This is a genomic window from Sphingomonas caeni, assembly GCF_026013415.1.
Taxonomy (GTDB): Bacteria; Pseudomonadota; Alphaproteobacteria; order Sphingomonadales; family Sphingomonadaceae; genus Sphingomonas; species Sphingomonas caeni.
Window position 1 is genome coordinate 1 of record NZ_JAPDOK010000010.1, and the last position, 55,391, is coordinate 55,391.

Genomic DNA, 55,391 nt, shown 5'->3' on the forward strand with positions numbered 1-55,391 from the left:
CGCGCCGCATACTTCCTCGCCTTCATCCACCTCGCCGCAGCCATGATCTGGATGCGTTGAATGTCGATTCGTCCTAGAGCCCGCTGAAGAAGCGGACCCAAGTCTGCGCAACCCTCTCCCGATGGGAGAGGGGCAAGAAGATCGGGCTCAAGCGAAACGCGAATGCGATAAATTGGTGCGCCGCATCATAGGTCGTTAACCATCTCTGCGCTACGCATTCCGGATCGACCGGGGTGGGTGAGATGACCGAATTCTTCGTCTTCATGTACGCGATGCTGGCCATGTTCGTGCTGACCACGATCCAGCAGAACCATCGACTCCAGCGGCCGACACCGCAGATGGTGACCGCGGTGGGCTGGGGGCTGTTCTCGCTCTCCTCGACGCTCGCGGTGCTGCTCGGCGCAGTCGCGATCGCGCTGATGCTCGGCATGAAGATCCCGCTCGGCAGCTTCGAGGTTGTCGGCTAACACTCGGCCTATGCCGCTCTACGAAATCGCGGGCCAACGCCCTGTCCTCGCCGAAGACGCCTGGATTGCCCCCAGCGCGGACCTGATCGGCGACGTCCATCTGGCCAGTCTCGCCAGCGTCTGGTTCGGCGCGGTGATCCGCGCGGACAATACTCCGATCAAGGTCGGCCCACGCAGCAACATCCAGGAAGGCGCGATGCTCCATTCGGACCCGGGTATCCCCTGCACCGTGGGCGAGGACGTCACCATCGGCCACCACGCGATCCTGCACGGCTGTACCGTGGGCGACCGCAGCCTGATCGGCATGGGCGCGACGATCCTCAACCGCGCGGTGATCGGCGAGGATTGCATCGTTGGCGCCGGCGCGCTGGTGACCGAAGGGAAGGTGTTTCCGCCCGGCTATCTGATCGTCGGCTCGCCCGCCAAGGCGATCCGGCCGCTCGACGATGCTGCCAAGGCGATGCTGCGGATGTCCGCGGCGCTCTATGCCAGCAAGCAGCGCGAATATGCCGAAGGGCTCAAGCGGGTGGATTGACCCGTCAGAACCTAAGCATCATCCAGTCGAACAGATAGAAGAGCGTCCCCAGTGTCGCGACCACCGTCACCGCAGCCCGGCTCCGCAACGCGAGCAGCACCAGCACCAGGCCGAACGGGATCGCAGGCAGCATGAACTGGCCGAGATACTCGCCAAAGGGCGCACCGCCCGTGTCCACGTCCAGCCGCAAATAATTCGAAATCGCCGTCGCGATCAGCATCACGAACGCCGCCGTGCACGCGATCGCCGCCTCGTTCGAATAGGCCCGAGAATAAGCCCGAATCGCCCCCATCGTCACAACCCCTCCCCCAAGCCCTTTTCGGGCCCTGGCGGAAACAGATCAGACATATTCACGGCGCGCAAGCTCGGGAAGAATCCCGAGGGCCTCAGTGCGGGACGACGAACACCAGCGTCAACGGTATCGCAAGACCGGCGCAGAGCGCGAGAAACCACAACCCGTTATAGACACGGAGCCGGCGGGCAAGCGGCGTGCCGGGTTCCGCGTCCACATCGCGCAGGCGCCGACCATCGACGAACCATCCACCAAGCCGATCCATCTCATCGGGGTCGCTCTTGTCGATCATTCCAATGATCCGCCCCTTTTCGACGCCGAGCGCGACGACACAGGCGAAGAAGACGCCGAAGGGAATGAGCAGATAGGCCAGCATCGCCCGCCACATAGCATGACCGAAGGGCCGCGATCACCTTCCCCTACGTCAACTGGACAGCCATTCCGGTTGCGCTATGAAACTGGGCCCATGGCCCTTCCTCCGCTCTTCGATCGCCTCCGGCTCCCCGTCATCGGCGCGCCGCTCTTCATCATCTCGGTGCCCGATCTGGTCATCGCGCAGTGCAAGGCGGGGATCGTCGGCTCCTTCCCGGCGCTCAACGCCCGGCCCGAGACCCTGCTCGACGAATGGCTCCACCAGATCACCGAGGAACTGGCGGCGTGGGACCGCGACCATCCCGACACCCCTGCCGCCCCCTTCGCGGTCAACCAGATCGTCCACAAGTCCAATGTCCGGCTCGAGCATGACGTGGCGGCGTGCGCCAAGTGGAAGGTGCCGATCGTCATCACCTCATTGGGCGCGCGGCCCGAACTCAACGACGCGGTCCATAGCTGGGGCGGGACCACCCTCCACGACGTGATCGACGACCGCTTCGCGCACAAGGCAATCGAGAAGGGCGCCGACGGGCTGATCCTCGTCGCGACGGGCGCGGGCGGGCATGCCGGGCGGCTCAACCCCTTCCCCTTCGTCCAGGAAGTCCGCGAATGGTTTGACGGGCCGGTGATCCTGTCGGGCGCGATCGCGACCGGGCGCTCGATCCTCGCGGCGCAGGCGCTGGGCGCCGATCTCGCCTATATCGGCTCGGCCTTCATCGCGACCGAGGAGGCCAATGCGGTTCCGCCCTATAAGCAGGGCATCGTCGAGGGGCGCGCGGCCGACATCGTCTATTCGAACCTCTTCACGGGCGTGCACGGCAATTATCTGCGCAGCTCGATCGTCGCAGCGGGGATGGACCCGGACAATCTGCCCGAGGGCGACCTCAGCACGATGAACTTCGGCGGCGCCAAGGCGTGGAAGGAGATCTGGGGCTCGGGCCAGGGAATCGGCGCGGTCACCTGCGTCGAGCCCGCGGCGGTGAAGATCGATCGGCTGAAGGCGGAATATGCCGCGGCGAAGGGGGCGATCTGTGGGTGAACCCATAATCCGTCATCCCGGCGAAAGCCGGGACCCAACTTCTTCTTTGCGTCTTCGCGCCTTCGCGGAAATTCTAGGAAGCTAGAGATTCCGCCAAGACGCAAAGACGCGAAGAGAAAGAGGAATGGTTGGGGCCCGCTTTCGCGGGGATGACGGTCGGATCAGAACGCCAGCGCCAGCCGGTCCATCATGCTCCGCGCCGGGCTCGACGGCACCGGCTCCTCGAGCGCGTCGTCCAGCCGCGCGACGCGGCGATAGAGATCGATGCTGGTCAGCATGATCGTCGCCGCCTGCGCCGGCATCGCCGCGAGCACCGCGCCGTCGGTCTCGGGCGCATTGCCGAGCCGCCTGGACGGCGAGAGGGCGTCGCGCGCGGCCAATTCCCCCGAATCGACCGCGCGCTGGGTGAGCAGCCAGGCGATGACGTGCATCAGCCGGGTCGTCACCTTGAGCGATTCGCACGAGAAAGCGACGCGGTTGATCGCCTCGAGCATGTCGCGCTCGTCGCGGCCGATCTCGTCGAAATAGGCGCGCGCCTCATCGGCGAGCAGCATCGCCTCGACATATAGCGAGTCTACCAGCTTGCGATGGATCCGCGATGCGCCCTGTTCCCCGTGCATCCGGAATGGGTGCCACAGGGTTCATGGTAACTGAATGCTTAATCTGTGTCCCGTTCCGGATCAGGGGTTTTTGCGTCGGCAAGGTTGCGGCGCCTATCGCCGCGAGGCGATCAAGCAATGATATCGGGGATCAGCTGGTCTTCGAGGAGCGCGATCTCGTCCTTGAGCCGCAGCTTGCGCTTCTTCAAACGCGCCACCTGGAGCTGATCAGCCGGACCCGTCGAGAGCAGCGCGCCGATCGCCGCATCGAGATCACGGTGCTCGGATCGCAGAATCTCGAGGCGGTGCCGGATCTCGGTATCGTCCATCGCCTTCCCCTGCCCGGAACATCGGCATCCCGCAACGCACTATCGCGGGCACAAACGGCCTGGCGTGCGATTTTTACGGGCCGCCGAAAATGGCGCGAACTGCATAGCGACAACGGATTGGAAAGATGTTCTAATCATCATTCCGGCCTGAATCCTGAAGGAGGAACGCATCCATGCACACCGCGCATTTCTCGGCACTCACCGCCAAGCATGCCGTGCTCGATCAGCGAATCGCCAGCGAATCGCAGCGTCCCAACCCCGACTCGATGCTGATCGCCCAGCTGAAGAAGCAGAAGTTGCGCGTGAAGGAAGAAATGGCCGCGGGCTAAGCGCGGCCGTCCTGGCGGCGGAGGCGCAGGGTGGCGCCTCACGCCTTGCCCTAGCCCCGGACGCGGTTCGGAGCCCAGTGATCCTCACAAGCTGAAACCCCCCGGCGTTGCGGCCGAGGGGGTCAGGTCGCATGGTCTTGTGAAACGCGCTTAGCGGCGTGCCGGCAGGATCGGCTTGACGAAGCTCGGGGTCGAAGGGCCCTTGCCCACCGGCTTGCGCGCCAGCATCGGATCGATGTCGTGATCGAAGGCGACGCCGACCCGGCCCTCGGCCGACCAGGCGATTCGCCCGCTCACCCAGCCCACACCGCGGACATCGACATCCACCGGGGTGCCGGTCGTGATCGGCTGCGCATATTCCGCCATCAGTCCACCCGAAGAAAGATTGCGCACGCGCACCTGCGTGACCTCACGATCGGCAATGCGGAACTGCGCGGTCAGCATCAGGCTGTCGCGCGCGCCCGCCCGCTGACCCGTAAAGTCATCGGCCGACAGGGCAGTCAGGGGATCTTGCGAAAACTGGTCCATTCAAACCGCTCGAAAACACATGGTGTCGTGCGGAAGGAATACGGCGAGAATCTTATCGAAAGCGTTAACCGGACAGGGTTTTCGGGGGTCCGGGCGGACAGATTTCGCGACGCTGTCCCATCGCGGCGCATTGCATTCCCCGGCGGACGCCGGGGACGGCACGAAACTTTCGGAAAACAGCGCCCGAGGGGGCAGCCTATTCCTCGCGCGAGACCTTTTCCTGCCGCTCGTGGCGCTCCTGCGCCTCGACCGTCATCGTCGCGATCGGCCGGGCTTCCAGCCGCGCGAGGCTGATCGGCTCGCCGGTCACTTCGCAATAGCCATATTCGCCATCCTCGATTCGGCGCATCGCGGCGTCGATCTTCGAGATCAGCTTGCGCTGCCGGTCGCGGGTGCGCAGCTCGATCGACCAGTCGGTCTCGCTCGATGCACGGTCGGTGAGATCGGCCTCGCGGAGCGACTCGGTCTGCAACTGGGAGAGCGTCCCCGCCGCTTCGCGATAGATCGCATCCTTCCAGGCCAGCAGCTTGTCGCGGAAATATTCCAGTTGCCGCGGATTCATGAACGGCTCGTCGGCGCTGGGCCGGTATCCGTCTTCGCCATCGTTCGCCGCATGCGGCGGGCGTTTTCCAGGTTCGTCAGCTCGATCCAAAACCGAAGCCATCCCCACTCTCCACACCGGTCTCGAGTGACATGCTGCCGCTCGTAAACCGCCTCTTGCCCGAGGGCCCTATACTTGCGCGCAAACCCGATAACAAGCCGATGAATCCACGGGGTTACACGTCAAATGTCCCATAAATCGGGGGAAATTGCTCGTTGCTGAACCAGATCACGATTCGCAAACTGGCGCGATTAACCAGTCATCTTAACAAACAGATAATGAATAGAGCGGGACTCTGTACCGAAGTCGAACATTAACCACCACCCGTGCGCCGCGCCCTGCAAATTTCGTCCAAGAAGAAGGTAAACAGCGCTTAACAGAGTTGCACTTAATAGTTTGTTTTGCACTTTTATCGCATGAGCTTGCGTGAGAGCTGCTGACGTTCCGTCGGGGAAAGCACGCCAGCATCGGGAAGAGTGGGACATCATGTCGGTTCGCATGGCCTTGGCAAAACTTTGTGCCTGCACCTGCGGGGGCGCGCTGGTGGGCGGTGGCGGCGTTTATGTCGCCGAGCAACAGCAGCAGCCACGCCGCGTCTATGCCGCGCCGCATCGCGGGCCGGTCGCCACCTATCGCCGCACCGCGGTCCGCCGCGTCGCGGTGCGCAGCTATACGCCGCGCACCGTCCGCCGCGTGGTGACGACGACGCAGCAGCAATGCCCGCCCGCGGTGGTGACCGTCACCACCCAGGGCGCGCCGATCCCGCTGCCTCCCCAGAATTACGGCTCGGGCGTCGCCTCCTCGGCGGGCGCGAGCAGCGCGGCGGTCACCGGCGGTTCGTCGGGCGGCGGCTTCATCGGCGGCTTCTTCGCCGGCGGCTTTTTCGGCAGCTCGGGCGGCAGCGGCAGCTCGGGCAGCAGCGGCATCACCATCTCGTCGACCAGCACGTCGAGCGGCGCGGTCTCGACCTCGTCGGGCGTCTCCTCGACCGGCTCGACGGGCTCGTCGACCAGTTCCTCGACCGGCGGCTCCTCGACCGGCGGCTCGTCCACGAGCAGCTCGACCGGCGGTTCCTCGACCTCGACCGGCGGCAGCTCGACCAGCTCCTCCACGGGCGGCTCCAGCTCGTCGAACAGCTCCTCCACGGGTGGATCAAGTTCGTCCACGTCGAGCGGCGTCAGCACGTCTTCGTCGAGCGGCGTCTCGACCAGCTCGTCCAACTCTTCCTCGACTTCGAGCGGCGTTTCGACTTCGTCGTCGAACTCTTCCTCGACTTCGGGGTCAACCTCGTCGTCCAACTCGTCGAGCACCTCGAGCGGATCGAGCAGCTTCGGCTCCTCCAGCCACGGTTCGAGCAGCTACGGGTCGAGCTCCAAGGGTTCGAGCAGCTATGGCTCATCGAGCCATGGTTCGAGCGGGTGGAGCAATTCGAGCGGCTGGAGCACCAGCAGCGGCCACGGCTCGTCGGGCGGTCACGGATCGAGCGGTTCGAGCGGCGGTTCGTCGGGCGGCCCCTCGCCGGTTCCCGCCCCGCCGATGATCCTCCTCTTCGGCGGCGCCGCCGCAGCCCTGGTCGCGCGCAAGCGGCTGGCGAAGAAGAAGGCCGAAATTACGGCCTAACCCACTATCGTCATCCCGGCGAAAGCCGGGACCCAGAGTTGCAAAGCGCAACGCTCGGGGCTCTGGGTCCCGGCTTTCGCCGGGATGACGGCTGGTAGTTTCACTCCGCCTTCAACAGGACTTCCTCGATCTGCGGCACCGTGTGCCCGGTCAGGTCCTTGCCGATCTCGCCCGCCAGCCGGTCGGTCACTTCCTTGTGATAATGCTTCCTCAGCTCGCCCAGCGTCCGCGGCGGCGCCACCACGATCAGCGATTCGAACTCATCCCGCAGCGCCCATTCCTTGAGCAGTCCCGCGGTCTCGGCCGCGAAGCGGTCTTCCTCGAGCTGGTGGAAATCCGCTTCGTCCATATTGCCGCCGCCCCATTGGGCACCCGCAGTCCGCGTGCCCGGCGCGCCGCCGGCCAGATCGGTCGCCTGCTCGTTATGATCGGGATTGTGCCGGTCGACCCGCTTCTTCGCGACCTGGAGATTGGGGATATCGGCGTCGCCCTCGTTCCGGAGGAACAGCATCTTGCGCCCATCGGCGACGAGGACGAAGGCGTTGTGCGGCACGCGCATGGCAAGGCTCCTTGGTTGCTTGCCGATGTAACGCGGAGGGAGCGACGGCGGTTGCGGTTTCCCACCAAACCGCTGCAGCAGAACGCCGGTCCCTCCCCCAGGCCGGGTTGCGCCCGCCGTCGCTCCCGGTCATAGGCCTCGCCCATGCACGACATTCGCGCCATTAGGGAAAATCCCGGACTTTTCGACGAGGGCCTGGCCAAGCGCGGGCTCGCGCCCATGGCCTCGCAACTCGTTGAACTTGATCAGCGGCGGCGGGACAACATCGCTCACACTCAGTCGCTTCAGGCCGAGAGGAAGGAGCTTTCGCAGCGCTACGGACAGCTAAAGGCGCGTGGCGAAACTGTCCCCTCCGAGCTCGAACTTCGAGTGCAGTTCCTTAAGCAGCATGTGCCGCAGGCTGAGGAAGAAGAAGGCAAGCTTCAAAGCGAGTTAGATAGTCTGCTCGCCGCGATCCCCAACCTGCCGCTCGCCGATGTGCCCGAGGGCGCGGACGAGGAGAAGAATGCAGAGATGCATCTGATCGGCAGCCAGCCCGACTTCGATTTCGACCCCAAGGAGCATGACGCGATCGGCCCTGCCCTCGGCCTCGATTTCGAGACCGGCGCGGCGCTTGCCGGTTCGCGCTTCACCTTCGTCCGCGGGTCCGCCGCCCGCCTCCACCGCGCACTCGGCCAGTTCATGCTCGATACGCTGACCCGCGATCACGGTTATGAGGAAGCCGTGGTGCCGCTGCTCGTCCGCGACGAGATCATGTTCGGCACCGGCCAGCTCCCCAAATTCGCCGAAGACAGCTTCCGCACCGAGGATGGCCGCTGGCTGATCCCCACCAGCGAAGTCAGCCTGACCAACAGCGTGCGCGAGCAGATCCTGTCCGAAGCCGAGCTGCCGCTGCGCTTCACCGCGCTCACCCCCTGTTTCCGCTCCGAAGCCGGCGCAGCGGGGCGGGACACGCGCGGCTATATCCGCCAGCACCAGTTCGAAAAGGCCGAGATGGTCTCGATCACCACGCCCGAGACCAGCGACGCCGAGCATGAGCGGATGACCGCCTGTGCCGAGGATATCCTCACCAAGCTCGGCCTGCATTTCCGCCGGATGAAGCTGTGCACCGGCGACATGGGCTTCTCCGCCGCGCGCACCTACGACCTCGAAGTCTGGCTCCCCGGCCAGGCGCGCTACCGCGAGATTTCGAGCTGCTCGACCTGCACCGATTTCCAGGCGCGCCGCATGAACGCGCGATACCGGCCCGAGGGCGAGAAGGGCACGCGCTTCGTCCACACGCTCAACGGTTCGGGCCTCGCGGTCGGCCGCACGCTGGTCGCGGTGATCGAGAATTACCAGCAGGCGGATGGCTCGGTCGCGGTTCCGCAAGCGCTCCAGCCCTATCTGCGCGGGCTCAACCGGCTCGAACCCTCCGCATGACATCTGAGTGACGCGCGCCACCGCGTGCGATATGAAGCGGGCGGGAGTTGGGGAAAGGGCGATGGGGAGAAGGGCATATCTGCTGCCGGTCGCGCTGATGCTGCTGTCCGGCTGCATTCCGCGCATGGCCAGCGAGCGCTACGAGCCCGCGCCGCCGGAGCGCACGGTGCCGCGCCCGACGGCCACGCCGACTCCGCGCCCCGGCCTTCAGCTTGAGCCCGGCACGATCCCCAATGGGCAGCAAAGCTGGGAAATGCGCCCCGTCACCCCCGATGCGCGCGAGGTGCCGGCGAGCACCTATGTGGTCCGCAACGGGGATTCGCTCCGCCTGATCGCGGTCAAGACCGGCGCCGGATCCGAAGCGATCGCGCGCGCCAACGGGCTCGCCCCGCCCTATACGATCCAGCCGGGCCAGCGGCTCCAGATCCCCGCGGGCCGCTATCATATCGTCCGCGACGGCGAGACCGGGATCGCGATCGCGCGCGCCTATGGCGTCGACTGGGGCCGCGTCGTCACGGTCAACTATCTGGAAGAGCCCTATATCCTGCGCACCGGGCAGCGCATCCTGATCCCCGATGCCGGGCCGGAGACGCTCGAGCAGCGCGCCGCGCGCTTCCATCTCGACATCGACGATATCGTGACGGGCGGCCAGCCCGCGCTCGCCGCCAACCAGCGCCCGCGCACGCCCACCACCTCGCCCAGCCGCCCCCTGCCCCCGACCGCCACCGTCGCCACCCCGGCGCGGCTCAGCACCCCGTTCCAATGGCCGGTGCAGGGAACCGTGGTTAAACGCTTCGGCCCCGGCGCCAGCGGCGAGGTCAATGACGGGATCAAGATCGCGGTCCCGCTCGACACCCCGATCCTCGCCGCGGCGGACGGTGTGGTCGCCTATGCCGGGGGTGATATCCCCGCGCTCGGCGGGCTCGTCATCCTGCGCCATGGCGATGCCTGGACGACGGTCTATGGCCATGCCGGCCAGATCCTCGTGCGCCGCGGCCAATCGGTGAAGCGCGGCCAGATGATCGCGCTTTCGGGCAATTCGGGCTTCGCCGCGGACCGGCCCGAGGTGCATTTCGAGATCCGCCAGGGCCGCACGCCCGTCGATCCGCTCCCGAGGCTCCCGGCGCGCTGATGCCGGAGCGCATCCTCCCGATCGCGATGCTGATCGCGTCGAACATCTTCATGACCTTCGCCTGGTACGGCCATCTGCGCTTCAAGGCCGCGCCGTTGCTGCTGGTCATCCTCGTCAGCTGGGCGATCGCGCTGCCCGAATATATCCTCGCGGTGCCCGCCAACCGCTGGGGCAGCAGCGTCTATTCGCCCGCGCAATTGAAGGCGATCCAGGAGGTGGTGACGCTCACCGTCTTCGCGGGCTTCTCGATCCTCTATCTGGGCCAGAAGATCACGCTCAACCATGCGATCGGCTTCGCGCTGATCGCGGCGGGCGCGTGGTTCGTGTTCCGCGCGCCTGCCTGAATGGACTGGACACGGGCGCGCTAGGCCATAGGCTGACGTCGAGATAGCCGGGGCAAAAAGATGATTTTTCTGACGATCCTCGCCAGCGCAACGATGGTTCAGCCACAGGCTGCGCCTTGCGGCCCGCCGCCGAACGGCAGCCGCCCATGGGTCAGCAGCGCCGACTATCCGCGCGAGGCCCGGCGCAAGAACATGCGCGGTGTGGTGACGTTCAGGCTGGAGGTTTCAGCTGCGGGCTGCCCTACCGCGTGCACGATCGTGAAATCCTCCGGCTACCCGCTTCTCGACGACACCACCTGCGAGCTGATGCTCGCACGCGCCCGGTTCAAACCGAAGTTGGATGCGGACGGGCAACCGGTCGCGGCAAGCGTGACCAAGCAATTTAGCTGGGATTTCTAGCCGGCTTGGCGCCGGATCCAAGCCGATTGGACCTCGCTTGCCGGAGCGGAATGGGCCCGATCAGCTCAGCAGGCTCAGCACCGCCCCCATCGCGAGAAAGGCGAAGAACCAGTGGCCTGCGTCGATCAGGATCAGGTTCCGGCTGGCTTGCTGGTAGAGATAATTGACCAGCATTGACGGGATCACGAAGCCCAGCGCGATCCCGCCCGCGATCAGCAGCGTCCCGGTCAACGGCGGATAGTGATACGTTCCGAGCACATGATCGAGGATGAACGCCATGAACAGATCGAGCAGGAAGGTAATGCCGAACAGCAGCTTCACATTGCCCTTCTGCATCGAATCGGGGGTCACCCCGCGCGCGGCCATCCAGAGTTTGCCGAACAATGCGCTGTACCAAACGCCGCCCACCATGAACGCGGCCACGCCCGCGGCGATCACTGCCAACCAGTGAATCTCGGTCCCCATTTGCCCCTCCGTCATTCTTGTTTCGGATGGGGCACGATAAACCTGCGGAAACCCCTCAGCTAGCTTTTTCCCGCGAAACGCCTATGTGCGCGGCCAATCATGGCAACCAGACTTCCCGAAGCCCCTCGCGTGGGCATGGTCTCCTTGGGCTGTCCCAAGAACCTCGTCGACAGCGAGCGCATCCTCACCAAGCTCCGCTCGGACGGCTATTCGATGTCGCCCGATTATGCCGGCGCCGACGTGGTGCTGGTCAATACTTGCGGCTTTCTCGACAGCGCCAAGGAGGAGTCGCTCGAGGCGATCGGCGAGGCGATCGCCGAGAATGGCCGCGTCATCGTCACCGGCTGCTTCGGCAAGGAGGCCGAGGTGATCCGCGCGCGCTTCCCCCAGGTACTCGCGATCAGCGGCGCGCAGCAATATGAGGAGGTCGTCGGCGCCGTCCACGAAGCCGCGCCGATGCCGGCCAACGCCTTCCTCAACCTGGTGCCTGAGGCGGGACTCAAGCTCACCCCGCGCCACTACAGCTATCTGAAGATCTCGGAGGGGTGCAACCATCGCTGCGCCTTCTGCATCATCCCCTCGATCCGCGGCGACCTGGTCAGCCGCCGCCCCGACGCGATCCTGCGCGAGGCCGAGAAGCTGGTCGAGGCGGGGACCAAGGAGCTGCTGGTCATCAGCCAGGACACGTCCGCGTACGGCGTCGATATCCGCAAGGAGCCGCGCATGTGGAAGGGCCACGAGGTGGTGCCCCACATGACCGATCTCGCCCGCGAACTGGGCAAGATCGCGCCGTGGGTGCGACTCCATTATGTCTACCCCTACCCGCATGTCGACCAGGTCATCCCGCTGATGGCCGAGGGGCTGGTGCTCCCCTATCTCGACATCCCCTTCCAGCACGCCAGCCCGCGCGTCCTGCGCACGATGCGCCGCCCCGCCAACGAGGCGAAGGTGCTCGAACGGCTCAAGAGCTGGCGCGAGATCTGCCCCGACATCACGATCCGCTCTACCTTCGTCGTCGGCTTCCCCGGCGAGACCGAGGCGGATTTCCAGTATCTGCTCGACTGGATCGACGAAGCCCAGCTCGATCGCGTCGGCGCCTTCCGCTTCGAGCCGGTCGAGGGCGCCGCCGCCAACGCGCTCCCCGACCCGGTGCCCGAGGAGGTCAAGGAAGAGCGCTACGCCCGGGTGATGGAAAAGACCGCGGCGATCTCGGCCGCCAAGCTCCAGGCCAAGATCGGCCGCACGCTCGAGGTGATCATCGATGCGGTCGAGGGTGAAGGCGCCACCGGCCGCTCACAGGCCGACGCGCCCGAGATCGACGGCGAAGTCCATCTCCGTGACGCCGGGCATCTGAAGCAGGGCGACATCCTGCGGGTCGAGATCGAGGATGCCGACGAGCACGACCTGTTCGGCGTGCCCGTCGGTTAGGGTCCGAACTCAATGCCCGCGATGGCCATGATCGCCCTGTGAGAGGCGCTGGCAAGGAACGGTGCGCAGCCGCGTAGCTGAAGCTACGCGCAAGCAGCGGTGACGCAGCCAGCGCCTCTCACAGGACGACCCCTTCGGGGCGGGCATTGAGTTCGGACCCTAACCTCAGGGCATAGCGGTCCGCGCGGCGATGGTTTTCGCATAGCCCGCGGGCACGTTCGGATCGCCCATCACCATCGTGTCGAACACGCACTCGTTAAACGCGGCCTTGTTGCCCTTGAACTTGCTGCACAGTTGCTCCGCCCGTTCGCGCGGGATCGGCCGGATCGTCGGCTTGCCCGGACCCGGGATCGACGGCACCGTCGTCGCAGAGCAAAGCGTGCCCACGTGCGGCCAGGCCGGATCGGTGAAGGTCGCGGTCGAGGTGCCGGGCGCATAGTCGAACATGCTGGTCGCCGGAGTCACCCGCCACGCATTGGCGAAGGTCTGGTTGAGCAGCAGGTCGCGCGCGGGGATCGTTCCCGGCGCCGCGCCGAACCGCGTGCCGGTGGGCCCCAGCGGCAACCATTGCCCCGCCAGGATATGCCCCATCAGCCCCTCGCGCGCGGGCGAATTGGTCACCTCGACATCGAGATACCAATAGCCCTGCGACGACCAGAAGATCGGCGTGATCACCACGCGCGTCCCGTCCGCCGCATAGGCCGAGACCCCGCTTCCCGAGGCCGGGGTGACGATGCGGTTGCCGCCGCCCAGATCGATGCCTTTGCTCGGGATCGTCGTCACCTTGCCGTCGACGCGCAGCAAGGTCCGCTCGCCGGTCGACTGATAGCTGACCCGGTGCCTGCCCAGCCGGACCGCGGCAGCGGTGTTGAGGCTCACGCAGCTCTGCAGTCCGGTATAGGGATTGGGGTTGGGGATGAAGGTGGTGGTCACCGGCGTCTGACGCGTCTGCAGCTCGAACCCCGTGGCCGAATTGCGCAGCGCGGTGAACTCGCCCGCCGGCTGGAAATCATAGTTGACTGCATTGACGGTGCTCAGATGCGGGTCGCCGCGGTCCGATCCGCCATTGGGGTTGCCGGTGCCGGGCTCGAGACACCAGTTTCGGAAATCGATCACCTCGGGATCGCTCAGCGAGCTTCCCGGCGGCGCGCCCTGCGGCATGGTCCGCTCGACCGCCTGTTTGAGGATGGTGTTGCAATAGCCTGACGGGTCCTGGAGCGTGCCGTTGAGCGCGGTCGAGAGGTGCGGGAAGCGGCCGGCGCGGGTCGGGCCCTGGCGGTGGCAGCCGACACAGGCGCCGGGGACCAAAGGCTCGGCGTGCGACAGGTCGTTCTGCGGCCAGGACGCGGCCACGATCGGATCATAGCGCTGCGGCGGCATCATCGGCAGCGTGGTTCGCAGGTCCGCCATGGTCTTGCCGGGGGCGATCGTGACGAGGGGATGGATGATATAGGGGTTCTCGCCGGCATGGCAGTCGGTGCAGACGCCGCCGGTGCCATTCTCCAGCCCCGCGCCGCCGGCCTGGAACTTGCCGCTGGGATTGATCCCGAGATTGGCGACCCCGATCGGAATCTGCTCGGTCGCACCGAAATTGAAGCCCTTGGGCTTCATCGTCACCGGATCGAATTTCTGATTGTCCCAGATGCACACCTTGGAGGTGGTCCGGCTGAGGCAGATCACCCCATCGAGCTTGACCACCGTCTTGCTGTTGTCGGTATAGCGCGGCAGCGCGATGCACACCCCCTTGGACGAGGTGAAGCTGCGGATCTCGGCGGGCGTGCCGGTGATGAACTGGTCGGCCGGGGGGATCGAGCCCTCGATCTTCCAGCCGGCGGTGCCGTTGGTGTCCATCACGTTGATCGTCGGCGGTTTCGGCACGTCGTTCGCCGCGTCCGTGCATTGGTCGATATAGGGCTGGCCCTCGTTGGTGGTCGGCAACAGCAGCGCGTTGACCGCGTCGGCGAGCATCGCCGATCCGGCGCCCCCGCCCCGCTTCGCGCCGACCCTGAATTCGGGGGAGTCGAGCATCCGCGCCACTTCGGGATCGAGCTGGTAGAGCCCGCCATCCTGCTTGGGCTGCACGCCCGGAACGGGCAGGCGGAAGTTGAGCTCATATCCGATCGCGTTGATCTTGCCGATCGTGCGGTTGTCGGCGGCGGCGCGGGGCGCGTTGACGATCAGCCATTCGAGCGAGCGCTGCCGGACGATCAGGCGCGCCTGTCCTTCGGCCTTGATGGTGGAAAGCCGCCGGTCGAACGTCGCGAATGCCGCCTTGCCCTTCGAATCGAGGCTGCGCGACAGCTTGGCCCGGTACCAGTCCTGCGCCTTGGCCACCCATTCGGCGGTGGGCACGATCTGCTTGCCATCGCGTTCGAAAAACGCGCCATGGCCGATATAGGCGATCGGCTCCTCGCCCTGCGCTTGCGCCGACAGGCTGCTCGACATGCCGAACATCCCCGCCATGGCGCCCAGCGCCAGCACGCCGCCCAGCGGAACGAAGCGGATAAGCTTGGATGAAATAATAGCCATTGGACCACTCCTGCCAGAGCGCGACCCCGGACTCGAAATTCCAAATTTCTATTTCCGCTACATTATCCTGTGGCAAGTATTGCCGTCAACGATGGAATCGAAAGACTCCATGACAATTTCGTTACACAGAATAATCGACGCAAATAACATCATGATTATTGCGCGTATAAGTATAAGCTTGGGCCGATAAGCCCCTGTATCGCCTCGCTGCGCCCAGCATTCGCGCTAGTCGAAAATCTCCGCCTCAGCTTCGGGATCAGGATCGAAGGCGCCGCTCGCCTTGCGGATCAGGAAGAGGATCGCGACGACGGGAATCGCGAATTGCAGCAGGGGGCCGCCTTGCAGGTCCAGCTGAAAATAGGCCGCGCCCAGCACCAGGAACGAGATCGGGGCCACGCCCATCATGCCCGTCTCCCAGGCCAGCGTGAAGGTGACGAACGAGAAGAGGCAGCCGATGGCCCAGAGCCATTTGAGCTTGAGCCCTCGCGTACGGAGCACCTGGACGAAGCCCATCAGCGACAGCCCCACCGCCAGCGCCATCGCGAACAGCCAGAAATAATGCGCCGGCCCCGCTCGCGCGAAGCTGAAGCCGCTCGGCGCGTGATCGACCGGCCAGACCCGGTACCCCGCGAACACGGTCTCGCGCGGAGGCGCGACGCGCAACGTGATCTGTACGATCGCCCAGCGGTCGCCGCTGCCGACCTCATAGTTGAAGCTCTTGAGCGTGGTGGTGACCCCGTCCACGGTCGTGCTCCGCATCGCCATGGTCTTGAGCGCCATCTCACCCCGCGGCACCATCGGCTTGATCTTCGCCAGGGATTCCGGAGTGAGTTCGTCCCGCAGCGGCGGATCGATCATCCGGTCGAGCGTCTGATAGTCGCCCGCGGCGAGCGCCTTGGCCGCCTCGAGCGCCATCGTGCGCTCTTCTGGCGTGCTCATGCGCTCGATCATCTGCTCGGCCGAGCAGCCCGCCAGAAACAGCAACAGGATCACGATCGTGCGGCGCATGGTATCCCCCCGCGCCCGCCTGTGAGCGCACGACGACCCTAACCCAGCCGCCGGGCGACCGCCACTAGCCGCGGCGCGCGGCGACTCTTACACCGGCGCAATGATCCGCCGCGCGCTCCTCCTGCTCGCCGCCCCGCTGCTGGTCGGCATCGGCGCGCCGGGCGGCGATACGGTTCAAGTCGATCCCCTCACCCTCGCCGACGACGATTTCGCCCGCCATCGCGATGCCGCCGAATGGCGCGGCCTGAGCGTCGAGCAGGTCGAGTTCCGCGAGGATCAGGTCCGCTGGCGGATCTGGCGGATCGTCAACACCGCCCGGCCCAGGGGTCCGCTCTGGCTCGTGCTCCACGATAACGAGAGCGGCGCGTTCGATGCGGCACTGGTCGCCGTACGCGCCTATGGCGGGACGATGGTCGCGGTCGATACCGGCGTGGATCCCGAGCATGACGGCCAGCGCTTCAACTATGCGGTCGATCGCGGCTGGCCGGTCGATCCCAACCGCAATTTCGATCCCTCGATCCCGCTCTACGCCGCGAACATGCTCGCCGGCTGGACCCCCGCCGACGGCCCGGTCATCGCGCTCCACACCAACACCAGGGGCTTCGACACCCGCCTCTCGACCTGCAACCGCAGCGACCGCCCGGGCAATGGCGTGATCTCGATCCGCTACTGCGACGGGCGCTACATGCCCTATCCGTCGCTCGCCAAGGCCTGGCCGTTCGACGATGACGACACGCTCGTCTTCATCCCCCAGCTCGCCGGGCGCGACATCCGCAGCGCCTTTTGCTGGAAGCTCAACGAGGGCGATTTCAATATCGTCGCGGAGACGGTGACGGTCAGCGACCGTTCGATCTCGAACTATGCCGCGCTCCACGCCCTGCCCTATCTCACGCTCGAGACGCTTGATTCGGGTCTTGCGCCCGCCGCGCTGGCCGGCCAGCGCGACCGGCTCGTCGCGATGGTCGATCGCGCCTTCGAAATGTGCGTTCCCCAGATCCGCAAGGGCGGTTAGCGGCGCTCCCCGCCGGGAAGCGCCGCGTTCGATGTCAGCCCGCGACTTCCTTGCCGCCCAGCCCCAGCCCGGCGAGCACCAGCGCCGAGGTCGCGCCGCCGAAGAAGGGGATCGCCGCGGTCGCGAGGAAGCTGCCGTCCGACACTTCCTTGAGCACGATCGACGCGCCGATGCCCGCCGCGGCGCCGATGACGATCTCGATCCACCACCAGGGATCGGGCTGCGGTTTTTTCGGACCGCGCCACCAGCCGGGCCATTTGGTACCGCACATCCCCATCATCGCTGCAAAGGCGTACATCATCCTGCTTCTCCCAAGTTGTTCGTACACAACTCACGGAGCACCCCGGTATCCGTGCTGGGCCATTATCATCGTCAATCTATCGGGTAAAGCAGACTCTACTAACCTCGACTCAGGCACTTCTATCCGGCGACTCAGATTAATTTAGACTCATTGAGTGGATATTTGCCAGACGCCCCGCAAACCCGCTCATCCCACAAAAACCGCCGGGGCTGGCGAAACGCGTCTTACGCGACTAGATCAGCCTCATGCCTGATCTCAGCACCCTCGTTCAGCCCGATCGCGGCCAGGCCGCGCGCACCATCCACCTGATCGACGCCAAGGGCTATGACGCCTGGCTCGCCGCCCAGCCGCCGCGCCACCGCGCCGCGCTGACCGCGCAGAAATTCGCGCCCACCAGCTCCGCCACCGCGATCCTGCCCGGCGATGCGCCCGAGGACTGGTCCGCGCTCGGCGTGGTCGCCAATGTCGATCGGCTCTCGCCCTGGTGTGTCGCCAAGCTCGCAGAAGTCCTTCCCGAAGGCACCTATCGCGTCGAGGGCCGCGAGCCCGGCACCGCCATCTATGGCTGGCTGACCGCGCAATACAGGTTCGACCGCTACAAGAAGAAGGACGAGAAGGCCCCGGGCCCGCGCGTGCTGCTCACCGGCGATCCCGCCAGGATGGACGAGGCGCTGCGGCTCGCCAGCGTCACGTACAAGATCCGCGACTGGGTCAATACCGGCGCCAATGATTTCGGCCCCGCCGATGTCGAGGCCGCCGCCGCCGAGATCGCCAAGCTTTATGGCGCCACGCTCAGCGTGGTGAAGGGCGCCGAGATCGAGAAGGGCTATGGCATGCTCCACGCGGTGGGCAAGGCCGCGGGCAAGGGCCGCGAGCCGCGGCTGATCGAGATCGAATGGGGCAACCCCGATCACCCGCGCATCGCGATCGTCGGCAAGGGCGTGTGCTTCGATTCGGGCGGGCTCGACATCAAGCCGGCCGCGGGCATGCGCCTCATGAAGAAGGACATGGGCGGCGCCGCGCACGCGCTGGCGCTCGCCGAGATGATCATGGGCGCGCGGCTGCCCGTGCGGCTCCACATGCTCGTACCCGCGGTCGAGAATTCGATCAACGGCGAGGCGGCGCGCCCCGGCGACGTGATGATTTCGCGCAAGGGCATCACCGTGGAGAACAGCAATACCGACGCCGAGGGCCGCCTCATCCTGGGCGATGCCTTCACCAAGGCGGAAGAGAAGAAGCCCGAGCTGATCTTCAACTTCGCGACCCTGACCGGCGCCGCGCGGGTCGCGCTGGGGCCGGACCTGACCGCGATGTTCGCCAATGACGACACGCTCGCCGCCGAGCTGCTCGCCGCCGCCGAGACCGAGGCCGATCCGATGTGGCGCCTGCCGCTCTACGATCCCTACAAGGAAATGCTGAAGAGCGACGTCGCCGACATGGTCAACGCCGCCGAAGGCCCCTGGGGCGGCGCGCTGACCGCAGCCCTGTTCCTCAAGGAATTCGTCCCCGCGGGCGCGCAATGGGCGCATTTCGACATTTTCTGCTGGCAGGGCTCGCCCAAGCCTGGCCGTCCCAAGGGCGGCGACGCGGTGAGCCTGCGCGCGACCTGGAAGGTGCTGAAGGACCGCTACGCGGGATGAGCCGCAAGGCATCCGCCCTCCCCGGCCTCGCCGAATCGATCGCAGGCTATGAGGCGTGGATGCGCAAGCAGCTGGGCGACGAGCTCGTCGCCAAGGATCTGAAGCGCAAACATGAGCGGATGCGCGAGCATCCCTTCCTGTTCCTGCGCGCAACCTGCTGGCGCTGGGCCGAGGCCGCGCCCTCGCTCTGCTCCGAGCTGATGGATGCGCCAGCCGTAGCCTCGGTCGGCGACGCGCATGCCGGCAATTTCGGGCTGTGGCGCGATGCCGGGGCGCGGCTGGTATGGGGCGTCAACGATTATGACGAGGCGGCGGTGCTGCCCTGGTGCCTCGATCTTGTCCGCCTCGCCGCGAGCATCGCACTGGCGATCCCCGATCCCGGCCCGGCCGAGACCGCCGCGGCGATGCTCGATGCCTATGCCCGCGCGCTCGCGGCGCCCAGGCCGTTCGTGCTCGAACGCGATCATCTCTGGTTGCGAGACGCCTTCGCCGCCAACGACGCACAGCGCGAGGATTTCTGGACCGAGCTCCAGGGTGCCAAGGCGGCGCGTACGGTGCCCGATCGGCTGCGCAAGGCGCTGACAGCCACGCTTCCCAAGGGCGTGGAGGCGCGGATCGCCGCGCGGGTCGCAGGTGCGGGCAGCCTCGGGCGCCCGCGCTTCACCGCCTGGACCGAGCATCAAGGGGGCCCGCTCGCCGCCGAGGTCAAGGCGCTTCTTCCCTCATGCTGGAAGGGGGGGCGGGAGGCCGGGCTCGCGGCGAAAATGGCGGCAGGGCGCTTCCGCTCGCCCGACGCGAGCCTCGACTATCGCGCGCGCCGTGTCACCCGACGCCTCTCCCCAAACGGCCGCAAACTGACCTTTGAGGAGATCGGGCCCGAACTCCGCCTCCAGCTGATCGGAGCAATGGCCGCCGATCTCGCCGCGATCCATGCCGATGGCGCGGGCGCGTCAAGGGCGATCGCGACGGACCTCAAGCGCCGCGGCCCCGCCTGGCTCGCGGCGGCCGCGACCCGCGTCGCGGAATGGACCGCCGGGGAGCACGCCAGCTACCGCGGCTAGCTCAGCCGTAATGCTCGATCCCCTCGCCGGCGATCTCCACCCAGCCATGCTTGCGCCCCTCATAGACCGAATATTCGGGCCAGGGCGTGAACCCCGGATCGGCAAAGGCGCCCACCGGCACCGCGATCAGCCCCGGCTGGCTGTCGAGCACATAGGCGATGTCCGATCCGCACGCGGCGCAGAAACGGAAGGTCGCGCTGCTGCCCGAATCGTTGACGCGGGTCCATTCGCGCGTCTCGCCTGCGATCGTCACCTGCGCTTCCGGCCAGCGCGCCTGCACCGCGAACGCGCTCCCGCTGCGCCGCTGGCAGTGGAGGCAATGGCACACCGACACCCGCACCGGTTCGCCCTCGCACACCGCCGTGGCTGCACCGCACCGGCATTCGGCCTTTCGTGTCGTCACCCGCGATCTCCCTGATCCACCGGGGAGGGTAATTCCCCGCAACCCGCATTAATAGCGCTGCGATGAGCAACCGAAAGCGCGGCCGCCCGCCCCATGCGGACATCCTCACCCCCGCCGAATGGCGCGTGGTCGAGGCGGTGCGCCACGGCATGACCAACCCCGAGATCGCCCGCCGCCTCGGGCACAGCAACGACGCGGTCAAATATCATCTCGCCAATGCGATGGCGAAACTCGGCTTCACCCGCCGCGCCGAGATCCGCGACTGGACCGGGATCAGCGCCGCCAGCCCCTTGCACGGAAAGGAACCCGATATGAGCGAAGCCCTTGCCCTCGGCCCGATCGGCCAGATCGCGCGCAGCGTCGCGGAGATCGGCGCCGCGACCGCATTCTACCGCGACATTCTCGGCCTCCCCTTCCTCTACGCCTTCGGCAACCTCGCCTTTTTCGATTGCGGCGGCACGAGGCTGTTCCTCTCCGAAGGCGATGGCGGCCCCGCCGAATCGATCCTCTATTTCCGCGTGCCGAACATCCACGCCGCCCACGCCCAGCTGATCGAACGCGGCGCCACCTTCGTCGATGCCCCGCACATGATCCACCGCCACACCGACGGCACCGAGGAGTGGATGGCGTTCTTCAACGACAATGAAGGCCGCCCGCTGGCGATCATGGCGCAGGTGCGCACCCCATGACCGTCATCCCGGCGAAAGCCGGGACCCAGAGCCAAGCAGGGCATCGTTCGCGACTCTGGGTCACGGCTTTCGCCGGGATGACGGTTGCAGGTTTTTCCCTTAAGCCACTCGCGTGGCCGCCAAATCCCATCCCCGCCTGACCCTGGTCGCCTGCATCCTCGCGTCGAGCCTCGCTTTCATCGACGGTTCGGTCACCAATGTCGCCCTGCCCGCGATCGGCAAGGACCTCCACGCTACCCCCGCCGAGCTGCAATGGACGATCAACGCCTATCTGCTTCCGCTCTCGGCATTGCTGCTGATCGGCGGCGCGGCGGGAGATCATTTCGGGCGGCGCAAGCTGCTTGTCGCGGGCATCGGGCTCTTCACTTTGGCCTCGGTCGCCTGCGCCCTGGCGGGCGACCTCGCCCTGCTCCTCGCCGCCCGCGCGGTGCAGGGCGTGGGCGCGGCGATCCTGCTGCCCAACAGCCTCGCCGCGCTCGGCCACGCCTTTACTGGCGAAGAGCGCGGCAAGGCGATCGGCACCTGGGCCGGGGTCGGCGCGATTGCCGGCGCAGTGGGGCCACCCCTGGGGGGCTGGCTGGTCGATGCGGTCGGCTGGCGCGCGATCTTCTATGTCAACGTCCCCATCGCTCTCGCCGCGATGGGGATCGCGCTCCTCTATGTCGAGGAAAGCGCGGAGGGCGAGCTCCCGCTCGATCTTCCCGGCGCCGCCACTGCGACGCTCGCGCTGGGCGCGATCACCTGGGCGCTGACGCTGTGGTCGAGCCACCACGATATCGACGCCACCGCCGGGGTCGGCCTCGCGGCGGGGATCGCCTGCACCGCGCTGTTCCTGTGGATCGAACGCCGGCGCGGCAGCCGCGCGATGATGCCCATCGCGATGTTCGGCTCGCGCGCCTTTACCGGGCTCACCCTGCTCACCTTCCTCCTCTACGGCGCGCTGGGCGGGGTGCTGCTCCTGCTCCCCTATGTGCTGATCCAGGCGGGGGGTTACACCGCACTCCAGGCGGGGCTCGCCCTGCTGCCGATGCCGCTCGGCATGGGGCTGGCCTCGCGCGTGATGGGACACCTGACGGCGAAGGTCGGCCCGCGCTGGCCACTGACCGGCGGCGCGTTCGTGGTCGGCATCGGCTTCGCGCTGTTCCTGCTCGTCACCGATGGCGCACCCTATTGGAGCTCGGTCTTCCCCGGGGCACTGGTGATCGCGGTCGGCATGTCGAGCGTCGCCGCGCCGCTGACCACCGCTGTGCTCGCCTCGGTCGACGACAGCCATGCCGGCACCGCCTCGGGCTTCAACAGCGCGATCGCGCGCGCGGGCGGGCTGATCGCCACGGCCATTGCCGGCGCGGTGATCGCCACTGCGGGAAGCGGCCTGATCCAGGCCTTCCATGGCGCCGCGCTCACCGGCGCCGCAATGGCCCTGCTGTCGAGCGCCACCGCATTCTTCACGCTCGCCGGCGCGCCGAAAGGCAAGGCTGATTGAGCGAGCGCAGGCAAGGACGATGGCTTGGCTGGGCGTTCGCGGCGCTCGCACTTGGCGGCCTCTTCTTTGCCGTGCTCCACTTTGGCGACCTTTCGCGCTTCGCGGAACTGGCACGCCGCGCCCAGCCGCTATGGCTGGTTGCGGCCCTTTGCCTTCAGGCGAGCACCTATGTCTGCATCGCGCGGGGATGGCAGGTGATCCTGCGTCACGCCCAGGCCCCGCAGCCGCTGGGCCGTCTGCTCCCGGTCGCGATCCTCAAATTGTTCGTCGATCAGCTGGTCCCCACCGCCGGCATCGGCGGAAACGTCCTGCTTGCGGAACGCCTGACTCGCCTCGGCGCGCCGCGCCCGGCCGCGATGGGGGCGGTGCTGGTCTCCATGATCGGCTATTATCTGGCCTATGCCGCGATGGCGCTGGCCACGCTCGCGCTGCTCTGGATCGATCATCGCATGACCCCGGCGCTGCTCGGGCTGATCTCGCTGGTCCTTCTCTTCCTGCTGGCCGTCACCTCGCTGGTGCTCTGGCTGCATCGCCACGGCAAGCGCGCGCTTCCGGGCGGGGCGCTTCGGATAACGCCGTTGCGCAGGCTGTTCGAGATTCTCGGCGAAACGCCCCGCGAACTGCTCCGTGACCGCCCGCTCATCGCCCGCGTATCGATGTACAACGCACTGATCTTCGTCGCCGATGCCGCCACGCTGGCCCTTTGCCTCGCCGCGCTCGGCGAACCGTTTTGGCCGGTGGCGGCGTTCGCCGCGTTCATGGTGGCGACGATCGTGGCGACCCTGGGGCCCATTCCGATGGGGCTCGGCACATTCGAAGCGGCATCGACCGCAACGCTCCACGCGCTCGGCGTTCCGCTCGAAGCCGCGTTCGCCGCGACCCTGCTCCTGCGCGGGATGAGCCTTTGGCTGCCGATGTTGCCCGGCCTGGTGCTCGCGCGGAAAACGCAGCCCTAGCCGGCGCGCGCCGCCGCGGCGATGATCGGCACGAACTTCTCCGCGGTCAGGCTCGCCCCGCCGACCAGCGCGCCATCGACATTCTCGGTCCCCAGGATCGCCGCCGCGTTCGCCCCGGTCACCGATCCGCCGTACAGGATGCGGATCCCGTCCGCCGCATCGCCCACCATCTGGCGCAGCTTGGCCCGGGCGATCGCGTGGATCGCGGCGATATCCTCCAGCGTCGGGGTCTTGCCCGTGCCGATCGCCCAGCGCGGCTCATAAGCGAGCGTCAGCCACTCGCCCGAAGCGCCATCGGGCAGTGATTTCTCGATCTGCGACTGGACGATGCGTTCGGCGCGGCCCGCATCGCGCTCGGCCTCGGTCTCGCCGCAGCACAGTATGACGCCCAGCCCGTTGCGGCGCCCCGCCGCCGCCTTGGCCCAGGCGTCGTGGCTGGTCTCATGCTGGTCGCCGCGCCGCTCGCTATGCCCGACGATCACCACGCTCGCGCCGGCTTCGACCAGCATCGGGCCCGAGATGCAGCCGGTATGCGCGCCCCTGTCATTCTCGTGCAGGTCCTGCGCCCCCACCGGCATCGCCCCCGCGACGCCCGCCCCCGCCTCGATCAGCGTGAAGGGCAGGCACAGCGTCACATCGACGCCCGGATGCGCCGCCGCAGCCTCGGCGATCGCCGCCACTTGGGGCAAATCGGCCTTGAGCCCGTGCATCTTCCAGTTGCCGGCCACCAGCTTGCGGCGCATTCGGTATCTCCCGTGACAATGTCCCGCCGATAGCAACCCCACGCCGTCGCACAAGCTTGAAGGCGGTGAAGACCCGCCCTAAAGCACGCCACAACTTCCTCTTTCGAACGGCCCTCCATGCTCGACGCATTCCGCAATTTCACCAAGTCGCTCTTCGGCAAGATCGTCGTGCTCATCGTGCTGGGGGTGATCGCGATCGCCTTCGCGGCGGGCGACGTCACCGGCCTGCGTGGCAGCGGCGCGGGCAAATCGGCGACGCTCGCCACGGTGGGCGACTACACGATCACCGAGGCCGAGGTCACGACGCGCCTCCAGGACCTGCTGCGCCAGCAGAACAATGGCGGCGGCCCGCAGATGACGATGGAGAATCTGCTCCAGCGCGGCGGCTTCGAATATGTGATGAACGAGCTGCTCGCGGTCCATGCGGTCGAGGAGTTCGCCAAGCAGAACGGCATGATCGTCGATCAGGCGATGATCGATTCGGACATCGCCAACAACCCGCGCTTCATCGGCATCGACGGCAAGTTCGATCAGAAGCGCTTCGACGCCGAGCTGCAGCAGACCAACCGCTCGGCCCGCCAGTGGCGCGACGATATCGCGACCGAGCGCTATATCCGCTGGCTGCTGCCCAACCCGCAGATCCGTACGCCGGTCGCCGACGGGCTCGCCGCCCCCTATGCCTCGCTGATCCTCGAGCGCCGCACCGGCCTCGTCACGCTGATCCGCCCGCAGGACATGGACGCCGGCGCCGAGCCCGACGACAAGATGCTGACCGCCTTCTACACGCGCAACAAGGCCCGCTATCAGATCCCGCCGCGCCGGATCATGCGCTACGCGATCGTCCACCCGGACCAGTTCAAGGCGCAGTCGGCCGCGACCGATGCCGAGATCCAGCAGGCCTTCGCGGCTTCGGGCGGGCGCTATGCCGCGACCGAGAAGCGCACCGTGCGTCAGATCGTCCTTCCCGATCAGGCGGCAGCCAACGCCGTCGCCGCCGAACTGCGCGGCGGCAAGTCGGCCGAGGCCGCCGCCAAGGGCCGCGGGCTCGAAGCGACCAATTTCGACGGCGTCGAAAAGGCCAAGCTCTCCGCCCAGACCTCGCCCGCGATCGCCGATGCGGCGTTCGGCGTGACCGCGGCCGGCGTGGTCGGCCCGGTCAAGACCCCGCTCGGCTGGGCGGTGCTCAAGGTCGAATCGATCCAGAAGATCGCCGCCAGGACGCTCGATCAGGTCCGCAGCGAACTCGCCGACGAGATTTCCCAGCGCAAGACCGCGCAGGCGATGGTCACGCTGCGCCAGGCGCTCGAGGACGATATCGGCAATGGCGGCACCTTCGACGAGGTGACGGCCAAGGGCAAGCTGACCGTCCAGCGCACCCCGGCGCTGACCGCCGAGGGCATCGATCCCGATCATCCGCCCCAGGGCAAGGACGCCAAGCCCGATGCGACGCTCGCGATGCTTGCCGCCGCCGGCTTCCAGTTCGATCCCGACAGCCAGGAGCCGCTGCTGATCCCGACCGACAAGGACGGCAGCTTCGCGGTGATCATCCTCGACAAGGCGATCGCCGCGACCCCGCGCCCGCTCGAAAGCATCCGCCCGCAGGTGCTCGCCGACTATCGGCTCGACCAGCAGCTGTTCAAGGCCCGCAAGGCTGCGCAGGACCTGCGCGCCGAGATCAACAAGGGCACGCCGATGCGCGAGGCGCTGGCCAAGCTCGGCATCCGCGCGCTTCCGCCCAAGGAGTTCAGCCTGGTCCGCGGCGACCTGAAGCCCACCGATGCCGCGCAGGTGCGCATGGCCTTCTCGATGGCGCCGCACAGCGCCAAGTTCGTCGAGGGCGCCAGCCGCGAGGGCTATTATGTCGTCTATGTCGACACGGTCCAGGATACCGACGGCAAGGGCAATGCCGCCGCGATGGAGCGTGCGCGCGCCGAATTCCTGCCCGGCGTGCGCCAGGAGCTGGCCGAGCAGTTCGTCGAGGCGATCAAGCGCCATGTCGTCGTGAAGCGCAACGAAGCCAATATCACCGCCCTGCGCGCCCGTCTGGGCCGCTCGGGCGCGGCCAGCCAGTAAGCGCGGGCAGGTGATCGAAGGGCTGGAGGCCGCCCGCGCGGCGCTGGCTGCGGGGCGGCCGGCCTTGCTATGGCGCCGCCAGCTCGCCGATACCGAGACGCCCGTTGCGGCGGCGCTCAAGCTGATCGAGCCGGGCCGTGGCGATTTCCTGCTGGAGTCGGTCGAGGGCGGATCGGTCCGCGGCCGGCACAGCCTGATCGGCCTCGCCCCCGATCTCGTCTTCCGCGCGACCGATGGCGCGGCGGCGATCAACCCGCACTGGCTCACCGACCGGACCGCCTTCGCGGCCTGTGGCGCGCCGGCGCTCGATGCGCTCCGGACTCTCGTCGCCGAGTGCCGCATGGAGGTGCCCCCCGAGCTCCCGCGCGCGCTCGCCTGCCTCGTCGGCTATTTCAGCTACGAGACGGTCGGGCTCGTCGAAAAGCTCCCGCGCCCTCCCGCCAACCCGATCGGCGTCCCCGACATGATGTTCGTGCGCCCCACGGTGGTGCTGATCTTCGATCGCCTCGCGGACAGTTTGTTCCTCGTCGCCCCCGTCTGGCCCGGCGGCGATGTGGACGCGGCAGCCGAACGGATCGACGCCACCGCCGCGCGCCTCGCCACCGCCGCGCTCCCCGCCCCGGTCCGCGCCGATCCGGCGCCGGTCGCGCTCGAACCGGTGCTGCCCCCCGGCAGCTATGCCGGGATGGTCGCCAAGGCCAAGGCCTATATCGAGGCGGGCGACATCTTCCAGGTCGTCCTCGCCCAGCGCTTCACCGTCCCGTTCGCCCTGCCGCCATTCGAGCTCTACCGCGCGCTCCGCCGGGTGAATCCCTCGCCCTTCCTCTATCATCTCGACCTGCCCGACTTCACCCTCACCGGATCGAGCCCCGAGATCCTCGTCCGCGCGCGCGACGGCGAGGTGACGATCCGCCCGATCGCCGGCACCCGCCCCCGTGGACGTACCGCCGCCGAGGACGAGGCCAACCGCGCCTCGCTGCTCGCCGATCCCAAGGAATGCGCCGAGCATCTCATGCTGCTCGATCTCGGCCGCAACGATGTCGGCCGGGTGGCGGAGGCGGGCAGCGTGCGCGTGACCGACAGCTACACGGTCGAATTCTACAGCCATGTCATGCACATCGTCTCGAACGTCGTCGGGGCGCTCGGCAAGGGCAAGGACGCGCTCGACGCGCTGTTCGCGGGCTTCCCCGCGGGCACCGTCAGCGGCGCCCCCAAGGTCCGCGCGTGCGAGATCATCGCCGAATTGGAGCCCGAGACGCGCGGCGCCTATGCCGGCGGCGTCGGCTATTTCTCGCCCGACGGATCGATGGATTCATGCATCGTGCTGCGCACCGCGCTGGTGAAGGACGGAATCATGCACGTCCAGGCCGGCGCCGGCATCGTCGCGGACTCGGACCCGGCCTATGAACAGCGCGAATGCGAGGCGAAGGCTGGCGCCCTCCTGGCCGCCGCCCGCGAGGCGATCGCCCAGGCAGGCGAGGCGGGCTTCGGGCAGTAATCTCCTTCTCCCGGAGGGAGAGGGATAATTATCCAAATCGATACCCGCTCACCGCCCAGCCGAGCACATGATCGGCATAGTCGCGCACCGCCGGCCCCTCCCCGCCCGCGCCGAGCGCGACCATCAGCGGAAGGAGATGCTCTTCCCGCGGATGGGCGAAACGGGCGTGGGGGAGCCGGTCCCAGGCCGCAACCCGCTCCGCCCGGCGCGCCGGATCCGGATCGATGACGGCGTCCGTCAGTGCAGCGTCCCATTCATCGGCCGGACCGGTCGCCTGGCTCCCTCGCACGCGCAGATTGTGGAAGCTCATGCCGCTGCCGACGATCAGCACGCCCTCCTCCCTCAGCGGCGCCAGCGCCCGTCCGATCGCGATATGCGCCGCCGGATCGAGGTCCTTGCGCAGCGACAGCTGGACGAGCGGGATGTCCGCCCCCGGCACCGCGACCATCATCGGAATGAACACGCCATGATCCCAGCCGCGCTCGCGCTCGACGCCCACCGGGAAGCCCGCGCCCTCGATCAGCGCCTTGGCCCGCATCGCCACCGCCGGTGCGCCCGGCGCGTCCCAGCGCAACCGATAGGTGTGCTCGGGGAAGCCGTTATAATCGAACAGCAAGGGATGCCCGTCGCCCGCATGGACGGTCACCTGCTCCTCCTCCCAATGGCCGGAGATCAGCAGGATCGCGCGGGGCCGCTCGGGCAGGCTGTCGATCAGCCCGGCGAGATAGGTCTGCATTGGCCGCCACATCGGATCGGGCGGCCCGCCGTCCGGATCCATGAAGAAGCAGGGGCCGCCGCCATGGGGCACGAAGAGTGTGGGAAGTGTCATGCCGCGAATGTCGGCCCGGCGCCCGGTACAGACAATGCCCGTTTCGGAAACGGCGCGTTTCCCGCTAAACCCGCTCCATGACTCGCTTCACCGTCAACAAGCACCCGGTCGAGTACAAGATGGACCCGCGCACCCCCTTGCTCTGGGCGCTGCGGGACGCTTCGAACCTCACCGGCACCAAATATGGCTGCGGCACCGGCGATTGCGGCGCCTGCACCGTCGACATCGATGGCGAAGCGGTGCTCGCCTGCCAGGTGACGATCGCGGGGATCGAGGGAAGCTTCGTCACCACGATCGAGGGGCTGGCCGAGGATCGCGGCCATCCGATCCAGCAGGCGCTGATCGCGGGCAATGTGCCCCAGTGCGGCTATTGCGTGCCCGGTATCGTCATGGCCGCCTCGGTGCTGCTGCGCGCCAACCGCAATCCCGGCGAGGACGATATCAAGGCGGCGATACCGAACATCTGCCGCTGCGGCATCTATCCCCGGCTGATCGAGGCGGTGCAGCACGCCGCCCGCATCGCCCGCGGCGACGACCCCTCGCCGGGCCCGGACGATGCCGAGGCCGCCGGGAACCAAAGCAGCGGCAATTAACTTAGCTTTCAATTAGCTGACAGGCGAATTCAGAAACGGCTCATGGACCTTTCCCTAAACGTCAAAAGCATAAGAAAACCGGCGACGTGCCGGGCAAGCCGGAGACAGTGTAATGTTTAAACCCATGATCGCGGCGCTCATCGCCGCCACTGCGCTGGTTCCGCCAGCGCTCGCGCAGGACCGCCACGGGCGTGGCGGCGATCGCGGCTCGCGTTCGGAATCGGCGGGTGACAATCGCGGCGATCGCGGCGGTTGGCGGCAGCGTAACAATGATTCGGGCGAAGCGCCGCGCAGCAACTGGCGCGAGTCGCAGCCGCAGCAGGTCCAGGTCCCCCAGCAGGTGCAGCAGGCTCCGCAGCCCCAGCAGCAGCAGTTCCGCGGCGACCGCGGCAATCGCGGCCAGTGGGGCGGCAACCAGCAGGGCCAGGGCCAGCGCTGGAACGGCGGCAACCAGGGTCAGCAACAGCAGGCCCGGCAGCAGCCGGCGCCGCAGCCGCAGTTCCGCGGCAATCGCGGTGACCGCGGCCAGTGGGGCCAGCAGGGCGATGGTCAGCAGTTCCGCGGCAATCGCGGCCAGTGGAACGGCAACACCGGCGTCGTCCCCCCGCAGCAGCGCCAGCAGGGCAATCGCGACGGCAATTGGCGCGACAACAACCGCCGCGACGGAAATTGGCGCGGCGACAACGGCTATCGCGGCAACGACAATTGGCGCGGCAACGATAGCAACCGCCGCTGGTCGCGCGAATGGCGGGGCGACAACCGCTACAATTGGCGCGACCGCCGGGCGCACGACCGCAACCGCTATCGCCTGCCCCGCTATTATGCGCCGCGCGGCTATGGCTATGGCTATAACCGCTTCTCGATCGGCATCACGATCGGTTCGCTGCTCTTCTCGCAGCAATATTGGATCGAGGACCCGTTCTACTACAACCTGCCGCCGGCCTATGGCCCGTATCGCTGGGTGCGCTATTACAATGACGCGCTGCTCGTCGATATCCGCACCGGCATGGTGGTCGATGTCGAATATGATATCTTCTGGTAAGGCGACGGCCTGACCCGAGGAGGCACGGGAGGCCCGGAGCGCAAGCTCCGGGCCTCTTGCCATTCTTGAGCGGGGAGGCAATTTGCACGGCATGAAGCTCTTCTCCCGCAAGACCGATCCCACTGCCGAGCGCGCACGCCGGAGCAAGGCGATCACCGCGCGCCTCGAGGCCAATCCGGGCGTCCGCCGCGCCCCGCCCGCCGGCGCGCAAATCTATCTGTTCGAAAATTATCTGACGCCCGAGGATTGCGGCATCCTCATGAGGCTGATCGACAGCAACCGCCGCCCCTCGACCCTGCTCGCCGAGACCGCCGACAAGGAGTTCCGCACCAGCGAGAGCTGCGATCTCGACCGCTGGGACCCCGATGTCCGCCGCATCGACGAACGGATCGCCGCGCTGCTCGGCCTCGATCCGGAATATGGCGAGACGATGCAGGGCCAGCGCTATGGCCCCGGCCAGCAGTTCAAGGCGCATTATGACTGGTTCCACGATACCGAGGAATATTGGGATGCGATGATGGAATCGGGCGGCCAGCGCACCTGGACCGCGATGATCTATCTCAACCAGGTCGAGGAAGGCGGCGCCACCTGGTTCCCCACCGCGGGCATCCGCATCGCCCCCAAGCCCGGCCTGATGCTGCTGTGGAACAATATGGAGCCCGACGGCACGCCCAACCGGCAGACCCTCCACGAGGGCATGCGCGTGATGAAGGGCACCAAATACGTCATCACCAAATGGTTTCGCGAAAGCCATTGGCTCAAGACCGACTTCAAGAGCTATTGACGGCTTTCACGTCATCCGGGCTTGCCGCTCCCAACACCGTTCGTCCTGAGTAGCGATCGAGTAGCCCGCAGGGCGTAGCGAGAGCGCGTATCGAAGGACATCGCTTGGCGAGACGGGTGCTTCGATACGAGCCCTCGATACGGTGCTGCGCACCTACTCGGTCTCTACTCAGCACGAACGGTGGGGGTTTGAGGCCGTTGCCGCGGAACGGTCAGCCCCCTAGGGTCCCCCCGGTGACTTCCCTCCTCAACATCCAGCGATCGATCACCGGCCAGGCGTGGCGCTGGCGCGGGCTGGCGGCGGATGCGCGCGATCCGGGCTTCGCGCCCGACGATCTGGTGACGCAGCTGCTGCTCGCCCGCGGCTGCCCGCGCGACGAACTCGAGGCGCATCGCGCGCCCAGCATCCGCGCCTTCATGCCCGATCCGTCGATCTTCAACGATATGGACAAGGCCGCCGAGCGGCTCGCCGACGCGGTGCAGGCGGGCGAACAGGTCGCGATCTTCGGCGATTATGACGTCGATGGCGCCACCTCCGCCGCTTTGCTGATCCTGCTGCTGCGCGATCTCGGGCTCGAGGCGCGGCCCTATATCCCCGATCGGCTGATGGAGGGCTATGGCCCCTCAGGCGAGGCTTTGGTCAAGCTCAAGGCCGAGGGCGCGAGCCTGATCGTCACCGTCGATTGCGGCGCGCAGGCGTTCGAGGCGCTCGCGATGGCGCAGGGCGTGGGGGCGGAGGTGATCGTGGTCGATCACCACAAATGCGCCTCGGAACTCCCCGTCGCGCTGGCGCTGGTCAACCCGAACCGGCTCGACGAGACCGCGGGCGCCGCGCACGGCCATCTGGCGGCGGTCGGCGTCGCCTGGCTGCTCGGCGCCGCGCTGATCCGCACGCTGCGCACGCGCGGCTGGTTCGAGAACCGCCCCGAACCGCGCCTGCTCGACCTGCTCGATATCGTCGCGCTCGGCACCGTCGCCGATGTGGCGAGCCTGAAGGGCCTCAACCGGGCCTTCGTCGCGCAGGGACTGAAGGTCATGGCCCAGCGGCGCAACATCGGCCTCAACGCGCTGATCGAGGCCTCGCGCCTCACCCGCGCGCCGGTCTGCTCCGATCTCGGCTTCGCGCTGGGGCCCCGGATCAACGCGGGCGGGCGCGTCGGCCGGTCGGATCTGGGCGTCCGCCTGCTCACCACCCGCGACCCCGACGAGGCGCGCGCGATCGCCGCCGAGCTCAACACGCTCAACGAGGAACGCCGCGCGATCGAGGCCGAGGTCCAGCGCACCGCCGAGGAGCTGAGCCTGACCCAGGGCAACCGCGCGGTCGCGATCGTCCATGCCCACGGCTGGCACGCGGGCGTGATCGGCATCGTCGCGGGCCGACTCAAGGAAAAGCTCGGCCGCCCCGCCATCGTCATCGCGCTCGACGAGGCCGGGATCGGCAAGGGGTCGGGCCGCTCGATCCCGGGCGTCGATCTCGGCGCCGCCGTGCTCGCCGCCAAGGATGCCGGGCTGCTCCATGCGGGCGGCGGGCACGCCATGGCCTGCGGCGTCACCATCGCCGAGGACAGGCTCGATGCCTTTGCCGATTTCCTCGAGGAGCGGCTCTCCGAAAAGGTCACCGCCGCGATGGGCGACCGCGCGCTGCTCTTCGACGCGGTCGTCGCGCCCGGGGGCGTCAACCCGGCGCTGGTCGAGGCGATGGAGGAAGGCGGCCCCTATGGCATGGGCTGGCCCGCCCCGCGCATCGCCGCCGGGCCGGTGACGGTCATCAAGGCGGATATCGTCGGCACCAACCATGTCCGCGCGATCGTCGCGGGCGATGACGGGCGCAGCATCAAGGCGGTCGCCTTCCGCGCCGCCGAGACCGAGCTGGGCCAGGCGCTGCTCTCCGCCCCGCGCCACCGCAAGCTCTGGCTCGCCGGCCGCGCCAGGATCGACGATTGGGGCAGCCGTCCCGCCGCCGAACTCCATATCGACGACGCCGCCTGGTGCGATTGAGGAGGAACTCATGTACAGTCACACCACGCTCGGCACCGCCGACCTCGACCGCGCCCGCGCCTTCTACGAGCCGGTCATGGCCGCGCTTGGCATCGCCCAGCCCTTCCAGCTCCCCGGCAGCATCGTGTTCGGCGAGCTGATCGGCCCCAAGCTCTTCATCCTCAAGCCCTTCGACGGCGCCCCCGCGACCGTGGGCAACGGCACCCATATCGCCCTGCTCGCCCCCAACCGCGCCGCGGTCGATGCCTTCCACGCCGCCGCGTTGGCGAACGGCGGCACCGATGACGGCCCGCCGGGCCCGCGCCCGCACTATCACGCCAATTATTACGGCGCCTATGTCCGCGATCCCGACGGCAACAAGCTCCAGGCGGTGTGCCACAGCGGCAAGGCTGAAAAGGGGGCCTGAACCGCCTTGACCCGCCGCACGCCTTTCCCTAGGGGGCGGCTCCACGCTCCGGCATGGCCCCTTCGTCTAGCGGTTAGGACGCGGCCCTTTCACGGCTGAAACACGGGTTCGATTCCCGTAGGGGTCACCACCGACTCGAAAACATCGCGGGGCGATGTTTTCGGCGAGTGGTGACGGCGGCGAACAGCTGCCTCCCTCAGCTCCCGAACCCTCCTGATTGCTGCCTGCGAACGCTTCGTCGCACAAACGCCACGCCTGCGGCTTTCCCTAATACCCAATGGCACCCCGCGTTAATCAAAGCGGAGCAAGATCGCGAGCGTGAGACGTTCGGATCAACGCGCCCCGCGAGATCGGCGGCGGATTCCGGGGCTCCTGGCTCGGCCTGCCCCGCTTCCGCAACCCGTCTATCGCGAATTCATCGACATGCTGTTCAGCATGCGATTGCCGATTCTCGGGATGGGTCTGGTGGTCGCGGGCGTCGCGGGGCTGACCGCCTTCGAGTGGCACGATCCCGTCAATGGCGCGCTCGCCGCGCTGGCCCTGATCCTGACGCTGGCGCGGCTGCTCGTCCTCCAACTTTATTGGCGCGACCGGCCGATCGTCGACGACGCGCAGCTCCGGCACTGGGAGCGCCGCTACGCCATCGGGAATTACGCCTTCGCATTGCTGCTCGCCGCGCTCAACATCAACGCGCTGACGATTCACCAGCCCCTTTTGCACCTGATCACGGTCAGCCTGGTGTTCAGCTTCGGCGCCGGGGTGGTGTCGCGCATCTCGATCCGCCCGGTGATCTGCGTGGTGAGCCTGCTCCTCGCCACCGTTCCCACCGCCGCCGCGCTGGCGGTGCACGCCTTCATCCCCCACGGCGCGGAACTCCATTCCGAGCTGTTCGCGATCGAAGCGCTGCTCGTTGCGATGATCACCGCGCTGAGCCTGCAGACCGTCGCCCATCTCTATCGGTCGGCGGTGGTGCACCACACCGCCAAGCACGACCTCGCCCAGCTCGCCCGGTACGACGCCCTCACCGGCCTTCCGAACCGGCTGCTTCTGCGCGAGCGTTTCCGCGAAAGCAGCCTCGCCGCCGCGCAGACGGAGACACGGCTCGCGGTCCATTTCATCGATCTCGATGGCTTCAAGGGCATCAACGACCGTCATGGCCATCCCGCCGGGGATTCGGTGCTCCAGCAGGTCGCGCGCCGCCTCGAGGGGATCATCAGGGCCGACGACACGGTGGCGCGGCTGGGCGGGGACGAGTTCATCGTGCTCCAGACCGATGTCGGCCATGGCGACGAAGCCGAAATGCTGGCGCGCCGGATCATCAAGCAGCTGAGCGCCCCCTATGAAGTGGAGGGCGAGCCGATGCGGATTTCCGCGAGCGTCGGCATCGCGATGATGCCCGATTATGGACGCGATCTGGAGGAGCTGCTCTCCTGCGCCGATGCCGCGCTCTACCGGTCAAAGGGCGCGGGCAAGGCGCGCGTGAATTTCTGCACCCGCGAGGACGCGGCGAGCGCAAGGCTGGCCGCGGCTTAGTTGCCCGCTCGCCACCCCTTCGCCACCGCCGCCTTCTCGCCTGCGGCATCCAGCGCCTCGCCCTTCATCATCTCCTGCGCATCGGCCATCACCGCCGCCGATCCGGCCTGGCGATACTCGCCCTTCTCCGCCGCCCCGCTCGCGCGATAGTTGCGGATCGTCCAGCCGCCATCGCCCTTGCACGCCACGCCGCTGCGCCCCGCGGTTTCGAAGACGCGGCAATAATTGCCCTCGGCGTTGCGGAAGCTCAGCCGCACCAGCCCGTCCTTCGACGCGAGCTGGGTGTCGAGCGCCTTGGCCATCTCGCCCTGCGCGACCAGATCGCCGCTCTGCGCGCCAAAGGAAGGCCCCCCGCCAAGGCCCGTGCGCGAGGTCAGGCCCAGCGCCACGCCGAGCACCAGCGCCGCGGCGATCGCGCCGGCGTTGCGCCAGAAGACCGGCCTGGGCGGCTTGGGCTGCCGCGCCGCGCGCGCCGCGCCGAGATCGACCACCTTGGCCGAGCTGCGCAGCATCGCCGCCAGCCGGTCGGGCGCGGGGGCGGCCGCGACCGGATCGAAATGCGCGCGGAGCCTGGTCCGGAGCAGCCGGTGCTTCTCGACCTGCTCGGCCAATGCGGGATCGGCGGCCACGGCCTTCTCCACCCGCTTCGCGGTCACCGCGTCGAGCTCGCCATCGGCATAGGCCATCAGCGTCTCGGCGGTGATTTCGTTCTTCGGCGTCATGCCGCCTCTCCCAGCCGCGCCATCAGCGCCTCGCGTCCGCGTACCAGCCGCGAGGTCAGCGTGCCCATCGGTATCTCCAATATTTCCGCCGCTTCCTTATAGGCAAAGCCTTCGACCAGCACGAGCGCCACCGCCTCGCGCTGCTCGGGGGGCAGCAGCGCCATCGCGCGCCCGACATTGCCGAGTTCGACCGCGGCCTCGATCCCCGCATCCCCGCGATCGCCGACATCCTCGCCGGCTTCCGCGCCGACAAAGGTCTCGCCGTGGCGCGTCCTCGCGCGGGCGGTGTCGATCCAGTGGTTACGCATGATCCGGTACATCCAGCTATCCAGTCGTGTTCCCGGCTCCCATTGCGCGCGGGACTTGAGCGCGCGCTCGATCGCCGATTGGCAGAGATCGTCGGCGTCGGCCGCGTCGCGGGCGAGCGCATGGGCAAAGCGCCGCAACCGCGGCAACAGCGCCAGCATCTCGTCCTCGAACGCCACCTGCGTCTTTTCTCCGCCTTCGATGGATGAAACGAGCGGCCTGCCCCGTTTCATCCGCATGCATGACAGATTTTTGAAGCAGGTCTAGAAAGATGGCGATGCGGTACAGGCTCTGGACCTTGCTGGCGATACTCCTCGCCATGCCGGTGGCGGCAGGCGCGCAGATATTGCCGCTGCCGACCCTGCCCAACACAGGCGGCGTGACCGGGCAGGTGGGGCAGCTGGTACCGCGCGTGCCGGTTGATCAGGTCCTTCAATCCGCCACCGATCTCGCACAGGCGCGGATCGACCGGCTGCAGACGCTGGTACGCCGCAATCCGGACCGCATCGCACTCGATCGCCAGGGCAATCCGGTCCGCGCGGGCGAGGTCGTGCTGACCGACCCCGACGACGCCAGCATCGCCGCCGCCCAGGCCGCGGGCTTCCGGCTGATCGAGCGCGACACCGTCCCCGGGCTCGACATCGGCTTTGCCCGTTTCGCGGCACCGCGCGGCATGTCGATCGAGAGCGCGCTCAAGCGGATGCGCAAGGCAGCCCCCGATCGCGAGGTCTCCGCCGATCCGCTCCATTTCGCGAGCGGCGGTGAGGCCCCCGCGCCCTTCACTGCCCCCTTCTTCGCCCCTGCCCCCTTCGCCGCCGCCGGCGCACGGGTCGGCATCATCGATGGCGGCGTGAACACCCAGGTCGTCGCCCCGCCCGTCACCCAGACCGGCTTTGCGACCGGTGCGCCCTATGTGAACGACCATGCCACCGGCATCGCCTCGCTGATTTCGGGCGGCTCGGGCGTCCGCGCGGCAGCGCTCGGATCCGCGCTCTATGTCGCCGACGTCTATGGCCGCGATCCTGCGGGAGGCAACGCCACCGCCATCGCCCGCGCGATCGGCTGGCTAGTCACCCAGCAGGTCGAGGTGATCACCGTCAGCCTGGTCGGCCCCGCCAACCCCCTGCTCGCGCGCACGATCGCGGCGGCGCAGGCGCGCGGGGTGCTGATCGTCGCGGCGGTGGGCAATGACGGCCCCGCCGCGCCGCCCTCCTATCCTGCCTCCTATCCGGGCGTCATCGCGGTCACGGGCGTCGACGGACACGACCGCGCGCTGATCGAGGCGGGCCGCGCCGAGCATCTCGATTATGCCGCCCCCGGCGCGGACATGCTCGCGGCGAACAGCGGCGGGCGGCTGGTGGCGGTGCGCGGCACCTCCTTCGCCGCCCCGCTGGTCGCGGCGCGCATCGCCGCCACCGGCAGCCCGGCGGCACTCGACCGCGAGGCGCGCGATCTCGGCCCGCGCGGCCCCGACCGCATTTTTGGCCGCGGGCTGGTCTGCGGCGATTGCAGGACCTCGCGAAAATAATTTCGCGATCCCGGGATTAAATCCCGACTCCCTCCCGTTCTCGAATTGAGCGCACCGAAACCGGCGCGCCAGGCATTCGGAAAGGGTCCGACCATGAAAGCTCTCTTCATCACTTCAGCGGCCGCTCTCGCCCTGATCGCGGCTCCCGCTTCGGCGCAGATTCTCGGCGGCGGTGGCGGCGGCGGCCTTGGCGGCGGTCTGGGCGGCAGCCTCGGCGGCGGCGGTCTTGGCGGCGGCCTGGGCGGCAATATCGATGGCACGCTGCGCGGCACCTTCGATCGCGCGGGCGATCCGATCCGCTCGACCACCCGCACCACCGACGACGCCCGCACCAACACCCGCGTCACCCCTCGCGCCGATCGCCGCCGTGGCCATGCCAGCGCCGATGCGGCGACCACCACCACCGGCGACGCGATGCTCGACAGCACCACCAGCGCGCTCGGCCGCCCCCTCGGCGCCTCGGGCCGTGCGAGCGGTTCGGGCTCGGCGAGCGGTAGCGCCGACGCGCAGCTGATTGGCACCGACACGGTCCGCGACACCGTCCGCGGTACCCGCGAGCGCGGCCAGGAGGCGGCGGGCAACGCCGTCACCCGCACCCGCGGCGCCGCCGACAACACCCGGGATCGCGCCGGCACCGCCGCCGGCAACGCCCGTGGCCGCGCTGATGGCGCGCTTGGCCTGATCCCCAGCCCCAGCGGCATGCTCTCGGGCAGCGCCTCGGGCAATGGCTCGGCGAGCGGCTCGGCCGGACGTGGCGGCGCTTCGGGCAGCGGCAGCGCCTCGGGCGGCGGCATGCTCGTCCTCGACGGAACGCCGGGCGCGAACGTCCCGGGCAACGTCCCCGTCAGCCCGGGCATGCTCGTCCAGGACGTCCATGGCCGCGCCGTCGGCCGGGTCGAGCAGGTCAAGGCGACCGGCAACGGCACCGTCCGTTCGGTGGTCGTCCGTTCGGGCGACACCGTCCAGACGCTTCCCGCCGCGAACTTCTCGGGCTCGGGCAATGCGCTGGTGACGGGTGCGCTCTCGGCCAACGGGTCGTCGAGCGGCAGCGGTTCGGGCAGCGGCGCGGCGACCGGCGGCACGCAGTCGTCGAACGGCAAGCCTGCCCGCGCGCATCCGCGTCCGCAGGGCCGTGGCGAGGATCATGAGAAGCCGCGCTACTCGAACAGCCAGCCGACCGAATAACCTCCGCGGGCCCCGCCCTCTCTGGCCCGCTCGATGCGCCCGGCTTCCCCGCCGGGCGCATCTTTCTTTGCGAGGGGTCAACGGCTAGACCCGCCCCCATGAAGATCGCCTTTCTCGGCCTCGGCATGATGGGCTCCGGCATCGCCGGAAACCTGTTGCGCGCGGGCCATGAGCTCCGCCTTTGGAACCGCTCCCCCGAAAAGGCCGACGCGCTCGTCGCCGCGGGCGCCACCCTCGCCGCTACCCCGCGCGAGGCCGGCGAAGGCGCGGATATCGCCTTCACCATGGTCGCCGACGATCACGCGCTGCTCGGCCTGCTCGAAGGCCCTGACGGCCTGATCGCCGGGCTTCCGACGGGCGCGATCCATGTCTCGCAGAGCACCATCTCGGTCGCCGCCGCCGATCGCATCGCCGCGCTGCATGCCGATCGCGGCCAGACGCTCGTCTCTGCCCCGGTGTTCGGCCGTCCCGCGGTCGCCGAGGCGGGGCAGCTCTGGATCGTCACCGGCGGCCCCGCCGCCGCGCTCGAAACCTGCGCGCCCTTGTTTGATGCGATCGGCCGCGCGGTCTTCCCGGTCGGCGACACCGCCTCGGCGGCGAACCTCGTCAAGCTGTGTGGAAACTTCATGATCCTCGCCACCACCGAGGCGATGGGCGAAGCGATGCTGCTCAGCGAACGCGGCGGCGTCCCCCGCACCAAGCTGCTCGAGGTGCTCCAGGGCACCCTGTTCGACGCGCCGATCTACAAGATCTACGGCCCCCTGGTCGCCGAGCAACGCTGGCGCCCGGCAGGATTCGCGGCGCCGCTCGGCCTCAAGGACATGCGGCTTGCCTGCGAGGCCGCGGACGCGGTCGGCACGACGCTGCCGATCCTCCACATCATCCGCGACCATCTCGAAATCGCGATCGAACGCGAGGGCAGCGACGTGGATGTCGCCGCTCTCGTCTCCGCCTTGCCCTAGGCGCCAACCCCTCTCCGTTCAAACGCCGCGAAGTCACTCGCGCGTCAAAAGGCGCGCGTCAGGTCGATGACGCCGCGGCCATAGATGGGGTCGATCCCCACCGCGCCCGCATCGCGCGCGGAGCTGTACAGCCGGTCGACCAGCTGCGCGCCGGAAAAGCTCGGATTGGCCTGTGCCAGCAGCACCAAAGCGCCCGACACCAACGGCGTCGCCGCCGAGCACGAGCCTTCATAGGCGGTGATGAAATGATCCGCGCTGGTCCCCGCGCGGTTGCTGAAGCCCTGGATCGTATCGGTCGCGGTCACCGTGCCCACCAGGACGACGAGCCCGCGCGCGATCGCGGCATCGTTCGCCAGCGCTGCACCCCAGATCTGCGGCTGGGCCTGCGCCTCGTTCCCCGCGCAGATCGTCACCACGATCCCGGCGGCGGTGGCGCGATCGACGGCGTCGCGCATGTCCGCCGCTGGCGCTGAATCGCCGATCATCGACAGGTTGATCACCCGCGCTCCCGCCAGCCGTGCGCGATCGACGCCCTCCGCCACCGCAGAGAGCCGCAGGAAGCACGACGTGGTGCAGGCCGGCTCGACGCGATAGGCGATGATCGTCGCGTCGAAGGCGACGCCGTGGATCCCCGCCCCGTCGCGCCGCGCCGCGAGAAGCTTCGCGACCGCGGTCCCGTGTCCGTTCGCATCGTCGAGCGTGCCCGCGCCAACCAGGTCGGCCGACTCGGGATCGATCCGTCCGGTGAAATCGGGGCTGTCGATATCGATGCCGGTATCGATCACCGCCACCTTGATCCCGAGCCCGGTCGCGCCGTGATTATAGGCCGTGACCGCGTTCATCGACACCGCACCGATCGAGGCGCGATATTCGGCAGTGTCGAAACCCGCGGTCGGCGACGGGGTCGCGCTTGGCGCGGGCGTCGGGGTCGGGGTCACGATGGTGCCACTGCCACCACCACCGCCGCCTCCCCCGCCGCTGCACGCCGCGAGCGCCAGCAAGGCGGCGGCCGGGAGCGAGCCCGATAGTGCTAAACGAAGCATCGCCCAGCAGTATCGCGTTCCCGGCCGCAATGCCAGCCCGGGGTCCGGACTAGTCCTCGATCTTGCGCTTCCGGGTCTCGGGCAACAGCAGCAGCCCGATCACGAAGGTCGCGCCCGCCGCCACTACCGGATACCATAATCCGTAATAGATATCCCCCGTCGCCGCGACCATCGCGAAGGCGGTCGCGGGCAGGAAGCCGCCGAACCAGCCATTGCCGATATGGTAGGGCAGGCTCATCGAGGTGTAGCGGATCTTGCTCGGGAAGAACTCCACCAGCATCGCCGCGATCGGGCCATAGACCATCGTCACCAGCAGCACGAGCAGGGTGAGGATCCCCACCACGCGCACCTTGTCGATCCGCGCCGGATCGGCCTTGGCCGGATAGCCCGCCGCGGTCAGCGCCGCCTTGGTGCGGTCCTGGAAATCGGTGATCAGCGCCTTGCGCCCCGCGGCATCCGCCAGCGCGGCGGTCTGCGGCACCGGCACGGTCACCTCGCCGATCGCCAGCACCACCTGGTCGTCCGCCGCACCCGGCATATCGGCCTGCTTGTACGGCACGCCCGCCTTGGCGAGATAGGATTTGGCCACGTCGCAGGCATTGGTGTCGAACTTGTTCTTGCCGATCGGGTCGAACTGGAACGAGCATTGCGTCGTGCCCACATCGATCCGCACCGGGGCTCGCCCCTGCGCTTCGACGAGCGCGGGATTCGCCGCCTGCGCCAGCATCCCGAACAGATAGAAATAGCTCAGCGCCGCGAGCAGGCAGCCCGTCAGGATGATCGGCTTGCGCCCGATCTTGTCCGACAGCCAGCCGAAGAAGATGAAGAAGGGCGTGCCGATCGCGAGCGCAATGGCGATCAGCATGTTGGTCGTCGCCAGATCGACCTTGAGCGTCTTTTCGAGGAAGAACAGCGCGTAGAATTGCCCGGTATACCAGACCACCGCCTGCCCCACGACCGCGCCGAACAGCGCGATCAGCACGAGGCGCAGATTGCCCCAGCGCAGGAACGCCTCGGTCAGCGGCGCCTTGGAGGTCGCGCCGGTCGCCTTCATCTGGGCATAGACCGGGCTCTCCTGGAGCTGGAGCCGGATCCACAGCGACACGAGCAGGAGGATCGCCGAGGCAAAGAAGGGCACACGCCAGCCCCAGCTCGCGAACGCCTCGGCCCCGAGCACGGTCTGCGCGCCGATCACCACCAGCAAGGCCGCGAACAGCCCCAGTGTCGCGGTCGTCTGGATCCAGCTCGTATAGAGGCCGCGCTTGTTGTCGGGCGCATGCTCGGCGACGAAGGTCGCGGCGCCGCCATATTGCCCGCCGAGCGCCAGCCCCTGGAGCAGCCTCAGCCCCACCAGCAGCAGCGGCGCGGCGACGCCGACGGTCGCGAAATTGGGGAGCAGGCCGACGCAGAAGGTCGAAAGCCCCATGATCGTCATGGTGACGAGGAAGGTGTTCTTGCGCCCGACCAGATCGCCGATCCGCCCGAACACCAAAGCGCCGAACGGCCGCACCGCGAACCCCGCCGCGAACGCCGCCAGCGCCAGGATGAAGCCCGTCGTATCGTTCACGCCCGAAAAGAATTGCGCGCTGATCGTCGTGGCGAGCAGGCCGTAGAGGTAGAAATCATACCATTCGAAGACGGTGCCCAGCGACGACGCCGCGATCACCATCTTCTCCTTGCCCGTCGCCTCGTGATGAAAGGGAAGCTCTTCCCCCGCGACCCCGACCTCGGCCATCCCACTCTCCCTGTTCTATAGTTAGCGCTACCAAACCACATCGCGGACGCGCTGCAAAGCCGGATCGTCGCGGCAGCGCTTTCCCGAATCGCTCGGGCCCCCTAGAGCGGAGCCGGCTAGTCACAACGGAAACGACATGATCGACCGGATCTTCCTCTCGCATCCCCGCAGCGTCGGCGAATCCTATGCCGAGCATGCCGGCGTCGCCGCGAAGTTCGGCGCGACAATGGTGGTGGGGGGCGTCGCTTGCATGATCCATGCGGTGCTTCCCTCGGTCTTCCCCCGCGCCGCCAGCGACCGGGTGAAGAAGCTCTACGCCCAGATGGTCGCGCGCCAGCCGAACATGCGCCGCCCAGCTTTCGAAGAGCCCGAGTGGCAGATCGAATACGAAATCTGAGCGCTGGTTCGGTGCGCCACCCTCACCGCCTTGCTTCTCGCCGTGCTCCGGCGCAGGCCGGAGCTCTGGCCGCAACTACACCACAAGTCTCCAGCGCTCCGGCCTTCGCCGGCGCACGAATCTCTCTGGCACGGTTGATGGTGTCGGCCGCATGATCAACCACGTCGCCATCATCGGCGCCGGCTTTTCCGGCACGCTTCAGGCAATCAACCTGCTGCGTCATGACGGTCCCCGCGCCACGCTGATCGAGCGCGCGCCCGAGCCCGGCGTCGGGCTCGCCTATGGCGCCGCCCATCCCAGCCATGTCCTCAACGTCCGCGCCTCGAACATGAGCGCGCTCCCCGACGATCCCGGCCATTTCGTCCGCTGGCTCGAAGCGCGTGGGGTGGCAAATGCCGCTGCCGCCTTCATCCCCCGCATGATGTACGGCGAATATCTGCGCCAGATGCTCGACGAGACCCGCCGCGCCGCGGGCGACCGGCTGACGGTGATCCAGGGCGAGGTCGAGGATCTCGAGGTGGGCGAGACCGCCACCCTCACCCTCGCCGGCCGCACCCTCCATGCCGACGCCGCGGTGCTCGCGGTCGGCAATCTCCCGCCCCATTCGCCACCGGGCCTCGACCCGGACGCGCTCTCAGCCGACCGCTACAAGGGCAATCCCTGGGACCCCACCATGCCCGAGGGTCTCGCGAGCGAGGATACCGTGCTGATCATCGGTACCGGCCTGACGATGGTCGATGTCGCCCTTACCCTCGACGCACAGGGCTATACGGGCAAGATCGTCGCCCTCTCCCGCCGCGGCCTGCTCCCGCGGCCGCACGGCCCCGGCGCCGAGTGGAAGAAGATCGACGAACGCCCCGACACCCATGCCTCGACGCTGCTGGGCGAGGTCCGCGCCCGCGCCGAGGCGATCGGCTGGCGCAACGCGGTCGATGAGCTCCGCCCCTTCACCCAGCCGATGTGGGGCAACGCCACCGAGGATCAGCGCGCGCGCTTCCTCCGCCACCTCCGCCCCTGGTGGGACGTCCATCGCCACCGCCTCGCGCCCGAGGTCCATGCCCGGCTCCACGCGATCATCGATCGGGGCCAGCTGAGCGTCGTCGCGGGCAAGACGCTGGCGTTCGAGGAAGGCGACGGCGGCGTCGCGGTCACGTGGCGCCCGCGCGGCTCGGACAGGGCCGAAACCCTCACCGCGCGCCGCATCGTCAACTGCACCGGTCCGCTGACCGATCTCGCCCGCACCACCGAGCCGCTGCTCCGCAAGCTAGCCGCGCGCGGGGTCATCCGCGCCGACGAGGCACGGCTCGGCATCGATGTCGATAATCAGGCCCAGACGATCAACGCGCGCGGCCGGATCAACCCCGCCCTCTATGCGCTTGGGCCCATGACGCGCGGCGCATTCTGGGAAATCGTTGCGGTTCCGGACATTCGGACGCAAACTTGGAACCTCGCGCGGCGGCTTTCCAACGCGCACTGGGTCGGGGGGGAAGGTCTGTGAAGCGAACCGCGCTGTTGCTCGCCCTGCTGGCGTCCGCCTGCGCGCAAGCGCAGCAGCCCGCGAACAACGTCGCCGAAGCAGCACCCTCGCCCGCCCCGACCGGCTATGCACTCCGCTCGAACGTCGCGGGCGCCAGCCTCGTCAGGGTGACGGAACTCCCCGCCACCACCACGCTTCCCGCCGAGGGCAATTGCGATCATTTCGTCGAGCCCGTCTCGCCCGCCGCAAAACTCGCCGCGCAAAAAGGCTGGCGCGTGCTGGGCGAGGAGCGGTTCAAACAGTTCCAGGTCGTGCTGATCGCGCGCGGCGGCGATGCGATGACCAGTGGCCGCTGCAACTATATCGATTCCAATCTCGCCTTCTTCGAAGGCGGCCGCCTGATCGGCATCCTCTACCCCAAGGGCAAGGACAGCACCCCGATCGCGGGGATCGAGCCCGTCGACGGCCATCTGCGCGTTTGGAGCACCGATCCGATGGCGCTGGGGCAGGTCAACCTGACCGGTACCAACCTCAGCTATGACGAAATCAGCGGCGGCGATCGCGTCTGCGGCGGAAAGTACAACGTGCCGACCGTGTTTGGCCTTCCCTATGCCGAGGCGCGCAAGAAGCTGATCGCCGCAGGCTGGCGCGCGCTGCCGAGCAAGGAGGAGGTCTCGCAGATCGCCGACTATGCGGCGGCCCGGCGGCGCTTTCCCGAGCTCGATACCTGCGCGGGCACCGGCTATGGCGAATGCGGCTACACGCTGACCGCGGCGGATGGGGTCACGACATTGGGAGTCGTCACGCTCGGCGATGTCGATGACGCAACGGTCAGCGGCTATGACGTCGCCTGCGACGGCAAGCCCGAACAGGACCCGAACGGCCCCTAAAGCTCCAGCCCCTTGGCGAGCAGCGCCATGTGCCGCCGCGACAGCATCCGCGAGGTCGCATAGGGCGGCCCCTCGAGCGCCCATTGCGCCACCAGCCCGATATGCATCGTCCGGAACGAGAGCACGAGCGTGTCCACCGGCAGCGCGCGCTTCATCCCGGGCCGCGCCAGCAGCCGCTCGAACAGCGCCGCCAGCGTCGCGTCGACCTGATCACTGAATTCGGCCAGCTCGGGCGCCGCCTCGTCCGCCGCGAACAGCCGCGAGAGATAGACGCGGACATAGGGCAGATAATCCACCTTGTTGTCGATCAGCCGCCACGAGGCGCTGTCGAGCGCCTCGGCAACGCTCATCCCCTGCCGCGGCAATTCGGCGATCGTCGCCAGCGCCGCCCGGTCGAGTTCGACCAGCAGCGCGACGACGAGATCCTCCTTCGCCTCGAAATAATTGTAGACAGTGCCCTTCCCGACATCCGCCGCGGCGGCGATCTCGTCGACCGTCACCGCATCGATCCCGCGCTTTGCGAACAGTCCCGACGCCGCCTTGGTCAGGCGGTTGCGCGTATCGAGACGCTTGCGTTCGCGTAGGCCGACGGCGGTCATAGATGACTAAGGTCATATTTACCGTGAAGATGCAAGAGCGTGCATCTATATAGTATCAATTGACACTAAATGACCCATCGGCTAGCGGCCCGCGTTGAGGAGCATGCCCATGACCGACCCCGCCAATCCGCTCGGCCTCAACGGCTTCGAGTTCGTCGAATTCACCTCGCCCGACCCGCTGGCGATGGCGGCGCAATTCGAGCAGCTCGGCTTCGTCCCCTCGCACCGGCATCCCACCAAGAACATCACCCGCTACAAGCAGGGCCGCATAAACCTGATGCTCAATCGCGACGCCGACGGCCGCGTCGCCCAGTTCCGCAACGAGCATGGCGCGTCCGCATCGGCGATGGCCTTCCGCGTGGCGGACCCGGAGGCCGCGATGACCTGGGCACTCGAGCATGGCGCCGAGCGTACCGCCGAGGACGACACGGTGATCATGGGGATCGGCGGCTCGTACCTCTATTTCATCAAGGACGGCGAGGATCTCTACGCCGACTGGGCTGAATTCCCGGGCTGGCGGGAGGCCGAGGCGGCCAACAATGTGGGGCTCGACCTGCTCGACCACCTCACCCACAATGTCCGCCGCGGCCAGATGCGGGTGTGGAGCGAATTCTACAAGACGCTGTTCGGCTTCGAGGAGCAGAAATATTTCGACATCAAGGGCCAGGCTACGGGCTTGTTCAGCCAGGCGATGATCGCGCCCGACAAGGCGATCCGCATTCCCTTGAACGAGAGCCAGGACGACAAGAGCCAGATCGAGGAATTCATCCGCGAATATCATGGCGAGGGCATCCAGCACCTCGCGCTGACCACGCCGGACATCTTCGACACGGTTGAGCGCCTCCGCGCGCGCGGGGTGAAGCTTCAGGACACGATCGAGACCTATTACGAGCTGGTCGACAAGCGCGTCCCCGGCCATGGCGAGGACCTCGAACGCCTCCGCAAGAACCGCATCCTGATCGACGGATCGGTTGGCGACGAGGGCATTTTGCTCCAAATCTTCACCGAGAACATGTTCGGCCCGATCTTCTTCGAGATCATCCAGCGCAAGGGCAACGAAGGCTTCGGCAACGGTAATTTCCAGGCGCTTTTCGAGAGCATCGAGCTCGATCAGATCCGTAGGGGCGTCATTAGAGTCGACGCGTAAGAGTTGGAGAGGAAGGGTCGGGAGAGCGGCGACGCTTATCCCGGCCCAATTTCCCTCTCCCTTTGGGAGAGGGAGGGAGCCGCGAAGCGGCGGAAGGGTGAGGACAGCCTGTCCTCATCCTCCCACTTGGCTGCGCCAAGCGGGCCCCTCCTTCTCCCAAAGGGAGAAGGGTTTTAGGATAGCCCAATGACCGACTATTTCCCCGGCTTCGGCAACCATGTCTCGACCGAGGCCGTCCCCGGCGCGCTCCCGATCGGCCGTAACTCGCCGCAAAGGCCCGCCTACGGCCTCTACACGGAGCAACTCAGCGGCACCGCCTTCACCGCGCCGCGCCACGAGAATCGCCGCTCCTGGCTCTACCGCCTGCGCCCCACCGCCGAGCATCCGCCCTTCGTCCGTTACGAAGGCGCGAGCAACTTCGCCCCCGGTACGGTGGATGCCGCCCTGCCCCCCAATCGCCTCCGCTGGGACCCCGTCGCCGCGCCCGCCCCGGGCACGGACCTGATCGACGGCATGACCACCATGCTCGCCAATCGCGATCCCGCCGACCTCGAAGGTGTCGCGGTCCATCTCTATGCCGCCAACAAGAACATGGAGACCCGCGTCTTTTCCGACGCGGACGGCGAGCTGCTCTTCATCCCCCAATCGGGCCGCCTCACCCTTCTCACCGAGCTGGGCAAGCTCGACATCGCCCCCGGCCAGATCGCGCTGATCCCCCGCGGCGTCCGCTTCCGAGCCATCCTCCCCGATGGCGAGGCCCGCGGCTATGTCGCGGAAAACCACGGCGCGCTGTTCCGCCTCCCCGATCTCGGCCCGATCGGCGCCAACGGCCTGGCCAATCCGCGCGATTTCGAGACGCCGGCGGCGTGGTTCGAGGATCGCGACGAGCCCTTCGAGGTGATCCAGAAGCATCTCGGCAGCCTGTGGAGCACCACGCTCGACCACGGCCCGCTCGACGTGGTGGCATGGCACGGCAATCTCGCCCCCTGGCGCTATGACCTCGCCCGGTTCAACACGATGAACACGGTGAGTTTCGACCATCCCGACCCCTCGATCTTCACCGTCCTCACCTCGCCCTCGGACGTCCCCGGCCGCGCCAATGCCGATTTCGTGATCTTCCCCCCGCGCTGGATGGTCGGCGAAGACACGTTCCGCCCGCCCTGGTTCCACCGCAACATCATGTCCGAGGCGATGGGGCTGATCCACGGCGCCTATGACGCCAAGGCGGAAGGCTTCGCGCCCGGAGGCCTTTCGCTCCACAACCTCATGGCCGGCCACGGCCCCGATGTGACGAGCTGGGAAGGCGCGACCAACGCCGATCTCAAACCGCACAAGATTGAGGGCACCATGGCCTTCATGGTCGAGACCTGCTGGCCCTATCGCCCGACGCAAGTCGCCCTCGACCGCGCGCAGAGCGATTATGACGCGTCGTGGAAGGGGTTTCCGAAGGCGAAGCTCCCATGAAATTCCTCCCCGGCACGGGGAGGGGGACCGCGCCCGCAGGGCGTGGTGGAGGGGCCGCCGCGCAGACGGCGGTGTCGCGTGCCGCAAGCGTTGCCCCGCGCCTGCGGCGCGGCCCCTCCACCAGCTGCGCTGGTCCCCCTTCCCGTGCCGGGGAGGAATTATGACGGGCGACCGCCTCACCGCCACCCCCGCCGGCGTCACCCTCGGCCCGCTCGATCTCATCGCCGACGGCAGGGCGCGCAACTTCGTGCTCGAAATGCGCGCCGGCCGTTTCCACGGCTTCGTCGTCCGCCGCGGCGAGGCGGTCCATGGCTATGTCGATATCTGCGCGCACATGGCGCTCCCGCTCGCGCAGCAGCTCGACCAGTATCTCACGCCCGACGGCAGCCTGATCCAGTGCAGCTGGCACGGCGCGCTCTACCGGATCGAGGACGGCGAATGCGTGGGTGGCCCTTGCGCGGGCGCCCGTTTACAGGCTTGGCCGGTTGCTGTGCGCGACGGCATGATCGTGACAGCGTGAGAGGATAGACAATGCAGACCCTGGATTTCGGCCTCGGCGAAACCGCCGACATGATCCGCGAGACCACCGCGCGCTTCGCCAAGGACAAGATCGAACCGCTCGCCGCCAAGATCGACGCCGACGACTGGTTCCCGGTCGAGCTCTGGCCGCAAATGGGCGAGCTGGGCCTGCACGGCATCACTGTCGAGGAAGACTATGGCGGGCTCGGGCTCGGCTATCTCGAGCATGTCATCGCGTGCGAGGAAGTCTCGCGCGCCTCGGCCTCGATCGGCCTCAGCTACGGCGCGCATTCGAACCTCTGCGTCAACCAGATCCGCCGCTGGGCCAGCCCCGAGCAGAAGGCGAAATACCTCCCCAAGCTCGTCTCGGGCGAGCATGTCGGCAGCCTCGCAATGTCCGAATCGGGCGCGGGCAGCGACGTGGTCGGGATGAAGCTCCGCGCCGAGCACAAGGGCGACCGCTTCATCCTCAACGGCACGAAATTCTGGATCACTAACGCAGCTTATGCCGACACCCTCGTAGTTTATGCGAAGACCGGGGAGGGATCGCGCGGCATCACCACCTTCCTGATCGAAAAGGGCATGCCCGGCTTCAGCATCGGCCAGAAGATCGACAAGATGGGTATGCGCGGCTCCCCCACCGCCGAACTGGTGTTCAACGATTGCGAGGTCCCCGAAGAGAATGTGATGGGCCCGCTCAACGGCGGCGTCGGCGTGCTGATGTCGGGCCTCGATTATGAACGCACCGTGCTCGCGGGCATCCAGCTCGGCATCATGCAGGCCTGTCTCGACGTCGTCCTGCCCTATATCCGCGACCGCAAGCAGTTCGGCCAGCCGATCGGCAGCTTCCAGCTGATGCAGGCCAAGGTGGCGGACATGTACGTCGCGCTCAATTCGGCGCGGGCGTACGTCTACACCGTCGCCAAGAATTGCGACGCGGGCAACACCACCCGCTTCGACGCGGCGGGCGCGATCCTGCTCGCCTCGGAGAATGCCGTGAAGGTCAGTCTAGAGGCAATCCAGGCGCTGGGCGGCGCGGGCTACACCAAGGACTGGCCGGTGGAACGCTTCGCCCGCGATGCCAAGCTGCTCGATATCGGCGCGGGGACCAACGAGATCCGCCGGATGCTGATCGGACGCGAGCTGATCGGGGCGGCCTAGTTGCCGATTGTCGTTTGCGTCACATACGACTTTGCGTAAGCTCGACGTCAAAGAGACGGAGGGGGCATCATGATCTTGCGGTGGATTGTCGGCGCGCTTGCGGGGCTCATGTTGCTCGTCTCACCGGCCTGGGCGCAGGTCACGGTCGACAAGGCCAGCGTCCATAGCGCGTCGGTCGCCGGCAATCTCGAAGGCAACAGTGCCGAGCGCGAGGTGTTCGTCATCCTCCCCGCGAGCTATGCCAAGTCGCCGCGCCGCCGCTATCCGGTGCTCTATTTCCTCCATGGCTTCACCGCGACCGCGGCGGGCTACATGGACTATCTGAAATTCAGTGAGGCGATGACGGCCACGGGTGCCGAGATGATCATCGTCGTGCCGGACAGCTATACGCGCCACGGCGGCTCGATGTGGTCCAGCTCGCCGACGGTGGGCGATTTCGAGGGGTTCATCGCGCGCGACCTCGTCGCCTGGGTCGATGGCAAATACCGCACGCTCGCCAGGCGCGAATCCCGCGGTCTCGCCGGCCATTCGATGGGCGGCTACGGCACGCTCAGGATCGGGATGAAGCATCCGGAGGTCTTTTCGAGCCTCTATGCGATGAGCTCGTGCTGCCTCTCGCCGCGCACAGCGACCGCAGCGATGCTGAAGCCGCTCGAGTCGATGACCGTCGATCAGGCCGTCGCCGGCGATTTCCTCACGCGCGCCAATTTCGCGGTCGCAGCGGCATGGTCGCCGGCGCCCGACAAGCCGCCTTTCTTCGCGGATCTCGGCCTCGACAAGCAAGGCGCGCCGGACCCGCTGGTATTCGCCAAATGGGCCGCCAACGCGCCGCTGGTGATGGTCCCGCAATATCTGCCCGGGCTCCGATCGATGACGGCGATCGCGCTCGACGTCGGCGACAAGGATTTCCTGCTTGGCGACAATCAGGCGATCCACGCCGAACTGACGCGCTTCGGTATCCCCCATGACTGGACGCTCTATGACGGGGACCACGGCAACCGCATCCCCGAACGCTTTCGCCAGTTCGTTCTGCCCTTTTTCGCAAAGCATCTGGTGGCGCGGTAGCGTCTCCCTCTCCCCTCCGGGGAGAAGGACTATTTGAACAACCGCAAGTCGATCGCTTCGCCCATCCGCGTGTGTCCGCGGCCATCGGGATGGAGATTGTCCCCACCCTGCAGCCCCGCCGCCAGCCGCTTGGGATGCCCCGGCTCGCCCATCACCTTGTCCATGTCGATCACCCCGTCGAACGCGCCCGAGGTACGGATCCACTGGTTCACCGCCACTCGGATCGCCTCGCGCTCGGGCGCATAATATTGCGCACCCTCGAAGGGCAGGATCGTCATCCCGATCACCTTGATCCCCCGCTCATGCGCGCGGAGGATGATCTGGCGGTAGCCCGCGATCAGGTCCGCGGCGGTGATCACCGGGTTGGTCGCCCCGTTCTTCTCGCGCCCCGAATTGCCGATATCGTTGATCCCCTCGAGCAGGATGATGTACGTCACGCCCGGAACGCTCAGCACGTCGCGGTCGAACCGCGCCAGCGTGCTCGGCCCCCAGCCCGGCGCGAGCACCCTGTTGCCGCTGATCGCCTGGCTGATCACCACCTGCGGCATCCCCGCCTTGGCCATTCGCCGCGCCAGCACATCGGGCCAGCGGCACAGGATCTCCGCCTCGTTGGGGCAGCTCGGATTGTCGGTGATCGAATCGCCGACCGCGACCACCACCGGGCGCGCCTTTGCACCGAGCACGTCGATCCCGGCCAGCAGCGGCCGGTTGCCCATGCGCAACACCTGATCGACGGCCGGGGGGTGGTCGCCCTGCACATACAGGGTCGGATTGGCATTGTCGTCGTGGAGCGTGTTGAGCACGACCTTTTCGGGCAGATACAGCGACACCTCGACGATCCCGAACGCCGTGACGGGCAACGCGACCGGATCGCTCACCAGCGGCGCTCCGGCTCCGATCACCGCGCGCGCCGATCCGCCGAACGTCACCGCCACCCGCTTGCCGCCGAAGCTCACGAACGCGCGGCCGATCTTTACCGGGGCGGTGCCGTAATCATTCCCCAGCCGGATGCGGATCGCGCTCCCGCTCGCTGCGACGCGAACCGAGGAAGTCAGCGTAACATTCTCGACTGTCTGAGCATTCTCGACCGGCATCGGCCAGTTGCTCGACGTCCAGGCGCGCGTCCATTTGTCGCCGGAGGGTGCCGCGGCGACCAGCAACAGCGCCGCGGCGATTGCGAAACCGCGTTTGAAATTCATGTGATCCCCTCTCCGGCTTCATCCTCCTTCTCCCCTTGTGGGAGAAGGAAGGGGCCCGCTGCCGAAGGCAGTGGGAAGGATGAGGGGGACGTACGCGCTCTCGCCCGACTCCCCCTCACCCTTCCGCCGACTTTGTCGGCTCCCTCCCTCTCCCACAAGGGGAGAAGGAGTTAGATCACCAAACGTGTACCCGCTTGTCGGGCGCCAGGTACAGCTTCTGCCCGGGCTGGACGTTGAACGCCGGATACCAGGCATCCAGATTGCGCACCGTCATCGCCCGCCACCGCGCCGGGGCGTGCCCGTCGGTCGCCACCCGCGCGCGGAGTTGCTGCTCGCGCTGCTTGGACCGCCAGCTCTGCGCAAAGGCGAGGAAGAAGCGCTGGTCGCCGGTCAGCCCGCCAATCACCGGCGCTTCCTTGCCGCCCAGCGAAGCGTGATACGCCTCATAGGCCGCGGTCAGCCCCGCCACATCGGCGATATTCTCGCCCAGCACCTGCTTGCCGTTGAGGAACAGCCCCGGCAGCACCTCGTACGCGCTATATTGCGCCGCCAATGCCGCGCCCGCCGCCTCGAAATGCGCGAGGTCCTCCTTGGTCCACCAGTTGCGCAGCTTGCCCGAGCTGTCGAAATCGGCGCCGAGATTGTCGAAGCTGTGGCTGATCTCGTGCCCGATGATTGCGCCGACCGATCCGTAATTGGCGGCCGCATCGGCAGCCGGGTCGTAATAGGGCGCCTGCAGGATCGCCGCGGGGAAGTTGAGCGCGTTCTGCAGCGGCAGATTGACCGCGTTCACCGTCTGCGGGGTCATCCACCATTCCTTCTTGTCGACCGGCTTGCCGATCTTGCCGAGCTGGTGGCGATATTCGGCCTTCTCCGCGCGGCGCAGATTGCCCACCGGATCGTCGGCCTTCACCTCGAGCCCCGCATAGCTGCGCCATGTCTCGGGATAGCCGATTCCGACCTGCATCGTCGCGATCTTCCGGCGCGCCTCTTCCTTGGTGGCGGGAGTCATCCAGGTCAGCGCTGCGACACGCGTGTCGAACGCGGCGAGGATGTTCTTCACCATCGCCTGGATGTCGGTCTTGGACGAGGCTGGGAAATAGTCCTTCACGTAGAGCTGGCCCATCGCGTCGCCGAGCCAGGTGTTGACGCTGTTGATCGCGCGCGCATCGCGCGGGCGGGGCTTTTGCTGGCCGTTGAGCGTCGTGCTGAAGAAATCGAAATGCGCCTGGTCGATCGCCGCGGGCAACACTTCGGCCACCTCGTTGATCCGGTGGAAGGTCAGCCAGTCCTGCCAGCTCTGCAGCGATTCACTGCCCACCAGCTGCGCCGCACCGACCACCGCGCCCGGCTGCCAGACGATGAAGTCGTTCTGCCCGGCGAGCCCCGCCGAGGTCCAGAAGGCGTTCCAGTCGATCCCCGGAGCCTTTTTCGCGAAATCCTCCTTCTTCCAGCCATTGTTCGCCTTGTGCGCGTCCTGGCTGGTGAGGATATCGACATGGCTCGCGGCGATCTTGGTCTCGAGCGCGAGGATGCGGTCGGCGCGGCCCGCGGGATCGCTGATCCCGGCAAGCGTCAGCAGCTTGACGATATAATCCTTATACTGGCCCCGGATCGTGACCATCTCGGGCTTGCTCGACAGGTAATAGTCGCGGTCGGGCAGCCCCAGCCCGCCCTGGAGCATGTACGGCACCGTCGTATCGGGCGTGTCGAAGCCCTGGCTCACGAACAGGCCGAACAGATTCTCGGTCTCGAAATTGGTGGCATTGAGCGGATCGACATCGGCGCGCAGGTTCGCGCCCAGCATCGCCGAAAGCGCACTCTTGTCCTTCAGCCCCGCGATCGCCGCGAGTTCCGCCTGCATCGGCGCCATGCCGCGCTTCTCGATCGCATTCACGTCGAGATAGCTGTTGTACCAGTCGGCGATCCGCCGCTCGTCGGTCCCCGGCGCGGCATTGGCCTTGAGCACGCCCTGGATGATCGCGACATTGTTGGCATCGGCCTTGAGCGACACGTCATATCCGGTGCCCACGCTCGAGCGGTCGGCGGGGATCTCTGCCTTGGCGCGCCAGGCGCCGCTCGCATATTCGTCGAAATCGTCTCCCGGCTTTACGTTCTTGTCGATGCCGGCAAGGTCCACGCCGATCCCTTTGCCGGCTTCGGCGCTGATGTTGGCGGTAGGGGTGCCCGCGGGGGTGCAGGCGGTGGTGGCGAGCAAAGCCGCCAGGAGGATGGTGCTGTGCTTCACAGGGCTCTCCGGATCAGGTGTATGGGCGAATTGCTACACTCGGGCAGATGCGCCGCCAATGCCTTCCCAACGCTCCGCGCACCAGTTAGTCACAAATTTGACGAGTTGAGAGGATGACCCAGCATGAGCGCCCCGGTGCTCGACACCAAGATCAACGCCGAAGATCCCGGCTTCCGCGCAAACGCCGACCATAACCGCGCGCTGGCGGACCGCCTGCGGGCGGATGTGGCGCAAGCGGCGCTGGGTGGCTCCGAAAGCTCGCGCGAACGCCATATGGCGCGCGGCAAGCTACTCCCGCGCGAGCGCGTCGAGCGGCTGCTCGATCCCGGCGCGCCCTTCCTCGAAATCGGCCAGCTCGCCGCGTGCGACATGTACAAGCGCGAGGTTCCCGGCGCGGGGATGATCGCCGGCGTGGGCCGCGTCTCGGGCCGCACCGTGATGATCGTCTGCAACGACGCCACGGTGAAGGGCGGCACCTATTTCCCCATGACGGTCAAGAAGCATCTCCGCGCGCAGGAGATCGCCGAGGCCAACCGCCTGCCCTGCATCTACCTCGTCGACAGCGGCGGCGCCAACCTGCCCCACCAGGCCGAGGTCTTCCCCGACCGCGACCATTTCGGCCGCATCTTCTTCAACCAGGCGAACATGTCCGCGCTCGGCATCCCCCAGATCGCCTGCGTGATGGGCAGTTGCACCGCGGGCGG

The 55,391-nt window shown here is 67.5% G+C and carries 57 protein-coding genes and 1 tRNA gene (1 of these 58 running past the window's edge); 36 read left to right on the forward strand and 22 right to left on the reverse strand.

From position 1 onward, the window contains the following. Positions 1–242 precede the first annotated feature (242 nt). Positions 243–467, forward strand: coding sequence for a hypothetical protein (locus OF829_RS18505; RefSeq protein ID WP_264941659.1), 225 nt, complete (start codon positions 243–245; stop codon positions 465–467). A gap of 10 nt (positions 468–477) precedes the next feature. Then, positions 478–1,002: a gamma carbonic anhydrase family protein gene (locus OF829_RS18510; RefSeq protein ID WP_264941660.1), complete on the forward strand. Its 525-nt coding sequence runs from the start codon at positions 478–480 to the stop codon at positions 1,000–1,002. 4 nt (positions 1,003–1,006) lie between these two features. On the opposite strand, the gene OF829_RS18515 is transcribed toward OF829_RS18510, so the two are convergent. Both OF829_RS18515 and OF829_RS18520 read right to left on the reverse strand, forming a co-directional pair. Then, a complete protein-coding gene (locus tag OF829_RS18515) occupies positions 1,007–1,294 on the reverse strand; it encodes a hypothetical protein (RefSeq protein WP_264941661.1) in 288 nt (95 codons plus the stop codon). Positions 1,295–1,388: 94 nt separating this feature from the next. Then, positions 1,389–1,670 carry a hypothetical protein gene (locus OF829_RS18520; RefSeq protein WP_264941662.1) on the reverse strand — a complete coding sequence of 94 codons (282 nt, stop codon included), beginning with the start codon at positions 1,668–1,670 and terminating at the stop codon, positions 1,389–1,391. A gap of 90 nt (positions 1,671–1,760) precedes the next feature. Here OF829_RS18520 and OF829_RS18525 point away from each other — a divergent pair, with 90 nt between their 5' ends. After that, positions 1,761–2,705 (forward strand): NAD(P)H-dependent flavin oxidoreductase, encoded by a 945-nt coding sequence (locus OF829_RS18525; RefSeq protein WP_264941663.1) that lies wholly within the window; start codon positions 1,761–1,763, stop codon positions 2,703–2,705. Between the two features lie 161 nt (positions 2,706–2,866). Here OF829_RS18525 and OF829_RS18530 read toward each other — a convergent pair whose 3' ends face one another. Both OF829_RS18530 and OF829_RS18535 read right to left on the reverse strand, forming a co-directional pair. Continuing rightward, complete coding sequence (locus OF829_RS18530) at positions 2,867–3,325, reverse strand: DUF1465 family protein (protein ID WP_264941664.1); 459 nt, start codon at positions 3,323–3,325, stop codon at positions 2,867–2,869. Between the two features lie 110 nt (positions 3,326–3,435). Continuing rightward, a complete protein-coding gene (locus OF829_RS18535) occupies positions 3,436–3,633 on the reverse strand; it encodes a YdcH family protein (RefSeq protein WP_264941665.1) in 198 nt (65 codons plus the stop codon). 173 nt (positions 3,634–3,806) lie between these two features. Between OF829_RS18535 and OF829_RS18540 the strand changes: the two genes are divergently transcribed. Then, complete coding sequence (locus OF829_RS18540) at positions 3,807–3,962, forward strand: YdcH family protein (RefSeq protein WP_264941666.1); 156 nt, start codon at positions 3,807–3,809, stop codon at positions 3,960–3,962. A gap of 150 nt (positions 3,963–4,112) precedes the next feature. On the opposite strand, the gene OF829_RS18545 is transcribed toward OF829_RS18540, so the two are convergent. The 4 genes from OF829_RS18545 to OF829_RS18560 form a co-directional block, all read right to left on the reverse strand. Continuing rightward, complete coding sequence (locus OF829_RS18545; RefSeq protein WP_264941667.1) at positions 4,113–4,490, reverse strand: PilZ domain-containing protein; 378 nt, start codon at positions 4,488–4,490, stop codon at positions 4,113–4,115. Between the two features lie 196 nt (positions 4,491–4,686). Beyond that, positions 4,687–5,154 (reverse strand): RNA polymerase-binding protein DksA, encoded by a 468-nt coding sequence (gene dksA, locus OF829_RS18550; protein WP_264941668.1) that lies wholly within the window; start codon positions 5,152–5,154, stop codon positions 4,687–4,689. 716 nt (positions 5,155–5,870) lie between these two features. Beyond that, positions 5,871–6,389 (reverse strand): hypothetical protein, encoded by a 519-nt coding sequence (locus OF829_RS18555; RefSeq protein WP_264941669.1) that lies wholly within the window; start codon positions 6,387–6,389, stop codon positions 5,871–5,873. Between the two features lie 422 nt (positions 6,390–6,811). Beyond that, positions 6,812–7,270, reverse strand: a complete 459-nt coding sequence (locus OF829_RS18560) for a host attachment family protein (RefSeq protein WP_264941670.1) — start codon at positions 7,268–7,270, stop codon at positions 6,812–6,814. Positions 7,271–7,414: 144 nt separating this feature from the next. On the opposite strand from OF829_RS18560, the gene serS reads away from it, so the two are divergent. From serS to OF829_RS18580, 4 genes are all read left to right on the forward strand, one after another. Continuing rightward, on the forward strand, positions 7,415–8,692 hold the full coding sequence (gene serS, locus OF829_RS18565; protein WP_264941671.1) for a serine--tRNA ligase: 1,278 nt from the start codon (positions 7,415–7,417) through the stop codon (positions 8,690–8,692). A gap of 61 nt (positions 8,693–8,753) precedes the next feature. Beyond that, complete coding sequence (locus OF829_RS18570; protein ID WP_264941672.1) at positions 8,754–9,824, forward strand: M23 family metallopeptidase; 1,071 nt, start codon at positions 8,754–8,756, stop codon at positions 9,822–9,824. Further along, entirely contained in the window at positions 9,824–10,168 is a 345-nt protein-coding gene (locus OF829_RS18575; RefSeq protein ID WP_264941673.1) for a DMT family protein, read from the forward strand. The genes OF829_RS18570 and OF829_RS18575 overlap by 1 nt, the downstream gene beginning before the upstream one ends. A gap of 60 nt (positions 10,169–10,228) precedes the next feature. Beyond that, the gene (locus OF829_RS18580; RefSeq protein ID WP_264941674.1) at positions 10,229–10,567 is read left to right on the forward strand and encodes an energy transducer TonB; all 339 of its coding nucleotides are present in this window, start codon (positions 10,229–10,231) and stop codon (positions 10,565–10,567) included. A gap of 60 nt (positions 10,568–10,627) precedes the next feature. Here OF829_RS18580 and OF829_RS18585 read toward each other — a convergent pair whose 3' ends face one another. Next, positions 10,628–11,032, reverse strand: a complete 405-nt coding sequence (locus OF829_RS18585) for a DUF1761 domain-containing protein (RefSeq protein ID WP_264941675.1) — start codon at positions 11,030–11,032, stop codon at positions 10,628–10,630. Positions 11,033–11,131: 99 nt separating this feature from the next. Between OF829_RS18585 and rimO the strand changes: the two genes are divergently transcribed. Then, a complete protein-coding gene (gene rimO / locus OF829_RS18590; RefSeq protein WP_264941676.1) occupies positions 11,132–12,460 on the forward strand; it encodes a 30S ribosomal protein S12 methylthiotransferase RimO in 1,329 nt (442 codons plus the stop codon). Positions 12,461–12,625: 165 nt separating this feature from the next. Here the strand turns inward: rimO and OF829_RS18595 are convergent, their stop codons facing one another. Beyond that, positions 12,626–14,989: a hypothetical protein gene (locus tag OF829_RS18595; RefSeq protein WP_264941677.1), complete on the reverse strand. Its 2,364-nt coding sequence runs from the start codon at positions 14,987–14,989 to the stop codon at positions 12,626–12,628. 225 nt (positions 14,990–15,214) lie between these two features. Continuing rightward, a complete protein-coding gene (locus OF829_RS18600) occupies positions 15,215–15,997 on the reverse strand; it encodes a hypothetical protein (protein WP_264941678.1) in 783 nt (260 codons plus the stop codon). A 100-nt stretch (positions 15,998–16,097) separates the two neighbouring features. On the opposite strand from OF829_RS18600, the gene OF829_RS18605 reads away from it, so the two are divergent. Further along, on the forward strand, positions 16,098–17,009 hold the full coding sequence (locus tag OF829_RS18605) for a hypothetical protein (protein WP_264941679.1): 912 nt from the start codon (positions 16,098–16,100) through the stop codon (positions 17,007–17,009). A gap of 34 nt (positions 17,010–17,043) precedes the next feature. Here OF829_RS18605 and OF829_RS18610 read toward each other — a convergent pair whose 3' ends face one another. Continuing rightward, positions 17,044–17,310 (reverse strand): hypothetical protein, encoded by a 267-nt coding sequence (locus OF829_RS18610; protein ID WP_264941680.1) that lies wholly within the window; start codon positions 17,308–17,310, stop codon positions 17,044–17,046. 245 nt (positions 17,311–17,555) lie between these two features. Between OF829_RS18610 and OF829_RS18615 the strand changes: the two genes are divergently transcribed. Then, a complete protein-coding gene (locus OF829_RS18615) occupies positions 17,556–18,950 on the forward strand; it encodes a leucyl aminopeptidase family protein (protein WP_264941681.1) in 1,395 nt (464 codons plus the stop codon). Beyond that, positions 18,947–20,011, forward strand: coding sequence for a DUF2252 domain-containing protein (locus OF829_RS18620; RefSeq protein WP_264941682.1), 1,065 nt, complete (start codon positions 18,947–18,949; stop codon positions 20,009–20,011). The genes OF829_RS18615 and OF829_RS18620 overlap by 4 nt, the downstream gene beginning before the upstream one ends. Before the next feature lies 1 nt (position 20,012). Here OF829_RS18620 and OF829_RS18625 read toward each other — a convergent pair whose 3' ends face one another. Beyond that, a complete protein-coding gene (locus tag OF829_RS18625; protein ID WP_264941683.1) occupies positions 20,013–20,414 on the reverse strand; it encodes a GFA family protein in 402 nt (133 codons plus the stop codon). A 62-nt stretch (positions 20,415–20,476) separates the two neighbouring features. On the opposite strand from OF829_RS18625, the gene OF829_RS18630 reads away from it, so the two are divergent. From OF829_RS18630 to OF829_RS18640, 3 genes are all read left to right on the forward strand, one after another. Beyond that, positions 20,477–21,103: a LuxR C-terminal-related transcriptional regulator gene (locus OF829_RS18630; RefSeq protein ID WP_264941684.1), complete on the forward strand. Its 627-nt coding sequence runs from the start codon at positions 20,477–20,479 to the stop codon at positions 21,101–21,103. A 112-nt stretch (positions 21,104–21,215) separates the two neighbouring features. Further along, a complete protein-coding gene (locus tag OF829_RS18635) occupies positions 21,216–22,586 on the forward strand; it encodes an MFS transporter (RefSeq protein WP_264941685.1) in 1,371 nt (456 codons plus the stop codon). Beyond that, positions 22,583–23,542, forward strand: coding sequence for a lysylphosphatidylglycerol synthase transmembrane domain-containing protein (locus tag OF829_RS18640; protein ID WP_264941686.1), 960 nt, complete (start codon positions 22,583–22,585; stop codon positions 23,540–23,542). The genes OF829_RS18635 and OF829_RS18640 overlap by 4 nt, the downstream gene beginning before the upstream one ends. On the opposite strand, the gene tpiA is transcribed toward OF829_RS18640, so the two are convergent. Beyond that, a complete protein-coding gene (gene tpiA / locus OF829_RS18645; RefSeq protein ID WP_264941687.1) occupies positions 23,539–24,285 on the reverse strand; it encodes a triose-phosphate isomerase in 747 nt (248 codons plus the stop codon). The two genes, OF829_RS18640 and tpiA, sit on opposite strands and share 4 nt — an antisense overlap. A gap of 117 nt (positions 24,286–24,402) precedes the next feature. On the opposite strand from tpiA, the gene OF829_RS18650 reads away from it, so the two are divergent. Both OF829_RS18650 and trpE read left to right on the forward strand, forming a co-directional pair. Then, a complete protein-coding gene (locus OF829_RS18650; RefSeq protein WP_264941688.1) occupies positions 24,403–26,358 on the forward strand; it encodes a peptidylprolyl isomerase in 1,956 nt (651 codons plus the stop codon). Between the two features lie 13 nt (positions 26,359–26,371). Next, positions 26,372–27,856 (forward strand): anthranilate synthase component I, encoded by a 1,485-nt coding sequence (gene trpE, locus OF829_RS18655; RefSeq protein ID WP_264941774.1) that lies wholly within the window; start codon positions 26,372–26,374, stop codon positions 27,854–27,856. Between the two features lie 28 nt (positions 27,857–27,884). On the opposite strand, the gene OF829_RS18660 is transcribed toward trpE, so the two are convergent. Further along, positions 27,885–28,685, reverse strand: a complete 801-nt coding sequence (locus OF829_RS18660; RefSeq protein WP_264941689.1) for a DODA-type extradiol aromatic ring-opening family dioxygenase — start codon at positions 28,683–28,685, stop codon at positions 27,885–27,887. 77 nt (positions 28,686–28,762) lie between these two features. Between OF829_RS18660 and OF829_RS18665 the strand changes: the two genes are divergently transcribed. The 7 genes from OF829_RS18665 (at position 28,763) to OF829_RS18695 (ending at position 35,040) form a co-directional block, all read left to right on the forward strand. Further along, positions 28,763–29,278: a (2Fe-2S)-binding protein gene (locus tag OF829_RS18665; RefSeq protein ID WP_264941690.1), complete on the forward strand. Its 516-nt coding sequence runs from the start codon at positions 28,763–28,765 to the stop codon at positions 29,276–29,278. 112 nt (positions 29,279–29,390) lie between these two features. Further along, positions 29,391–30,320 carry an RcnB family protein gene (locus OF829_RS18670; RefSeq protein WP_264941691.1) on the forward strand — a complete coding sequence of 310 codons (930 nt, stop codon included), beginning with the start codon at positions 29,391–29,393 and terminating at the stop codon, positions 30,318–30,320. A gap of 91 nt (positions 30,321–30,411) precedes the next feature. Continuing rightward, positions 30,412–31,104, forward strand: coding sequence for a 2OG-Fe(II) oxygenase (locus OF829_RS18675; protein ID WP_264941692.1), 693 nt, complete (start codon positions 30,412–30,414; stop codon positions 31,102–31,104). Between the two features lie 233 nt (positions 31,105–31,337). Then, positions 31,338–33,101, forward strand: coding sequence for a single-stranded-DNA-specific exonuclease RecJ (recJ, locus tag OF829_RS18680; RefSeq protein ID WP_264941693.1), 1,764 nt, complete (start codon positions 31,338–31,340; stop codon positions 33,099–33,101). Positions 33,102–33,111: 10 nt separating this feature from the next. Further along, complete coding sequence (locus OF829_RS18685) at positions 33,112–33,507, forward strand: VOC family protein (protein ID WP_264941694.1); 396 nt, start codon at positions 33,112–33,114, stop codon at positions 33,505–33,507. A gap of 55 nt (positions 33,508–33,562) precedes the next feature. After that, positions 33,563–33,637: transfer RNA gene (locus OF829_RS18690), tRNA-Glu, on the forward strand. 305 nt (positions 33,638–33,942) lie between these two features. Next, positions 33,943–35,040 (forward strand): GGDEF domain-containing protein, encoded by a 1,098-nt coding sequence (locus OF829_RS18695; protein ID WP_264941695.1) that lies wholly within the window; start codon positions 33,943–33,945, stop codon positions 35,038–35,040. On the opposite strand, the gene OF829_RS18700 is transcribed toward OF829_RS18695, so the two are convergent. Next, positions 35,037–35,762, reverse strand: a complete 726-nt coding sequence (locus OF829_RS18700; protein WP_264941696.1) for an anti-sigma factor family protein — start codon at positions 35,760–35,762, stop codon at positions 35,037–35,039. The genes OF829_RS18695 and OF829_RS18700 overlap by 4 nt on opposite strands. Further along, the gene (locus tag OF829_RS18705) at positions 35,759–36,247 is read right to left on the reverse strand and encodes an RNA polymerase sigma factor (protein WP_264941775.1); all 489 of its coding nucleotides are present in this window, start codon (positions 36,245–36,247) and stop codon (positions 35,759–35,761) included. Before OF829_RS18705 ends, OF829_RS18700 begins: the two co-directional genes overlap by 4 nt. A gap of 98 nt (positions 36,248–36,345) precedes the next feature. On the opposite strand from OF829_RS18705, the gene OF829_RS18710 reads away from it, so the two are divergent. From OF829_RS18710 to OF829_RS18720, 3 genes are all read left to right on the forward strand, one after another. Further along, entirely contained in the window at positions 36,346–37,596 is a 1,251-nt protein-coding gene (locus OF829_RS18710; protein WP_264941697.1) for a S8 family serine peptidase, read from the forward strand. A 93-nt stretch (positions 37,597–37,689) separates the two neighbouring features. Then, positions 37,690–38,781 carry a hypothetical protein gene (locus OF829_RS18715; RefSeq protein WP_264941698.1) on the forward strand — a complete coding sequence of 364 codons (1,092 nt, stop codon included), beginning with the start codon at positions 37,690–37,692 and terminating at the stop codon, positions 38,779–38,781. A gap of 98 nt (positions 38,782–38,879) precedes the next feature. Continuing rightward, complete coding sequence (locus OF829_RS18720; RefSeq protein ID WP_264941699.1) at positions 38,880–39,743, forward strand: NAD(P)-dependent oxidoreductase; 864 nt, start codon at positions 38,880–38,882, stop codon at positions 39,741–39,743. Positions 39,744–39,787: 44 nt separating this feature from the next. On the opposite strand, the gene OF829_RS18725 is transcribed toward OF829_RS18720, so the two are convergent. Together OF829_RS18725 and OF829_RS18730 are read right to left on the reverse strand one after the other, a co-directional pair. Then, the gene (locus tag OF829_RS18725; protein ID WP_264941700.1) at positions 39,788–40,786 is read right to left on the reverse strand and encodes a S8 family peptidase; all 999 of its coding nucleotides are present in this window, start codon (positions 40,784–40,786) and stop codon (positions 39,788–39,790) included. A 49-nt stretch (positions 40,787–40,835) separates the two neighbouring features. After that, positions 40,836–42,521, reverse strand: a complete 1,686-nt coding sequence (locus OF829_RS18730) for an MFS transporter (RefSeq protein WP_264941701.1) — start codon at positions 42,519–42,521, stop codon at positions 40,836–40,838. A gap of 136 nt (positions 42,522–42,657) precedes the next feature. On the opposite strand from OF829_RS18730, the gene OF829_RS18735 reads away from it, so the two are divergent. The 3 genes from OF829_RS18735 to OF829_RS18745 all read left to right on the forward strand — a co-directional run bounded on the left by OF829_RS18735 (position 42,658) and on the right by OF829_RS18745 (position 45,285). After that, a complete protein-coding gene (locus tag OF829_RS18735; RefSeq protein ID WP_264941702.1) occupies positions 42,658–42,918 on the forward strand; it encodes a DUF6356 family protein in 261 nt (86 codons plus the stop codon). 151 nt (positions 42,919–43,069) lie between these two features. Continuing rightward, positions 43,070–44,416: an FAD/NAD(P)-binding protein gene (locus OF829_RS18740; protein ID WP_264941704.1), complete on the forward strand. Its 1,347-nt coding sequence runs from the start codon at positions 43,070–43,072 to the stop codon at positions 44,414–44,416. Next, entirely contained in the window at positions 44,413–45,285 is an 873-nt protein-coding gene (locus tag OF829_RS18745; RefSeq protein WP_264941705.1) for a hypothetical protein, read from the forward strand. Before OF829_RS18740 ends, OF829_RS18745 begins: the two co-directional genes overlap by 4 nt. Here OF829_RS18745 and OF829_RS18750 read toward each other — a convergent pair. Beyond that, positions 45,282–45,884, reverse strand: a complete 603-nt coding sequence (locus tag OF829_RS18750; protein WP_264941706.1) for a TetR/AcrR family transcriptional regulator — start codon at positions 45,882–45,884, stop codon at positions 45,282–45,284. The two genes, OF829_RS18745 and OF829_RS18750, sit on opposite strands and share 4 nt — an antisense overlap. A 109-nt stretch (positions 45,885–45,993) precedes the next feature. Here OF829_RS18750 and hppD point away from each other — a divergent pair, with 109 nt between their 5' ends. The 5 genes from hppD (at position 45,994) to OF829_RS18775 (ending at position 51,240) form a co-directional block, all read left to right on the forward strand. Beyond that, on the forward strand, positions 45,994–47,031 hold the full coding sequence (gene hppD, locus OF829_RS18755; RefSeq protein WP_264941708.1) for a 4-hydroxyphenylpyruvate dioxygenase: 1,038 nt from the start codon (positions 45,994–45,996) through the stop codon (positions 47,029–47,031). 186 nt (positions 47,032–47,217) lie between these two features. Beyond that, positions 47,218–48,495, forward strand: coding sequence for a homogentisate 1,2-dioxygenase (hmgA, locus tag OF829_RS18760; protein ID WP_264941709.1), 1,278 nt, complete (start codon positions 47,218–47,220; stop codon positions 48,493–48,495). Positions 48,496–48,655: 160 nt separating this feature from the next. After that, positions 48,656–49,015, forward strand: coding sequence for a Rieske (2Fe-2S) protein (locus OF829_RS18765; RefSeq protein WP_264941710.1), 360 nt, complete (start codon positions 48,656–48,658; stop codon positions 49,013–49,015). Positions 49,016–49,026: 11 nt separating this feature from the next. Then, a complete protein-coding gene (locus tag OF829_RS18770; RefSeq protein ID WP_264941711.1) occupies positions 49,027–50,175 on the forward strand; it encodes an isovaleryl-CoA dehydrogenase in 1,149 nt (382 codons plus the stop codon). Positions 50,176–50,244: 69 nt separating this feature from the next. Then, positions 50,245–51,240, forward strand: a complete 996-nt coding sequence (locus OF829_RS18775; RefSeq protein ID WP_264941712.1) for an alpha/beta hydrolase — start codon at positions 50,245–50,247, stop codon at positions 51,238–51,240. A gap of 29 nt (positions 51,241–51,269) precedes the next feature. Here OF829_RS18775 and OF829_RS18780 read toward each other — a convergent pair whose 3' ends face one another. Then, positions 51,270–52,439 (reverse strand): SGNH/GDSL hydrolase family protein, encoded by a 1,170-nt coding sequence (locus tag OF829_RS18780; protein ID WP_264941713.1) that lies wholly within the window; start codon positions 52,437–52,439, stop codon positions 51,270–51,272. Positions 52,440–52,614: 175 nt separating this feature from the next. Continuing rightward, positions 52,615–54,687, reverse strand: a complete 2,073-nt coding sequence (locus OF829_RS18785; protein WP_264941714.1) for a M13 family metallopeptidase — start codon at positions 54,685–54,687, stop codon at positions 52,615–52,617. A 123-nt stretch (positions 54,688–54,810) separates the two neighbouring features. Between OF829_RS18785 and OF829_RS18790 the strand changes: the two genes are divergently transcribed. After that, positions 54,811–55,391 carry the 5' end (the start) of a carboxyl transferase domain-containing protein gene (locus tag OF829_RS18790; RefSeq protein WP_264941715.1) on the forward strand. It continues 1,021 nt past the right edge of the window, so the window shows 581 of its 1,602 coding nt (coding positions 1–581); the start codon lies at positions 54,811–54,813; its stop codon lies beyond the right edge, outside the window.

Coding starts and splice junctions, on each gene's coding strand:
- OF829_RS18630 (WP_264941684.1), top strand. CDS start 20,477: ATGAGCAACCGAAAGCGCGGCCGCCCGCCCCATGCGGACATCCTCACC.
- OF829_RS18685 (WP_264941694.1), top strand. CDS start 33,112: ATGTACAGTCACACCACGCTCGGCACCGCCGACCTCGACCGCGCCCGC.
- OF829_RS18595 (WP_264941677.1), bottom strand. CDS start 14,989: ATGGCTATTATTTCATCCAAGCTTATCCGCTTCGTTCCGCTGGGCGGC.
- serS (WP_264941671.1), top strand. CDS start 7,415: ATGCACGACATTCGCGCCATTAGGGAAAATCCCGGACTTTTCGACGAG.
- rimO (WP_264941676.1), top strand. CDS start 11,132: ATGGCAACCAGACTTCCCGAAGCCCCTCGCGTGGGCATGGTCTCCTTG.
- OF829_RS18715 (WP_264941698.1), top strand. CDS start 37,690: ATGAAAGCTCTCTTCATCACTTCAGCGGCCGCTCTCGCCCTGATCGCG.
- OF829_RS18610 (WP_264941680.1), bottom strand. CDS start 17,310: ATGATGTACGCCTTTGCAGCGATGATGGGGATGTGCGGTACCAAATGG.
- OF829_RS18725 (WP_264941700.1), bottom strand. CDS start 40,786: ATGCTTCGTTTAGCACTATCGGGCTCGCTCCCGGCCGCCGCCTTGCTG.
- OF829_RS18735 (WP_264941702.1), top strand. CDS start 42,658: ATGATCGACCGGATCTTCCTCTCGCATCCCCGCAGCGTCGGCGAATCC.
- hppD (WP_264941708.1), top strand. CDS start 45,994: ATGACCGACCCCGCCAATCCGCTCGGCCTCAACGGCTTCGAGTTCGTC.
- OF829_RS18540 (WP_264941666.1), top strand. CDS start 3,807: ATGCACACCGCGCATTTCTCGGCACTCACCGCCAAGCATGCCGTGCTC.
- OF829_RS18750 (WP_264941706.1), bottom strand. CDS start 45,884: ATGACCGCCGTCGGCCTACGCGAACGCAAGCGTCTCGATACGCGCAAC.
- OF829_RS18605 (WP_264941679.1), top strand. CDS start 16,098: ATGATCCGCCGCGCGCTCCTCCTGCTCGCCGCCCCGCTGCTGGTCGGC.
- OF829_RS18515 (WP_264941661.1), bottom strand. CDS start 1,294: ATGGGGGCGATTCGGGCTTATTCTCGGGCCTATTCGAACGAGGCGGCG.
- OF829_RS18780 (WP_264941713.1), bottom strand. CDS start 52,439: ATGAATTTCAAACGCGGTTTCGCAATCGCCGCGGCGCTGTTGCTGGTC.
- OF829_RS18765 (WP_264941710.1), top strand. CDS start 48,656: ATGACGGGCGACCGCCTCACCGCCACCCCCGCCGGCGTCACCCTCGGC.
- dksA (WP_264941668.1), bottom strand. CDS start 5,154: ATGGCTTCGGTTTTGGATCGAGCTGACGAACCTGGAAAACGCCCGCCG.
- OF829_RS18675 (WP_264941692.1), top strand. CDS start 30,412: ATGAAGCTCTTCTCCCGCAAGACCGATCCCACTGCCGAGCGCGCACGC.
- OF829_RS18560 (WP_264941670.1), bottom strand. CDS start 7,270: ATGCGCGTGCCGCACAACGCCTTCGTCCTCGTCGCCGATGGGCGCAAG.
- OF829_RS18660 (WP_264941689.1), bottom strand. CDS start 28,685: ATGACACTTCCCACACTCTTCGTGCCCCATGGCGGCGGCCCCTGCTTC.
- OF829_RS18695 (WP_264941695.1), top strand. CDS start 33,943: ATGCGATTGCCGATTCTCGGGATGGGTCTGGTGGTCGCGGGCGTCGCG.
- tpiA (WP_264941687.1), bottom strand. CDS start 24,285: ATGCGCCGCAAGCTGGTGGCCGGCAACTGGAAGATGCACGGGCTCAAG.
- OF829_RS18530 (WP_264941664.1), bottom strand. CDS start 3,325: ATGCACGGGGAACAGGGCGCATCGCGGATCCATCGCAAGCTGGTAGAC.
- OF829_RS18670 (WP_264941691.1), top strand. CDS start 29,391: ATGTTTAAACCCATGATCGCGGCGCTCATCGCCGCCACTGCGCTGGTT.
- OF829_RS18665 (WP_264941690.1), top strand. CDS start 28,763: ATGACTCGCTTCACCGTCAACAAGCACCCGGTCGAGTACAAGATGGAC.
- OF829_RS18770 (WP_264941711.1), top strand. CDS start 49,027: ATGCAGACCCTGGATTTCGGCCTCGGCGAAACCGCCGACATGATCCGC.
- OF829_RS18585 (WP_264941675.1), bottom strand. CDS start 11,032: ATGGGGACCGAGATTCACTGGTTGGCAGTGATCGCCGCGGGCGTGGCC.
- OF829_RS18510 (WP_264941660.1), top strand. CDS start 478: ATGCCGCTCTACGAAATCGCGGGCCAACGCCCTGTCCTCGCCGAAGAC.
- OF829_RS18525 (WP_264941663.1), top strand. CDS start 1,761: ATGGCCCTTCCTCCGCTCTTCGATCGCCTCCGGCTCCCCGTCATCGGC.
- OF829_RS18575 (WP_264941673.1), top strand. CDS start 9,824: ATGCCGGAGCGCATCCTCCCGATCGCGATGCTGATCGCGTCGAACATC.
- OF829_RS18775 (WP_264941712.1), top strand. CDS start 50,245: ATGATCTTGCGGTGGATTGTCGGCGCGCTTGCGGGGCTCATGTTGCTC.
- OF829_RS18505 (WP_264941659.1), top strand. CDS start 243: ATGACCGAATTCTTCGTCTTCATGTACGCGATGCTGGCCATGTTCGTG.
- OF829_RS18700 (WP_264941696.1), bottom strand. CDS start 35,762: ATGACGCCGAAGAACGAAATCACCGCCGAGACGCTGATGGCCTATGCC.
- OF829_RS18615 (WP_264941681.1), top strand. CDS start 17,556: ATGCCTGATCTCAGCACCCTCGTTCAGCCCGATCGCGGCCAGGCCGCG.
- OF829_RS18570 (WP_264941672.1), top strand. CDS start 8,754: ATGGGGAGAAGGGCATATCTGCTGCCGGTCGCGCTGATGCTGCTGTCC.
- OF829_RS18710 (WP_264941697.1), top strand. CDS start 36,346: ATGCGGTACAGGCTCTGGACCTTGCTGGCGATACTCCTCGCCATGCCG.
- OF829_RS18720 (WP_264941699.1), top strand. CDS start 38,880: ATGAAGATCGCCTTTCTCGGCCTCGGCATGATGGGCTCCGGCATCGCC.
- OF829_RS18535 (WP_264941665.1), bottom strand. CDS start 3,633: ATGGACGATACCGAGATCCGGCACCGCCTCGAGATTCTGCGATCCGAG.
- OF829_RS18580 (WP_264941674.1), top strand. CDS start 10,229: ATGATTTTTCTGACGATCCTCGCCAGCGCAACGATGGTTCAGCCACAG.
- OF829_RS18620 (WP_264941682.1), top strand. CDS start 18,947: ATGAGCCGCAAGGCATCCGCCCTCCCCGGCCTCGCCGAATCGATCGCA.
- OF829_RS18545 (WP_264941667.1), bottom strand. CDS start 4,490: ATGGACCAGTTTTCGCAAGATCCCCTGACTGCCCTGTCGGCCGATGAC.
- OF829_RS18600 (WP_264941678.1), bottom strand. CDS start 15,997: ATGCGCCGCACGATCGTGATCCTGTTGCTGTTTCTGGCGGGCTGCTCG.
- OF829_RS18650 (WP_264941688.1), top strand. CDS start 24,403: ATGCTCGACGCATTCCGCAATTTCACCAAGTCGCTCTTCGGCAAGATC.
- hmgA (WP_264941709.1), top strand. CDS start 47,218: ATGACCGACTATTTCCCCGGCTTCGGCAACCATGTCTCGACCGAGGCC.
- OF829_RS18740 (WP_264941704.1), top strand. CDS start 43,070: ATGATCAACCACGTCGCCATCATCGGCGCCGGCTTTTCCGGCACGCTT.
- OF829_RS18520 (WP_264941662.1), bottom strand. CDS start 1,670: ATGCTGGCCTATCTGCTCATTCCCTTCGGCGTCTTCTTCGCCTGTGTC.
- OF829_RS18730 (WP_264941701.1), bottom strand. CDS start 42,521: ATGGCCGAGGTCGGGGTCGCGGGGGAAGAGCTTCCCTTTCATCACGAG.